We start from the raw sequence: 53,879 nt of genomic DNA on the forward strand, positions 1-53,879 counted from the left end.
GCAATGATTAGCTGGAGGAAGGGAATTTTTTCCTGCTGAGCCGCGAAGCTGCCGTATATCATAGGCAACATTGCTAATCCAAAAGATATCTCGCGGACCCAATACGAATAAGCGAGAACCACGCGGTAATGGTAGCTCTTTGTGCGGCACGTCGTTCAATAGGCTTCCGAAATCTTTGTCATACTCACCATCATGATTGTAGACAAATAAAAGACCGCAAACATTTGGAGTCGCGTCTCCGTGCATATAGAGTTTTCGCCAAGCATCGCTCTTTTCTGCGCAGGCAATCTGTTTGGCCAAACTCACAACTGTGTCCGAAATCCTTTTTGAACTTATAGAGCCTTTTGCATAGCTCTTCATATCGCAGTGAACGTAAGTTCGATACTGCGAGTAAGGCTCATCGTAATAGAAGACGGCATCTCCTGGATGAGAGCTGACGCCGTGGTTATCGGGGTCTTCGCACGGCCAGCTGTGATCCTCCGGGCCAACCTGAGTCCAGAAAAATTCTGAAAATACCTCTTCAGACAGTTTCATCGCCATTTCGGCAATTTTGCTGGTTTCTGCCATCTCTCGCTCCGACGTTAATTTTTAATGTTTGTGATTGCTAGGTTGCGAAGCCCAAGAATTAGGGCTCGTTATTTGCAATTTAGTTCTTCTACCGCGTAATCAGGCAACTCTCCGGTATCTATCAGAGTCATGAACTCTCCCTCGCGAACTACATACACGCCCTGTGAACGCGACTTCAATACCTTGGCCGGGCCGGCATTTGGCCCGGCACAGAGGAAGACCAGAGATTGAGTAACTGTCTTGACCACCCGCAGACCTGCAGCATCGGCACTTTCCTCCAGCTCGTCGCGCCTACATGCCGAAAAGCCAGTGAATAGGATTTGGGGGCGTTCATCCTTCGGAGCGCTGGCACGCAGCTTCGGCGGCGGGCTACTGTGGGGCTCGATCAACGCTGCATGCGCGCCGTCGAGGTACTCCACCACCCGATCCTTTCGGAAGGTGCAGAACTTGCCCGCGGCTTCGTCGAAGCCCTCCAAGTAGTGGCCGACCTCGGCCCAGGACGTCAGACGCCGCTGGCTGACCACTCCGGCCGCGTTCCGATACACGAACCCCAAAACGTGTTCAGACATATCCCTCCACCCATCGGCTCATGCGAGCCACGATGTATCGCGTGACGGGGCTCTTCCGTCCCCACCACGCCCATCCCCCAACGGCGGCCCCGTAGAGCCACCACCCCACGCTAAGCGGCCTTGCGAGCCGCGTTCGATTGCGCGAGCGAAGAAAGTACCCTCCGGGCCGCAGCCCTCCCGTCTTCGTCCGCGTTCTCGTAGTTGTCCAGCAGCGCCTCCTGCTCGGCCGTCAGCGTGCGAGCACCGGAGTGCTCAGCGGGTGCTGCCGGCCGACCGCCAAGGACGGCGGCAACGTCCGCGCCCGTGGCCATCAAGTGCATCAGCACCGACGCGCCAGGCTCGGCCACGCCGCGCTCGTACCGGCTCAGCATCCCCCGGCTGACGCCCAGCAGTTCCGCAAAACTCTCTTGGGAATGCCCCAGCCTCTCCCGCTCGGCGCGCAAAATCGCACCGTTTCGAGCACTAAAAGACTCGCTCATGACTTGACGATGAGCACGAAAATGCTCAACATCCACTCCTGTCACACATCACACGACAAGAGAAAGAAGCGTACATGCTCACTCGCAGTCACCCCTCCCCCTTCCGTCCGATGGCGACGGTTCCACCCACGCGCTCGGCCAGCAGCCGAAGCGCGGCACGCGCGTCCTCGTCCGCGCCGGCGTAGGCGCGCAGCAGCGCGGCCTGATCGGCCGTCAGTGCAGCGCCGCTGTGCTGGCCGGTGATGAGGTAGGCCACATCCACCCCACGCGCAGCCAGCGCCTCCAGATACGCCGTATCCGGCTTGCGACTGCCCCGCTCGTAGTTGCCCTGCGAGTCCACGGTCACGCCCGCCATCTCGGCGAACTCGGTCTGGTTGAGCTCTAGCTCCTTGCGCACTCGGCGCAGGCGCTCGTGAAAAACTGACATACGTACAGAAATACGCCTTGACTTCTGGTCTTTCGTCCAGATAATTCAGTGCAGAAACCGACAAACGTACACATCGTATATGGGCACCACCAACCCACAAAGGGGCACGCCGTCCTATCGCTGGATGGACCCCAAGCCACCCGCCGCCGCGGCGGCAAGTGCTCGCCGCCTCGCGCGTGAAGCCGAGCAGCTTGAGCGGGAATGGATCGCCGAGACCGGCGGCCGCGATCTTTCCTGGGGCCGGCGCCGCCGCGGGGCGCGCATCGGCTGGGGCCTGCGGCTGCCGCTACCGGGTCAGCCGGTGGTGCCGGAGGCCGCAGGGGACGCCGAGCGCTTCGGCGCGCTGCAGTTGGCGGGCGCTGCGTTCTCCCGCTCGATCCGCTCCGCCAGTTGCTCCATCACCCGATAGAGCTGGATGAACGAGCGATCAACCCGCTCGGCCAACCCCAGCCCCGAAACGGACTGCTTGCCGGCCGCCACATAGCCCCCGTAGAGGGCGGCGGTCGCTTGAAAGACGGGCCAGTTCACCGCTGTGTTCGTGCTGTGCTTCATGTTTTTCCATCCCTGCTGTCACAACAAACAAAGGCATCGTAAATGACCACCTCCGCGCCTGCCGCTGAAATCTCCACCGCCACCGAAAGCGGCCTGGACCGCCTCGTCTACTGCCGCATGAGCACGGCTGACCTCGAAGAAGCCAAGCGCCTGGCCGCGCAGGAAGACCGCAAGGTTTCCGCCTTCGTGCGCGCCATGTACCGCCGCGGCGTGGCCGGCTTCAAGGCCGAGCGGGCCGCTCTGGCCCAGGCCCGCGCCTGAGCGCACGCGCCCCACCATCCGCCCCCACCGCCCCGCCCGAGGCCTGCCGATGTACCCCGATCCCAAACGCGTGCGCCATCACCGCATTTCCACCCGGCTTGACGACTACGAAGAGCAGCGTTGGCGCCGCATGTGCGACCAACTGGGCATTCAGCCCGCCACGCTGCTGCGCGACCTGGCCATGGCCGAGTGCGTGCGGTGGAGCGTGCAGCCGGATCGCATGCATCAGCAGGCCGCCAACGACCCCGTCATGAAGGACAGCGCGTGACTCCGTCCGCCCTTGCCCCCGCCCCCGCGCCTGCACCCGTCCCCGCGCGCCGGCCGCTGCCGCTACCGCTGCCACTCACGGCCGACGACGCCGCCACGGCCATCGAGCTGATCCGCGCCGCCGGCCAGGCAGCCCGCCGCTGCCCGGCGCAGGCTTGGCTACGCTGGCCGCGAGTAGATGGCCCGGTAGCCGTCGCGCATTTCGCCCATGTCTTTCAGCTCGTTGACCAGGCCGAACTGGCCGAGCACGTTGCCCACGGTCACGAGCTGGCCAAAGCCGTGCACGGTGATGCGCCGGTAGACCACGCCCCGGCGGTTGCGCACGCCGGCCACCATGGCGGGCCAGCCCAGGTCGATCATGTGCTTGGCCTTGGGCTCCAGCGCGGCCACTATGGCCTTGTCGTCGGGCAGCGGTTCTGCCCCATCGATCAGCTCGTTCTCCATCGCCTGCTCTCCGGTTGCGAGGCGGCCCTGTTGCGGTATGTGGGCCGCTTCTTGTGTCGCGCCTCCCTGTGCCCGCCTTCTGCGGTGGCGTTGTGGCTTGCAGGCGCAGGCCGAGTATGGGCGCAGGGGCCCGCCCTTCCAATGCCACAAAAGTCGCACTTTCGTCACCCGAAAGTGGCCGGAGCGGCGGCATGAGCGAAGGCGGCTACATGCGCCTGTCCATCCGCTGCCCGCACTGCCTGGGCAAGTCGGCGGCAGAAGACCATGAAGAGCTGTCGCGCACGGTGGGTGAGATTGCCTACCGCTGCCGCAACTACCGCTGCGGCCACGTGTTCGCGGCCCGGCTGGAGGTGGTGCGCACGCTGGAGCCGTCGCGCACGCCTTCGCCGCTGGTGGCCCTGCCGGTGAGCGCGCATGTGCGCCGCGCGCCGGTGCAGGCGGCGCTGCTGGCCAGCGAGTGCGATGCGGACGATGAGGCCGACTACCTGGCCGAGCTGGCCCAGCCGCTGGCCGATTGGCCGGCCGCGCCGTCTGTGGGCGGTGCGCTGTGGGGCACGGCGGCCGATGCCGAGGCCGACGACGCGGCCGAGCGCAGCCGCTACCGCTACATCACCATCCGCTGCCCGCACTGCCAGGCGGGGGCCATTGCCGTGGCCTCGCGCGAGCTTTCGCGCACGCTGCGCGAGGTGACGTACCGCTGCCGCAGCCACCGCTGCCGCCACGCCTATGTGGCGCAGCTGGAGGTGGTGCGCACGCTGTCGCTGTCTTCCCTGCCCTGCGCCGAGGTGGTGCTGCCGCTGAGCCCGCATGTGCGGCTGGGCCAGCTGCAGGCGCTGCTGCAGGCCAGCGCGCAGGCGCCGCCGGGCTGACCGGGGCGCTTCGCCCTCTCCCCCCTTCCTTCCCTTCCTTCTGTTCGCAACGCGCTCCTTCGGGGGCGCGGGGATTCGTTCGCTCTTTTTCTGCCGACCCACACCATGCGCACCGCCACCCGACCCCGTTCCACCCCCGCCACCAGCACGGCGCTGGCCCAGGTGCTCGCGCACGAGCACGAGCGCCATGCGGCGCGTCTGGCCGAGATCCGCCGCATCAGCACCAAGCTGCCGGTGCTGGACGAGCTGCTCGACGCGCTGGCCGCGCAGCGCGTGCATGTGGACCTGGCCGACCTGCGGCCCTACCGCCGCGTGCTGGATGTGCCCGAGACGGTGGCGCTGCGCACCGGCCTGTTTGGCGACGGCCACGGCGCCACGGTGGCGGCCACGCTGCTGCGCCTGGGCTTCAAGGTGGTGTGGGCCAAGCAAGGCGAGGCGGTGGGCCGCTATGACAGCGAGGCGATCTTCAAGCGCGGGCATGCGCACGTGCACGCCTATGTGCCGGCCGAGTGGCTGGCCGAGGCCTGTGAGCAGGGCCACGTGACGGCTGCTACCGAGGGGCATCACCCGGCCAACGATGTGGGCCAGCCCATGAGCACGGCCGCGGCCATGCGCGCCGAGGCCTGAGGGGTGGGCACGAGCAAGACGCGGCACGTTGACGCCCCCACGCGAAAGCACCTGATGAAGCTGCGCGACGAGTTCGTGGCCCTGGCCACGCGCGGCCGGTTCAACGACGCGGCCAGCCGCGAGTGGGCCGCGCTGCCGCTGGAGCTGCGGCTGGTGCTGCTGATGCTGGCCGGCGTGGGCGAGGTGCAGGTGTCACCCGTGCTGCAGGGCCTGGCCGTGCGCGCCTGGACCGAGGTTCCGCCCGCCGAGCGCGAGGCGGTGCGCGCCGTGGTGCGCCGCGGCGTGCCCACGCTGGCCCGGCTGCGGGCGCTGGCGGCGCGGGTGTAGGGGCACGCACGGTGCAACGCTTTCGCGCCCAGGCCAGGTCGCCCATCGCCCGCACGCTGCCCACGCGCAGCATTGGCGATTGGCGCGCGAATGCGCCCGGGCTGGCTCAGGTGGACGAGCACATGGCCCGGGTGCTGGCCTGTGCGCCCGCGGGCTGGAAGGCGGCCATCGAGCGGCGCTTTGCCTATGCCCCGCCGCCGCTCATGCAGGCCGGCGAGCCGTTGGAGCAGGCCCTGCAGCAACCGCCCGAGTGGGCGCAGGCGTGGGACTTGTTGCAGGCGGTGGCGGACTTCGAGGACGAGTTCGGCGGCGCCGGCCGCTGGAACCTGGCCGACGAAGAGATCCGCGACCTGGCCGCGCGCCTGGCCGAAGACGTGCGCCGCAAGCAGGAGCGCATGCGGCACTTTGGCGCCACGCTGCCCGAGCGGCTGGACGAGGTGCGCACCTTCATCCGCCGCGTGGGCGTGTACGAGGACAAGCCCATCGACGGCGAGCCGGCCATTGCGCGCGCCGAGTGCCCCAAGTGGTGGCGGCGCCGGCTGCGCACGCACGTGGCCCGCGCGGTGGAGGCCGGCGCGGTGCGCCTGGGGCTGGTGCATGTGGGCCGCGGCGGCTACGTGAGCCAGGACGGCCTGGCGCGCCGGCGCGCGCAGCTCTCGCGCAATGCCGAGGCGCTGCGCGGATCGCTGCTGCGCAACGAGGCGGGCCAGGTGTGGCGGCTGGACGAGCTGGTGGCCCTGGGCACAGCCAACCCGGTGATTCGCGGCGGCGAGCTGATGACGCGCATCCGCGGCGCCGAGGACTATGCGGACGCGCGGGCGCATGTGGGCCTGTTCATCACGCTGACGCTGCCCAGCCGCTTTCATGCCATGCGGCAGGTGGGCGGGCGCAGCCGGCCGAACCCCAAGTTCTGCGGGGCGACGCCGCGCGAGGGGCAGCTGTGGCTGCGCGACAAGTGGCAGAAGACGCGCGCGGCCCTGCAGCGCGCGGGCGTGCGCATGTACGGCCTTCGCGTGGCCGAGCCGCACCACGACGCCACGCCGCATTGGCACATGCTGGTGTGGGCCGAGGACGAGGCCGGCGCCCAGGCCATCGAGGCGGTGGTGCGCCACTACTGGCTGAGCGAGGACGGCGACGAGCGCGGCGCGCAGGCCAACCGCATCAACGTGAAGCGCATGGTGCGCGGCGGCGCTGCTGGCTACGTGGCCAAGTACATCGCCAAGAGCGTGGGCCACGTGGCGCTGGCCGAGCACCTGGATGTGGCCGATGGCCAGCAGCTGACCATGGACCTGGGGCCGTGGGAGCCCAAGGACGCGAGCGAGCCCGCGGCCGAGCAGCACGGCGGCGCGGCGGGGCACCAGCGCGTGGATGCGTGGGCGGCCACCTGGGGCATCCGCCAGTTCCAGACCTTCGGCATGCCGAGCGTGACGGTGTGGCGCGAGCTGCGGCGGGTGACGCCCGATCAGCTGGAGTTGTTCCAGCGCGAGGGCGACCGCGACACGGTGCGCGCGCATCAGGCCTGCCACCGGCGCGGCGCGCTGCGGGCGGATTGGCGCCTGTTCATGGAGGCCATGGGCGGCCACGCGCTGCGGCGCACGGCCTGGCACCTGCGCTGCGCCTTCCGGCATGTGGAGCCGGGGCAGTGCAACCGCTACGGCGACGAGGTGAAGGTGGGCCGGCTGGTGGGCCTGGTGGCGCAGCGCGGGCGCATGTGCGGGCGCTGGCTGGTGAGCCGGCGCATGGGCTGGCTGCCGGTTGCGCATGTACCGGTGCTGCCGCCGCGGCCCGAGGACGCCGAGGACGCCGAGGGCACCGCGCAAGACGAAGCCGCGGCCGTGGTCGATGGCGATGCAGCCGGCCAGGGTGCGGCCGACGCTGCGGCCGAGGCCGCGCGCAAGCAGGACGAGCGCACGGTGGTACGGCGTGGCCGGCCGGTGATTCCGCTCCCGGATCGGGCGGCTCTGCCGCCCGCTTGGACTTGTTTCAATAACTGTACGGCCCGCCTCACGGGCGACACGCTGAGGCAGCTTTTGAACGCTGGCGAGGCCTGGCAAGCGCCCCACGACAGCGATTGGATCGAGCCTCCGCCGCCGATCCGGCCCGCAACCACCCCCAACCGCCCCGCCCCGCTGCCTGGCACCACCTGGGTGCCGCCGCGCAGCGTGCGCGCCGTGGCCGACGCGCCCCTCTTTCCCGCCACCAACACCCTGGCCGGCATCGCCGCGCGCCTGCGCGCCGAGCACCGCATGGCCGAGGTGCTGGAGGCCTGACGCATGCCCCCTTTCCCCACCCCTGGAGTTCACAGCATGACCACTCCCACCACCCCCAAGGCCTGCCGGCCCTTCGCGCCGCCGATGGCGCACAAGGTGCGCGTCGACAGCGTCTACACGCCATCGAGCGCGACCGACATCCGCAAGACCTTCGCGCGGCTCAAGCGCGAGCAGCAGCGCGCGCAGCAGGCCGCAGCGGCCGACGTGGCGCCGGCGCCCGTGCTGGCCGCTGTGCCGGCAGCGCGCGGCGGCTCGGCGCCGGCTACCGCTGCCGCACCTGGCACGAGCGCCGAGCGGCCACGCCGCGGGCCGCTCATGTTCCCGCGGCTGCCCACGCCGGCCGACACGCGCACGCTGGCCCTGTTCCCCGTCCCCAAGGTGGCCACCCGATGACGCGCCAGATCGACCAGCGCCACCGCTACCGCCTGCCCTCGCTGGTGCTGCGCGAGCAGATCGTGCGGACGATGTTCTGCAGCACGCCACCGGCACCGCGCACGGGCGGCGCCTACACCGGTGCCGAGCTGCTGCCGAGTGCCGCGTACCGGCCCGGTGCGTTCGACGCACTCGCCTGCCCGAGCGTGATCGCCGGCCGGCGCGTGTACCGGCCTGACCTGGCCACCTTCGCGCCATTCATCAGCGCCGAGCGCCTGGCGCAGGCGGAGGCCGACCGCGCCCTCGAGCGTGCGCCGGCATGAGCGCCGTCCGAAAAGTGGTCATCGGCAACGCGACCCTCTACCGCGGCGAGTGCACACAGGTGCTGCGAGACCTGCCGGGCGAGCTGGCCGCCGTCATCACCGACCCGCCCTACAGCAGCGGCGGCATGGTGCGCGGCGACCGCATGCAGAGCACGGCCGCCAAGTACGTGCACGACGGCACGCCACAGGACGCGGCGCACAACGTCGAATTCAGCGGCGACAACCGCGACGCGCGCAGCTGGGCCTTCTGGGTCAGCATGTGGCTGGCCATGCTGCAGCCCAAGGTGCGCGCCGGCGGTTACGTGATGGTCTTCACCGACTGGCGGCAGCTGCCCGCGCTCACCGATGCGCTGCAAGCCGGCGGCTTCGTGTGGCGCGGCCTGGTGCCGTGGGACAAGACCGAGTCCTCCCGCGCGCCGCACAAGGGCTACTTCCGCCACCAGTGCGAGTACGTGGTGTGGGGCAGCAATGGCCCGTTGCCGATCGCCACGCACGGCGGCCCGTGGCCCGGCCTGATCCGCGAGCGCGTGAACCCGCGCGAGAAGCACCACATGACGGGCAAGCCCATCAGCCTGATGGAAGAGCTCGTCCGTGTGGTGCCGCCGGGCGGCGTGATCGTGGACCCCTTCATGGGCTCCGGATCCACCGGCGTGGCCGCCGCGCGCCACGGGTACCCCTTCGTCGGCATGGAGCTAACGGACCACTACTTCGACATCGCCTGCCGGCGCATCGCGCAGGCCCAGGCGCAGCGCCCTCTGCTGCCGCCGCCCGTACTCCCCGCTCCGCTCGCTCAACAAGAGCTGACGGGATGAGCCGTCCTGCTCTTCACCTTTTCCCTTTCCCTCAACGCTGTCACACACCATGAAGACCCTGCCCTTGCACCCGTCCCTGCTCAAGACGCTGCGCGCGCTGCTGGAATCGCGCGCGCCCGAGCTGCTGGAGTCGCTTTCCGTGCGCATCGCTGCGCGCGAAGAGCACAGCCGCCCGGCCACCACGCGCATCTACGTCGCCGGCCCCATGAGCGGCCTGCCCGGCCTGAACTACCGCACCTTCAACGAAGAGGCCGCGCGCCTGCGCGCCCAGGGCCTGCACGTGGAGAACCCCGCCGAGAACCCAGCGCCGAGCTGCGGCAGCTGGGAGGGCTACATGGTCCTGGCCCTGGGTCAGCTGGCCACCTGCGGCCGCATCCACCTGCTGCCCGGCTGGAGCCGCAGCGCCGGCGCGTTGATCGAGCGCGACACAGCCTTCGCGCTGGGCCTGGACATGACGCACGCGGCATGAGGGAACCGCAATGACCACGCGCTACGTCCGCATCGTCAAGTTCGTCGCCGAGACCGGCTACACCGCCCGCGCGGTGGAAACCAAGATCCACCGCGGCGTGTGGATCGAGGGCAAGCACTACCGCCGCGCACCGGACGGCTGCATTCATATCGACATGGAGGAATACACAAAATGGGTAGAAAGCCGACATCAGGCGGGGTTCGACCAAAAGGCGGCCGCATAGAGGTTCGCTTCAAGTGGCAGGGCAAGCAGATCGCTCCCACGCTTCCGCTCAAGCCCACTGCAGCCAATTTGAAGCACGCGGCGCGCGTGCGGATCGAAGTCATGGCGCTGATCGCGCGCGGCGCGTTCCGAATCCAAGACCACTTTCCCGACTACCGCTACGCGCAGGAGATGCAGCCCGCCGAGGAAGACGCGGGCCAGACTCTCGGCGATTGGGCGCTGACATGGCAACAGATCTCGTCGCGCTCGTTGGAGCATTCGACGCTGGCCATCTACGTACGCCACCTCAGGGCGTACTGGCTGCCCAGCTTCGGCCACCTGCTGCCGGAGCAGGTGACGCACTTGGCCATCCTCAAGCATCTGGCGAAGTTGAGCACCGACCGTTTCGACGAGAACACCGGCAAGACGATCAAGGGGCTGAGCCGCAAGACACAAAACAACATCATGATCCCTCTGCGCGCAGTGTTCGGCCTTATCTGCCGGCACATGAGGAACCTGCGCGATCCGACCGAGGGCATCGAGAACCAGAAGACGCAGAAGGGACGGCCCGACCCGTTTGCACCAGCCGAAGTGGAGGCGATTCTTAAAGCGCTACGGGCCATGGCGCCGCATGGCGACGCGATGGCCGACTACTTCGAGTTCTCGTTCTTCGCCGGCATGCGGCCCAGCGAGCAGATTGCGCTGCGATGGGAGGATGTCAACCTGAAGGCCGGCACGATGCGCGTGCACCGCGCGCGCGTGCTGACGGAGGACAAGGCGAGGACGAAAACGCATGTGGAGCGTCACGTTGAGCTGAACCATCGCGCGCTGGGTGTGCTGCTGCGGCAGCACGCCAGAACCTCAGCCCACGCTGCAGAGGTGTTCTTCAATCCCCGCACGGAAGCGGCCTACGCCGACGAGCAATCGCAGCGCCGTGCGTGGGTGCAGGCGGTTTCGGATGCCGGCGTGCGCTACCGCCCGCCGAAGGAATGCCGCGACACCAGCGTCACCATCGCACTGATGGCAGGCGCGAATCCTGTCTGGGTGGCCATGCAGCATGGGCACTCTGTGCAGGTGATGATGCGCGACTACGCCAAGTGGATTCCGTCAGCCGACCGGGGTGCGAACCTGGCCGCGTTGAATGCGACGCTGGCCCGTTCGACGGAGGGCGCGGAGCCCCCGGATTGATCGATTTAGGACTAATTTGGGACTAGCGGCAGCAGCCGGACAGCCAGAAATGAAAAAAGCCGTTGAAGATCAACGGCTTTTTATGCGTAGGGCTTGGCGGAAACGGAGGGATTCGAACCCTCGATGAGGCTCTACACCCCATACTCCCTTAGCAGGGGAGCACCTTCGGCCACTCGGTCACGTTTCCAGTGCGCTAGGCAGACCATGATTATGCCATCAAATCTGCCCCGTTCGACCCCGAAGGCCGCGCGTTGCGCATTAATTTGCAGGCTGGTCCAGGTCAAAGGCCTTGTGCAGCGCGCGCACGGCCAGTTCCATGTACTTCTCGTCGATCACGACCGAGGTCTTGATCTCGCTGGTGGAGATCATCTGGATGTTGATGCCCTCCTCGCTCAGCACGCGGAACATCTTGCTGGCCACGCCCACATGGCTGCGCATGCCGATGCCGACGATGCTGACCTTGCAGATCTTGGTGTCGCCCACGATATCGGCCGCGCCCAGCGTGGGCAACACCTTGGTCTTGAGCAGGTCCACCGTGCGCGCAAACTCGGCGCGATTGACGGTGAAACTGAAGTCGGTCTTGCCGTCCTTGGAGAGGTTCTGGATGATCACATCCACCTCGATGTTGGCGTCGGCCACCGCGCCCAGGATGTGGTACGCGATGCCCGGCTTGTCGGGCACGCCCAGGACGGAGATCTTGGCTTCGTCGCGGCTGAAAGCGATGCCGGACACGACGGCTTGTTCCATGGTTTCGTCTTCCTCGAAGGTGATCAGAGTGCCCGACACGGCCTCTTCATTGATGTCGATGTCCCAGGGCGTGAAGCTGGAGAGCACGCGCAGCGGCACGCGGTACTTGCCGGCGAACTCCACCGAGCGGATCTGCAGCACCTTGGAGCCCAGGCTCGCCATCTCCAGCATCTCTTCGAAGCTGATCTTGGCCAGGCGGCGCGCATCGGGCTCGACGCGCGGGTCCGTCGTGTAGACGCCATCGACATCGGTGTAGATCAGGCATTCGTCCGCCTTCATGGCGGCGGCGATGGCCACGGCCGAGGTGTCGCTGCCGCCACGACCCAGCGTGGTGATGTTGCCCAGTTCGTCCACGCCTTGGAAGCCGGTGACGACGACCACGCGGCCCGCGTCCAAGTCGGCGCGTACGCGCTCGTCGTCGATGCGCTCGATGCGGGCCTTGGTGTAGCTGCTGTCGGTCTGCACGCCCATCTGCCAGCCGGTGTAGCTCACGGCCTCCACGCCTTCGCTTTGAAGCGCAATGGCCAGCAAGGCCGACGAGGCCTGCTCGCCGGTCGCGGCCAGCATGTCCAATTCGCGGTTGTAGGGCGTGGTGGGCTTGGCCGGGGCCAGTTCCTTGGCCAGGCCCAGCAGGCGGTTGGTCTCGCCACTCATGGCGCTGGGGACCACCACCATGCGATGGCCTGCGCGCGCCCATTTGGCGACGCGCTTGGCGACATTGCGGATGCGCTCGGTCGAGCCCATCGACGTGCCGCCGTACTTGTGAACGATCAATGCCATGGGTGAGATGTCGGAAGAAAAGTGAGTCGCCTGGTCGGCGTCGCCCGGGATGGCGGGCCTTCAGAGCGGCCTGCGCGGTGGCGGCCCGGATGCCATTCAGCGCGGGGGCTTCGGCAAGGGCGCGCTATTGTACCAACGCAGGGTGTCGCCTTCGCGCACCACCTGGCCGCTGCCGGCCTTGATATGGATACGGTGGCCACGCGTGGTGCAGTCGGCGATCTGGTCCAGCAGTTCGTCGATCTGCCGGGCCGCCGGCGCACGGCCGGCGGCCTGCGCCAGCCAGGCCCGCAATGCATTGGCCTGCCGGCTTCGCGGCAGCGCCTGCAGCGCGCGGATGCGGGGTGGCGTGCCCGTCTGGTCCAGGTCAACACGGGCGATGTCGGCCAGCAGTTCCTGCGCCTGGGCCGCGTGCCGCGCACTGCGCGCGAAGGTCTCGCGGAACTGCGGAAACGCGGCGGCCAACGCGGGCAGCACCTGCTGGCGGATGCGGTTGCGCGTATAGCGCGCGTCTACATTGGTGGGGTCGTCGACCCATGCTTCGCCACGGGCGCGCAGCCAGGCGCGCAAGGTGTTGGCCGGCAAGTCCAGAAAGGGCCGGTGCCAACGCAGACCCGCACGCTCGGCCGTCCGAGGCATGGCGGCCAAGCCCGGCAGACCGGCACCGCGCGACAGGGCGAGGATCAGCGTCTCGACCTGGTCGTCGGCATGGTGACCCAGCACGATGTCCTGCACAGCGCGGGGCCCGTCGCCGGGCGGGGCAGGTTTCACGGCCTTGGCCTCACCCGACGCGTTCTGGACGAAGTCACCGTCCGCGCTGGCCAGCTCGGCCAGCGCCCTGTAGCGCCCCAGCCGCGCCGCCTCCTCCGGGCTTTCGCCAGCCTGCGCTCGCGCGTCGATCCGGCCCACCCGCAACGGCACCTGCCAGCGTTCGCAAAGCGCGGCGCAATGGCGCTCGAAGGTATCGGCCGCCGCCTGCAGCCCGTGATTGACGTGCAGCGCCACCACCTGGCCCGGCCAACGGCGCGCGCAGGCGACCAGCAGCGCCGTCGAATCGGCACCGCCGCTCAAGGCGACGCCCAGCGGCAGGCGTGGCGTGAGCGCGGCGACGGCTGCCTCGACGTCACCCGGGGGAACCCCTGCCCCCCCTGGCGCTCCAACTGCGCTCATGGCCGCCGCATTCCCGCGCCGGCCGCACCCGGACCGAGGAGTTGCCGAATGTGGAAGTTGGGACGACTGTGGTGGGCGATGCGCAAGGAACTGCTGCTGGCCTGGGCCGTCCTGCGCGACGGGCGCTCGCCGTGGGGTGCCAAGCTGGCCGTGCTCGCTGCGGCGGCGTACCTGATCAGCCCGCTGGACCTGATCACGGATGCCGTACCGTTGCTGGGCTGGCTGGACGACGGCATCGTGGTGTTCCTGCTGTTGCGGCTGTCGCAGAAGCTGCTGCCGCCCGGACTGAGCGAAGCGCTCAAAGCGCGCGGTGCTGCACGTCGGCGGTGACGCGCACGGCCGCGTGCATGAAAAGGGGAGCCGCCCTGCTGCGCGTCAACTCGGAACTCAGCGCCCGGCGTCAACCTTCGTGTCGGCGAAGCGCCCGTAGCTCTGAATGCGCTCATAGCGGCGTTCCAGCAGTTCGCGCGGCTTGAGGTCCACCACCTGGCGCACCGCCTCGGTCAGCGCCCGCTTGAGGAAGGACGCCATCTGCCGATGGTCGCGGTGCGCCCCGCCCACCGGTTCGTTGACGATCTTGTCGACCAGGCCCAGCGCCTTGAGGCGGTGCGCCGTGATGCCCAGCGCGTCCGCAGCGTCCTGCGCCCGGTCTGCGGTCTTCCAGAGGATGGAGGCGCAGCCCTCGGGGCTGATCACCGAATACACCGAGTACTGCAGCATCAGCACCTGATCCGCCACCGAGATGGCCAGGGCACCGCCGGAGCCGCCCTCGCCGATGATGGTGGTGATGATGGGCACCTCGAGCTGCGCCATCTCGAAAATGTTGCGGCCGATGGCCTCGGACTGGCCGCGCTCCTCGGCATCGATGCCGGGATACGCACCCGGCGTATCGACGAAGGTGAAGACCGGCAGCTTGAACTTCTCGGCCGTCTTCATCAGGCGCAGCGCCTTGCGATAGCCCTCGGGCTTGCTCATGCCGAAGTTGCGCGCGGTGCGCTCCTTGGTGTCGCGGCCCTTCTGGTGACCCAGCACCATGCAGGGCATGCCGTTGAAGCGCGCCAGACCGCCCACGATCGACAGGTCGTCCGCGAAATGCCGGTCGCCGTGCAACTCCACGAAGTCGGTGAACATCTCGTTCACATAGTCCAGCGTATACGGCCGCTCGGGGTGGCGCGCGATCTTGGTGATCTGCCAGGGCGTGAGGCTGCTGTAGATCTCCTTGGTCAGTTGCTGGCTCTTCTTGCCAAGTTGGTCGATCTCTTCCGAGATGTCGACTGCCGATTCGCTCTGCACATAGCGCAGTTCTTCGATCTTGCTTTCGAGTTCGGCAATGGGTTGCTCGAAGTCGAGGAAGCTACGTTTTGCCAAGATCTACTCCTGTGAAGTCAATAGGCCACGGGCAGGGGCTCGAGCGAGCGCCAAATGTACCAAGTGGCCACACTGCAATAAGGGGCCCAGGCGACGGCCACCTCGCGCGCATCGCTGCGGCTGACGGGGTCGCCCGAGAAATACTGCTGGCTGATGCCGGCGATGAGGCTGGCGTCGTCCAGCGGCAGGATGTTGGGGCGCAACAGATGGAAGATGAGGAACATCTCCGCCGTCCACCGGCCGATGCCGCGGATGGCCACGAGCTCCGCGATGATCATCTCGTCGGCCATGTCCTTCCAGGCGTCGACGTGCACGGTACCGCCGTCGAAGTGCAGCGCCAGGTCGACCAGGTACTCCACCTTGCGCGCCGAGAGGCCCGCAGCACGCATGTCGTCCACCTTCAGCTTGAGCACGTTCGCGGGCGTCATGCGGCGCGGCAGCTTTTCGAAGCGCTCCCACACCGATTGCGCCGCCTTCACCGAGATCTGCTGGCCCACGATGCTGCGCGCCAGCGTGGTGAAGGCGTCGCCGCGCGACTGAAGGCGTGCATCGCCGAATTGCGGGATCAGCCGGCGCATCACGCGGTCCTTCTTGACCAGGTGGCGGCAGGCCTCCTCCCAGTAGTCGGGCGTGATGAATTCCGGATCCTGCGGGCGCGGAGCAGCCATGGCCAGGGTTGCCGTCCTGTCCACCGATTACTGGGCCGCGGCCCAGGTGGTGCCCGTGGGACCGTCCTTGAGCACGACGCCCTGGGCGAGCAGATCGTTGCGGATGCGGTCGGCCTCGGCGAAGTTCTTGGCCGCCTTGGCCGCGGCGCGCTCCGCGATGCGCGCCTGGATGGCCGCGTCGTCAAGCCCCGCACCGGCCTGCAGGTAGGCACGCGGCTCGGTCTGCAGCAGGCCCAGCGTGCCGGCCAGCGCCTTGAGCAGGCCGGCCGTCTGTGCGGAACGGGTGCGGTTGGCCTCGGCAGCCAGTTCGAAGAGCACGGCGACCGCCTCGGGCGTGCCAAAGTCCTCGTCCATGGCGGCCTTGAAGCGTGCGGCATGGGGGTCTTGCCAATCGATCTCTGCCACCTCCACCGGCGGAACTCCGTCGAGTGCCGTATAGAGGCGGCGCAACGCGTTGCGCGCATCGTCCAAGTGCACGTCGCTGTAGTTGAGGTCGCTGCGGTAATGCGCGCGCACGATGAAGAAACGCAGCGTCTCGGCGTCGTACTTCTTCAGCACGTCGCGGATCGTGAAGAAGTTGCCCAGGCTCTTGGACATCTTCTCGTTGTCGATGTTGATGAAGCCGTTGTGCATCCACTTCATCGCGAAGGTCTTGCCCGTGGCGCCTTCGCTCTGCGCGATCTCGTTTTCGTGGTGCGGGAACTGAAGGTCGGCACCGCCGCCATGGATATCGAAGGTCTCGCCGAGCAGGTCGCAGGCCATGGCCGAGCATTCGATGTGCCAGCCGGGACGGCCGGTGCCGAAGGGGCTCTCCCACTTGGCCTCGGCGGGCTCGGTGGGCTTGGCACTCTTCCAGAGCACGGGGTCGAGCGGGTCTTCCTTGCCCTCGGCCACGGCCACGCGGTTGCCGGCGTGAAGCTCGTCGAGCGACTTGCCCGACAGCTTGCCGTAGCCCGGGAACTTGCGCACCGCATAGTTCACGTCGCCATCGGCCGAGCGATAGGCCAGGCCCTTGCGTTCCAGTGTCTCGATCATCGACAGCATCTGGGGGATGTAGTCTGTGGCGCGCGGGTCATGCGTGGGCCGCTCGACGCCCAGCGAGTCGGTGTCCTCGTACATCGCGTCGATCATCCGGCCAGTGAGGGCCTTGAGCGTTTCGCCGTTCTCCACTGCGCGGCGAATGATCTTGTCGTCGATGTCGGTGATGTTTCGCACGTAGGTCACGCGCCAGCCGCGGGCCTTGAACCAGCGCTGCACCACGTCGAAGGCGATCATCGAACGGGCATGACCCACGTGGCAGAAGTCGTAGACCGTGATGCCGCACACGTACATCCGTACATGGCCCGCCTCCAGCGGCGAAAATTCCTCCAGTGCACGCGTGAGCGTGTTGTAGATACGCAGGGTCATGGAAATCGGAATGGGCGCCGTTGAAAGGTGGCGCCGGCCTGGGGAGTCGATCATGCGCCGCCGCGGGCGCACTGCCAAGGGCTTCGGACAACCCGTGGCTACAATCCGGCAAGTATAAACGGCCCCTGCGCAGCGCCTTTTTCAGAGGCGGCTGCCGCATCCAACCACGCCGGGGCGCACTCGCGGTCCGGCCTCACTCGCTCCATGACGCACGCCGCATCCCCCGTCGCCCGTTCCCTGCTCCGCGCTGCCCTGGCCTGCCTGTTGGTCGCAGGGGCCGGCACGGCCCTGGCCGACGACTACGCCGACGTCAACGCGCTGCTGCGCGCGGGCAAGGCCGCAGAGGCGCTCGACAAGGCCGACCGCTACATCGCCGGCAATCCGCGCGACCCGCAGATGCGCTTCCTGCGCGGCGTGATCCTCAGCGAACAAGGCAAGCCGCAGGACGCGGCCGACACCTTCGTCAAGCTGACGCAGGACTATCCCGAACTGCCCGAGCCCTACAACAACCTGGCCGTCATCTACGCCGCCCAGGGCCAGCTCGACAAGGCGCGCGACGCGCTCGACAACGCCCTGCGCCTCAACCCCAACTACGCCGTCGCGCACGAAAACCTGGGCGATGTCTATGTGCGCCTGGCTGCGCGCCAGTACAACCGCGCGCAATCCTTCGCATCGACCAGTTCCAGCGTCGCGCCCAAGCTGGCGCTGGTGCGCCAGCTGGTGGACAGCACCGGCAATGCCGCCAACGGCAAGCTGCCCGCGGCCACGCCCGAGCAGCGGCGCATCGCGCGCTGATGCACCATCGGCGCCCGGCCGGAACCGCCGGGCCAACGGTCGCTCCTATCCCTTTCCGTGACCTCGCAGGGAGTTTTTGCGTGATGTTTTCCCGTTCCACCCTCTTCACCCGCCGCTGGCTGCTGGCCCTGGCTGCGGCCGCCACCGTACCCACTGCCGCCTGGAGCCAAGCCGCTGCGCCGCGCGTCAAGCTGGCCACCAGTGCTGGCGACATCGTGCTGCAGCTCGATCCGGCCAAGGCACCCAAGACCGTCGCCAATTTTCTGCAGTACGTGCAGGAGAAGCATTACGACGGCACCGTGTTCCACCGCGTCATCGACGGCTTCATGATCCAGGGCGGCGGCTTCACGCCCGACCTGCGCCAGAAGCCCACGCGTGCACCGATCGCGCTGGAGGCCGACAACGGACTGAAGAACGACCGTGGCACCATCGCCATGGCTCGCACCAGCGATCCGAACTCGGCCACGGCCCAGTTCTTCATCAACGTGAAGAACAACGACATGCTCAACGCGCCCAACCCGGACGGCCATGGCTACGCCGTGTTCGGCAAGGTGGTGTCGGGCATGGACGTGGTCGACAAGATCCGCGCCGTCCCCACCGGTGCCCAGGGCCCGATGCGCGACGTGCCGGTCGAGCCCGTCATCATCCGCAGCGCCACGGTGCTGAAGTAAGCCCGCCCCGCGAGCGCCCTCCCCTTTCTCCAGGAGCCCCCATGAGCAATCCCAAAGTCGAACTCTCCATCAAGGACCACGGTCCCATCGTCATCGAGCTGGACGCCGAGAAGGCACCCAAGACGGTCGAGAACTTCCTGGCCTACGTCGCCCAGGGCCATTACGACAACACCATCTTCCATCGCATCATCGACGGCTTCATGATCCAGGGCGGCGGCTTCGAGCCCGGCATGAAGCAGAAGCCCACGGGCGCCGAGATCACCAACGAGGCCAACAACGGCCTGAAGAACGACATGTACACCGTGGCCATGGCCCGCACCAGCGCGCCCCATTCCGCCACCGCGCAGTTCTTCATCAACGTCGCCAAGAACGACTTCCTCAACCACACCGCGCCGTCGCAGCAGGGCTGGGGCTATGCCGTATTCGGCAAGGTCGTCTCGGGCACCGAGATCGTCGACAAGCTGCGCAAGGTGAAGACGGGCCGCCGTGGCTTCCATGACGACGTGCCCGCGGACGACGTGGTGATCGAAAAGGCCACCGTTCTGGCCGAGTGATCGCAAGGCGGCATGCACGCAACCGGCCCGTACGCGGATCCCCTCGCCTGCATCGCGGCTGAGCGCCCCGCGCCTGATCGATGACCGCGCAGGCCGCCTTCACCGAATTCCTCGCGCCGCCCGAGTGGCGCACGGTCGACCTGCTGTCCGACCTGCACCTGCATCCTGCCGAGCCGCAGACCCTCCTGGCCTGGCGGCAGTACCTGCAGACCTCGCCGGCCGACGCCCTGTTCATCCTGGGCGACCTCTTCGAAGTCTGGGTGGGCGACGATTCCGCCTCCGAGCCCGGTTTCGAGGCCGACTGCGCCGCCTGGCTCAAGGAAGCGGCGGCGCGCCGGCCGATGTTCTTCATGGCCGGTAACCGGGACTTTCTGCTCGGCCAGGGCTTTGCCGCCCAGGCCGGCATCCAGCGCGTGCCTGATCCGCTGGTGCTGGTGCTGCATGGCCGGCGCTGGCTGCTCAGCCACGGCGACCTGCTCTGCCTGGAGGACCACGAATACCTGGCCTTCCGTGCGCAGGTGCGCAGCCTGGAGTGGCAGCAGAACTTTCTCGCGCAGCCCCTGGAGGAGCGCCGCGCACTCGCCCGCCACATGCGCGAACAGAGCGAATCGCGCAAGGCCGATCCACGCGCCGTCTGGGCGGACGTCGATGCCGATGCAGCCGTCGCCTGGCTGCGCAGTGCACACGCCCAGACCTTGATCCACGGCCATACCCACAAGCCCGGACGGCACGACCTGGGCGACGGCCTGGAACGGCTGGTCCTCAGCGACTGGGACGTGGCTGCCTCACCTCCTCGCGCCCAGGTGTTGTGCCTGACGGCGGCCGGCGCGCAGCGCGTCGATCTGCGCTGAGGCCTCCATCGATGCTGGGACGCTGGCTGCGCGGACTGCGCCCCCCTCCCGAGATTCCCGAAGCCGACTGGCAGCGCGTCCTGGATGCGCTGCCCTTTCTCGCCGCCCGTCGCAGGGACGAGCGCGAGCGGCTGCGCGAGCTCAGCGCGCGCTTTCTGCAGCAGAAGGAATTCCACGGTGCGCTGGGCTTCGCGATCACCGACCAGGTCGCGCTGCTCATCGCCGCGCAGGCCGTGCTGCCACTGCTTCATCTGCCGGGCGACCTGGGTTGGTACGACGATTTCGTCGGCATCGTCGTCGTGCCCTCTGAGGTGTCCACGCGTCGCACCCTGGTGGACGAGGCCGGCGTGGTGCACGAGTACGACGAGGCCATCATCGGCGAGGCGCGCGAGCACGGCCCGGTCATGCTGAGCTGGCCGCATGTGGCCGAAGGCGCCGCCGGCACGCAGGCCGGCCCCATCCTGAACGTGGTGATCCACGAGTTCGCCCACAAGATCGACATGCGCGACGGGCAGGTGGACGGCTGTCCGCCACTGCCAATCGGCTTCATGGGCAGCACGACGGCGCTCCAGGCCCGCGAGCGCTGGCTGGCTGCGCTGCAGCCCGCCTACGACCGCTTCCGCGAGCAGGCCATCGTGGCAGAGCGCTTCGGGGGAGAGCCGCCCTGGCTCGACGATTACGCGGCCTCGTCCCTGGCGGAGTTCTTCGCCGTTGCCTGTGAAGCCTACTTCGTGGACCGGTCGCGCTTCATCCAGGAGTTCAGCGGCCTGGCGTCCGCCTTCGACGCGTTCTTCCTCGCCAACGACCGTCAACGCTGAACGCGAGAGGTCCGCAGGGGCCGCCCGCAGGTTGCCGCGGGTGTCGCGCCCGCTTCGAAGGGTAGCGTCGCCCCGGCGCTGCAGCCCCAAGAAAAAAGCGGCGCACCGTCGCCGGCACGCCGCTTTCGATGAGGCAACGCCCCGCGATCAGCCCTTGCGCAACAGCGGCTTGAGCGCGCTTTGCAGGCGACGCGCGGTCGTCGGCTCATGCGCCGAAGCGAGCACACGCGCGGCGTCCTGGGCCCAGGTCTCGACCGGGCCAGGCTCGTTGCGCTTGGTCAGCAGCTTGAGCTGCAGTGCGCGGCGCGCGTCCAGTTGCTCCGGCGGGGTGGGGACTTCGGCGGCCATCTCCAGGCGCAGCAGGGCCTCGGCCGGCTCGCCCGAAGGCGCGGCGGACAGCGACTGCACCCACTGGTTGCGCACCGAAGGCGTGACGCGGCCCAGTTCCTGCGCCGGCGGCACGGCGGCGCCGTCGCGCTTGCTCCAGGCGTCGAGCAGTTGCGTCACGGCCTCGCCGTGCGCCTGGCTCGCCAGCTTGCGCAGGGCGGCCTGGGCGTGCTCCATGGCGTCGCGCTGGGCGCGGAAGGCGGTATCGCCCAGACGGGGACCGCGGTCCTCGCGCGGCGGACGATCACCGCGCATGTCGCCGGGACGTCCGGCGCGGTCGCGGCCGAAACGGTCGCCACTGCGGTCGCCGCCCCGCGGGCCGCCACGGCTGTCGCGGGAATCACGGCGGTCGCCGAAGCGACCGGCGGGTGCGGCGGCCGGGCGTGCCGCGCCGGGACGGTCGTCGCCGCGGACGGCCACGACCGGGCGAGGTGCAGCCTTGGGCGCCGCAGCCGGTGCGGGTGCCGCACCCTCGCCACCTTGGGCGGCGGGTGCGCCCTCCTGGGCGGAAGCGTCCGTCGGCGCGGCGGTGGATTCGGCAGGGGCGGCAGCATCGGCGCCGGCCACAGGTGCTGCAGCGCCGCCCGGAGCCGCGGCTTCGCGACGGCCGCGCAGGGCATCTTCCAGCGCGGTCATGGCGGCGCGGATCTTCTGGGCATCGCCGGTGGCATTGGCTGCCTCCAGCGCCTTCGAAGCCTCGAGCACCGCACGGTCGTGTTCACCCATGGCTTCGGTCTGGCGCTCGCGCTCGGCGCTCTTGCGCTGGAAGGCGTCGTCGATGGGCTTGCGGAAGGCGTCCCAGAGCTTCTGCTCCTGGCGACGCTCCAGCGGCACGGCCTGCGCCTCGGCCTGCCAGCGCTGCTGCAACGCCTTGACGGCGTCGATGCGCAGCTGCGGCGCAGCGCCGAGTTCGGTGGCCTCGGCAATCATCTGCTGACGGCGCTCGATGCTGGCTTTCTGCGAAGCCTCGAGCGGGCCACGGGCCTCGGTCATGGCTGCGCCCCACAACGGCTGCAGCTCGGCGAACACCTTCTCGCTGACATGGCCGCCATCGCGCCAACGATCGGAGAACTGGTGCAGGGCGCGGTTGCGGGCCTTGAGGTCGGCATCGCTGGCGTGCTCAACCGTCCAGGCGCGCAACTCTTCGATCAGCGCAAGACGCTGGGCGCGGTGTTCGGCGGCTTCGGCGCGCACCTTCTCCAGCCAGGCCTCGACCACCTTGTGGGCCTTGTTGCAGGCCTCGTCGAAACGACGCCACAGCCCGTGGTTGGGCACGCCACCCTGGTCGGCCTGCTTCCATTGCTCGCGCAGGGCGCGCAGTTGCTCCTGCATCTTGCGACCGCCCAGCGCCTGACCCTCGGGACGATTGAGCAGGCCTTCGGCCTTTGCCACCAGTTCTTCGCGGACCTTGTCGGCGCCCCAGCGCTGCCAGCCTTCGAGTTCGCCGGCGGCGACGAGCGCGGCATGCACGCGCGCTTCCAGGGCATTGCCCACCAGCTTGCCGTGCTCCTTGAGCACAGCGCGCAGCGCATTGGCCGCGGCCTGGCTGCTCTTGCCCTGGCCCTGGGCCGTGGCTTCCTCCAGCTTGGCCAGGGAGGCTTCGACGGCTGCTTCGGCGGCAGCACGCTGTGCCGGATCCACCTTGGGGGCGGGCGGTGCCGCGGCCGGGGTCGGCGCGTTTTCGGGCGGCAGGCCCCGGGCGGCACGCAGTTCGTCGGCCCAGACGGGGACGGGAGGCAGCGGCGCCTGGGCATCGGCCGCAGCGGCCACGGCCTGGGCCAGCGCGCTGTGGAAGGCCTCGGACACGACCTGCAATTGCGACCGCGATGCGTCGAGCTGCGGCGCGAAGCGCGCATCCAGGCTGGCCCAGTTCGGGTCCTGCGCAATCTCGTCGGCCTGGGTCGTCCAGTGGGCGACGTCGCCGCGCAGGCCCTCCTCGGCGGCCTGGGCGTCCTGCCAGCCCTTGGTGGAAAGCACCTCGAAGCGCTGCGCCAGCAGCACGGCGGCTTCGCGATGGACCTGGGCGCGGTGCTGCAGATCCTCCACGCCCTTCACCCGTTCGGCCAGGTTGGCCTTGAGGCCGGCGAGCGGTTCACGCGACAACGGTGCGCCGGCCTTGGCGGCGTCGCGCTGCCAGGCCATGGCGTCGGCGATGTTCAGCCGGGGCTGGTCGAGCAGCGAGCGGGCCTTTTCGGCCCACTCGGCGGCGATCACCTCCTGGCCCTTGGCGCGCTTGATCTCGTCAAGACGCTCGCGCAGGGCGCGGGCGGCGCCCTTGTCGCGGCCGCTGAGTTCCTTGAAGACTTCCTGCATCAACTCGGGCGAGGGATTGCCCGCGAGCCAGTCGCGCACGCGCTGCGCCCGTTCGCCGGAGGTGGCGGCGGTGAAGACGCCCCCGGTGAGCTGGTCGAGGGTGGGGAGATCGTGTTTGGTCGTGGCTTGAGTCACTGCGCCAGAGTCGTTGAAAGAGATCGGAGGGGGTGGGCCGGCGCGAAGCCGGTCATCCAAGCAAAGGCGCCGGCAAGGCCGGCGCATCCCGCATTGTCGCCCAGGAGCGCGTGGGTCTGGAATACCGCAGAAAGCGGTTGAGGAATCCTTCTCAGGGCATGTCCAGCGCCAAGGCCGTGCCGGGCATCCAGTCGGCGCCGTCCGCACGCGTGCGAACCGCCCCCAGGAAGATCCGGTCGCCGGGCAACTGCCGCTGGAGCAGGTAGTCACGTACGGCCGCGGCCCGGGCGATGGCCAGCTCGCGGATGGACTGCTCGTCGACGGCAATGGTCGGCAGCAGCAGCTTCTCCATCTCGGCCACCGACTGCGACTTGGCCATGCCGATGAGATTGCGGGGCTTGGGAATGTCGGCCCGCTTGTAGACGGCCTCCAGCAGCGCCGGGTATTCGGCGTCGGTGACCGGGCCGACCTCGGCCGGGTCGGTGCCGCCGCGCACCGCTGCGCGGCGCTTCTCGGCCAGGGCCATGCGGCGCAGGCGCTCGCGCTGCAGCGCGTCGCGTTCACGCTCCAGGCTGGCCTGCCCGACGAGGGTGAGGCGCAGGCCGTCGCGCTGGCCCAGTGCCTTCTCGACCTTGTCCAGGCTCTGCTTCGCCGCGTCGGACAACGCGTCGCTGCCCAAGGCGAAGGGCACGACGCTCGATTCGCTGCTGCCACCGCCCAGGCCGCCCGTGAGCAGGCTGAACGGAGAGGTCACCGCCTTGGCGATCAGGTTGAGGATGCCCTTCCAGATCAGCGGCCCGATGCTGAATTGCGGATCGTTGAGCGAGCCCGACAACGGCAGATCGACGTCGATGACGCCGTTGCGGTCGGCGAGCAAGGCGACGGCCAGGCGCACCGGCAGGCTGTTGGGCGCATCCTTGACCTCGTCGCCGAAGGCCAACTGGTTGAGCACCAGCTTGTTGGTGGCGGTGAGGCGCCCGTCCGGCGCGACCTGGTAGTGCACGTCCACGCTCATCTTGCCGCGCTCGATGCCATGGCCGGCATAGCGGATCGAATAAGGAGACAGCGGCGCCAGCTCCAGGTCGCGCACCTTCGCCGCAATGTCCAGTTCCAGCGGCTTGGCCAGCGGATTGAGCTTGCCCAGGATCTCGAGCGAAGCGGTCTGCTGCGCCTTGCCGCGAAGCTCCAGATCGGCCAGGGCCGGCCGGCCGCCGTCGGCCGGCTCGGAGGAGAAGGCGCTGAGCCGGCCGGTCAGCTCCGTGAGGTCGGCCGAATAATTCGGCTTCACAAACAGGTCGGAGAAGTCAACACGCGCATTGACCACGCTGATCGGGCCGAAATGGATGATGGGCGCGAGGCCTGGCGCGGCCTCTGCCCGCGCAGTGGCCGGCGCCGGCGCTGGCGCCGATGCGGGGCCCGTTTCGCCGGCATTGGTGGTGGCACTGGCACCACCACGCGCGGACGCGGTGCGCGGTGCCGGCCGCTCGGCCGCGGCCCGCTCGCTTTCCTGCTGGCCCTGGCGGGTGATGGCCTGCAGGTTCAGGCGTCCCGAGGGCTGCACGATGATCCGTGCGAACGCATCCGTGAGCGTGGTCTCGCGCACGTCGAGCCGCAGGGCGGCGCGGGGACGCTGATCGAGTTCGAAACCGCGCAGGGCCAGCGTCTTCCAGCGCAGCAGCCGCTCGCCCCGCGCCGCGCCCGTCGCAGGGCCGTCTGCGGCGGTCAGCGCCACGCTGTCCACCCGCAGGTCGTCGACCGACAGGTCGCCGCTGAGCTTTGCCTGAACGCCCGCCGGCTGGACGGCCACCGCCAGCGTACCCCGGTAGGCGGCGAAGGCACGCCGCACGTCCACATTGAGCGACTGCCCGTAGTAGGGCTGGAAGGCATGCACCGGCAGGCCCGTGGCCTCCAGCCGGCCGGACAGCGCCACCGGGGCCATCGCCAGGCTGCCCTTGAAGTCGACGCGGCCCGGCTCCGACCGGGTGCCTGCCGTGATGCGGCCAGCCAACTCCACGGGCGACGCCGCAGCAGACGCGGGATCGAGGTCGCGGGCCCGCAGGCGCAGGCTGGCAAGCTTCACCTCCACCGGCGCGCCGGCCTGGGCGCGGTCGGCGAATTCCACGTCACCGCCGTCGACGGACAGGGCCGCGATCCGGACCTTCCACGGGGGCGGCGGCTCACCCTGCACCTGGCGGGGCTGCGCCACCGGCGCAGTCGACGCGTCGGGCGTGCGCAGCCAGCGCTGGTACATCCAGCGCTGCTCCTCGTCCCGCTCCACCCGGACGCGCGGCTCCGTGGCCGTCAGGCTGCCCACGCTGAGCGTGCGCGCCTTCAGATCGGCCTGCGCATCGCGCACCTCGAAGTGGCCGACCGCAGCCAGGGCCGTCTTGCCTTCGGTCAGCGACAGGCTGTCGAGCGTGGCGCGCTCGGCCGTGAGCAGCAGCGTCTGCGGCGACCACTGCAGCCCCAGTCGGCCGCCCAGGCGCCCGTCCACGGCCGGATTGAGCGTCGAGGCCAGGTAGGGTGCGGCCAGGGACAGCGGGACGTCGCTGGCCTCCAGCTGGGCCTTCACCGTGCTCGGGCTGCCCTGCCCTTCGAAGCGCAGCCGACCTTGCGCCACGGCCATCTCGCCCGAGAAGCGGGCCGGTTGCGCCATGGGCCATGCCGCGTCGTCCACCGTGACGCCCAGGCCGGTCACATCGATGGCCGCCGCTGGGCGCACGGAATCGTCGCGCCAGGCCACGCGGCCTTCCCGCACCGCCACGCGGTCGACCCGCACCTGCCACGCACCGGGCGCGGCAGCGTCCTTCGATGGCGCCGAGGTCGGCGGCGCGGCCGTGCGAGCGGCGTGCGCGGTGGCCGGCGCCGGCGTCCGGCCGTCGGTGAGCAGCAGGTTGATGCGACCCTGCGCGTCGCGGCGTGCCGCCAGCGTGGGCGCATCGACCTCCACGGACGCCAGATGCACCTGCCGCTCCAGCGGACGCACATCCGCCAGCTGGACCTTCAGCGCATCGAGCCTGAGCAGTTCGCCGCCCTGCGCATCCACGGCCTTCACGTCCTTGACCTGGACCGTGCCGGACAGCTTGAGCGAGGCATGGTCGGCCCGCTCGAAGTCGGCACGCAGGTCCACGTCCACGACGCCCGACTGCAGCGCGACCGGCAGGCCGGGCGGTGCATAGGCCAGGTAGGGCGCCAGATCGAGGCCGGCAATGTGCAACTGCGCGGCCGTCTTGTGCGTGGCGGCGAAGGGCAGGGACGACGCGGAGGAGTCGAAGCGGCTGCCATTGAGCGTGAATGCCAGCCGGGGCTCGACGTCCACCTCGCGTTTCGATGCCAGGCTGCTGAGGAAGGGCAGCTGCACCTCCAGCCCCTCGACCACGTGCTGGCGCTTCGCCACCTGGTCGTCCAGCGCAATGCGCCCGTCGTGGATCGCGAGGTTGTAGAGCACGAAGCGGGCGGGCTCGCCCGCGGGCTTGGGCTCGGCGGGGCCGCTCAGCCGGCGCAGGATGTCGTCGACGTCCAGCGCGCCATCCGCGCGCCGCGTCAACCGCAGCGCGGGCTGCTCGATGCGCAGCGCATCGACCACCGGCGCCAGGCGCAGGAAAGACTGAAGTTCGGCGTCCGCATACAGGCGCTTCGCCGTGAACAGCGGCGGCGCAGCGTCCACGCCAGCGATCGCCAGGTCCGACAGCGACAACTCCAGCGTCCAGGGCCGGAACTGCACGCCCCCCAAGGTCACGCTACGGCCCAGCGCTGCCGATGCCTGCTTCTGGATCTGCCATTTCAGGAGCGGCGGCACGGCGGCCCAGAGCAGCAGCCACAGGAGCAGCAGGCCGGCGATGGCGACGCCCAGCCGCCTCAACCAAAGGCCGTACTTCGTTCCGGAGAAATTCATGGGCGGAGTGTGCCGCAACGCGTACTCGCCCTGCGACGAGAGGCGGGGCGCCGCCGCGTGGGCGCCCCTTGTCGGCATCGGCGGACCTCACAACGAAAAAGCCCGGTGGCTGCTTGCACAGGCCACCGGGCTCGACGGAGGGCGCCAGGCCGCATCCATCTTTTGGCGCGGGAAGAAGAAGGTTCCCGACGCACTGGCAGCAAGGGATTGCCGCCGAGGGGCCGGGCCACCCGTCAGGACTGCGTCCTTCAGGAGAAGCGCCGGCGGAGCGTCTGCGATGCAGACAGCCGCAGATTAGGCCTGCCGACCGGGCGTGGCAAATGAAGTCGAGCGATGAGGCTGGGTGGGGCAATAGACAAACTTTTAAGCACCTATTTAGCATAAAGAAAAGATTCGATATTCTTGACCGTGTATTTAACGGTTCCTAGAATGCGCGCTGCCCGGGCTCCCGCAGTCCTACTCCCCGGGCTCTCTTCCGGACTTCCCAGGTCCGGCCTCTCTGGCGAAGTCAGGACGCCCGTGCACCTTGTATCCCTGCACGGACCTGTTCTCCGCCGCATCACGCGATCGTTCGAGGCAGTCGGCACCCTGGTGCACGACTCGCAGCCTTGGAGCTCGCAGAGAAAGGAAAGTAGCGAATGAATCAGGTCTTGCGGGCTGGCATGCAGGGGTTGCGAACCTTTGCCAGCGACGTAGCCGATGGTTTCTTCGAGATCGTCCACAACGGCTTCGCGCTGATCGGGCTCGCGCTCGTGTTCGTCGTCGTCGCGCTGGCCGCCCGCCCCGACCTGCAACAGGTTGGCGAGGAGCGTCTGGCTGCCTGGGTGGAATCTCGCAAGCCGGCTCCGGCCCCCACCGATCCGGCACCCAACGCCGTGGAGCGGGCCACCGCGGCGCGCCCCGAAGAGCTGCCCCGCCCCCAGGCGGCCGTGGCCTACTGGCTCAGCCGCAAATACAAGGTGGCGGCCGAGCCCCTGAGCGTGCTGGTCGCCGAGGCCTACGACATCGGCCGGCAGACCAAGCTCGATCCGACGCTGATCCTGGCCATCATGGCCGTCGAATCGAGCTTCAACCCGTTCGCCCAGAGCCCCGTCGGCGCACAGGGCCTGATGCAGGTGATGACCCGCGTCCATGGCGACAAGTACGAGCCGGCCGGTGGCACGCTCGCGGCCTTCGACCCCATCACCAACCTGCGCGTCGGCGTCAAGGTGCTGCAGGAATGCATCGCCCGCGCCGGCTCGCTGGAAGGCGGCCTGCGCTATTACGTCGGTGCTGCGAACCTGGGTGACGACGGCGGCTACACCGTGAAGGTGATGGCCGAGCACGACCGCCTGCGCCAGGTGGCCAACGGCCGCAATGTGCCGATCTTCACCCCCTCGGCACCGGCCGCCACCACGCCGCCGCCGGCCGCGATGCCGACGCAGCCCACGCAACGGACCCAGCCGATCCCGGTCATGGCCCCGGCGGGAGAGCCCAAGCCCACGACGCGGCCGCCCGCCACGGTCGCCCTGCTGGAACAACCCGCGTCCTGACCGCTGCCACCCCGGCGAGCCTCCCAGGCGCCTTTGATCAGGCGCCTTTTTCTTTCTTGGGCGTGGCGCGCTGCGGTTCCCCTGGGACGAGGGAGGGACGAAGGCCTCGGCTACACTCCGCCGGTGCGCGACTGGCGATAGGCGCGGCCCCTCCTTGCGAGGCGAGCCGGCGCTGACGTGGATGACCACTGGGAAGCGCACCGCCCGCGGCTGGAGCCGGGGCGATCAGCCGTTCGCCTGGGCAGCCCTTGCCGGATCCGACGCCGCAAGGTCCCTCTTCTTCGAAGGACTGCCATGTACCAACGCAATATCCTGGTCCCAGAGACCGATCCCGAGCTGTACGCCGCCATCGTCGCCGAGACGCAGCGCCAGGAAGACCACATCGAGCTGATCGCCAGCGAGAACTACGCCTCGCCGGCCGTGATGGCCGCCCAGGGCTCGCAGCTCACCAACAAGTACGCCGAAGGCTATCCGGGCAAGCGCTACTACGGTGGCTGCGAATATGTCGACGTCGCCGAGCAACTGGCCATCGACCGCATCAAGCAACTCTTCGGCGCCGACGCCGCCAACGTGCAGCCGCACTGCGGCGCCTCCGCCAACGAGGCCGTGTTCCTGGCCTTCCTCAAGCCAGGCGACACCATCATGGGCATGAGCCTGGCCGAAGGCGGCCACCTCACCCACGGCATGCCGCTGAACATGTCAGGCAAGTGGTTCAACGTCGTCTCCTACGGCCTGAACGACAAGGAAGAGATCGACTACGACGCGATGGAGCGCAAGGCCCACGAGTCCAGGCCCAAGCTGATCGTGGCCGGTGCCTCGGCCTACAGCCTGCGCATCGACTTCGAGCGCTTCGCCAAGGTGGCCAAGGACGTCGGCGCCATCTTCATGGTCGACATGGCCCACTATGCCGGCCTGATCGCCGCGGGCGTGTACCCCAACCCTGTGCCCTATGCCGATGTGGTGACCTCCACCACCCACAAGAGCCTGCGCGGCCCGCGTGGCGGCTTCATCCTGATGAAGGCGGAGCACGAAAAGGCGATCAACAGCGCCATCTTCCCAGGCCTGCAAGGTGGCCCCCTGATGCACGTCATCGCCGCCAAGGCCGTGGCCTTCAAGGAAGCGCTGACGCCCGAGTTCAAGGCCTACCAGCAGCAGGTGGTGAAGAACGCCCAGATCGTGGCCGAGACGCTGACCTCGCGCGGCCTGCGCATCGTGAGCGGCCGTACCGAGAGCCACGTGATGCTGGTCGACCTGCGCGCCAAGGGCATCACCGGCAAGGAAGCCGAGGCCGTGCTGGGCAGCGCCCACATGACCATCAACAAGAATGCGATCCCCAACGATCCCGAGAAGCCCTTCGTGACCAGCGGCGTGCGCGTTGGCACCCCTGCGATGACCACCCGCGGCTTCAAGGACGAGGAAGCCCGCGCCACGGCCCACCTGATTGCCGACGTGCTGGACAACCCGCGCGACGCCGCCAACATCGAAGCCGTGCGCGCCAAGGTTGCAGCACTCACCAGCCGCTTCCCGGTCTACCGCTGAAGCAGGCACGGCCGCATGAAATGCCCCTTCTGCGGCCACGCCGAGACGCAGGTCGTCGAGACCCGCATCTCGGAAGATGGCGACTTCGTCCGCCGCCGCCGCCAGTGCGGCGGCTGCGAGAAGCGCTTCACCACCTACGAGCGGCCTGACGTCAACTTTCCGGCGGTCGTCAAGAAGGACGGCAGCCGCGCCGACTACGACCCGGCCAAGGTGCGCGCCTCGATGATGCTCGCCCTGCGCAAGCGACCCGTGGGCGTGCAGCAGATCGACGAGGCGCTCATGCGCATCGAGCAGACGCTGCTGTCGGGCGGGCTGCGCGAGATCGAGTCGAGCAAGCTCGGCGAACTGGTCATGCACGAGCTGCAGCGGCTGGACAAGGTCGCCTACGTGCGCTTCGCCTCGGTGTACCGCAGCTTCGAGGACGTCGAAGAGTTCCGCCGGCTTTTGCGGGACATCTGACCGCCGCCGGCCTCCTGGGGCGGCAGCATGCCGATGCACGCCCGCAGCGTCGGCTCACCTTCCTTTCCCGACTCTCCCTGCCTGTCCGCTGATCGCCCCCGGCGGCACTCCCGTCGTGCATCGGTGCCTGGCGCATGGATGCGTCCCTAACATCCCGCGCTCGAACGGGAACGAGGGGGCGCACCATGCGAGGAAGGAACGCGCGATCGGCGCGGATGCGGGGCTTTTCGCTGGTCGAGGGGCTGATCTGTCTGGCCGTCATGCTGACGGCCGCCACGGTGGCCATGCCCAACGTGGCGCGCTGGCTGCGCGACTGGCAGAGCAGCCGTGCCAGCCAAGCCCTGCGCGAGAGCCTCGACCTCGCGCGCATCCACGCCCTGCGTTCCTCCGGCCGTGCCACGGTCTGCGTCAGCGCCGACGGCAACGGCTGCCTCGCCTCCTCGGACTGGAGCGCCGGCTGGATCGTCTTCGGCGACCGTGATGGCGACGGCGTGCGCGGCACGGACGAGCCGCTGATGCACGTCCAGCCGCGTCTGCCCGGGCTGCTGCGCATCGCGCCGGCCAGCGGCAGCGTCCAGCGCCTCGTGTTCCTGCCCAACGGCCTGCTGAACAGCACGCCGACCAGCCTCGCGATCACCTCGAGCCATCCCGAAGTGCCGGTGCGCAAGCTGGTGCTCAACCGCATCGGCCGTGCGCGGGTGACGACCGGATCGTGAGGGTGGCCGCCATCGCGCCTCGCCGCCGCGCCCTGGGCTTTTCGCTGCTCGAAGTGCTCGTCGCGCTGATGCTCCTGGCCGGTGCCGCCCTGGGTGGGGCGCGGCTGGCCGCACGCACCTACCAGCAACTGCAGGCCACCCAGCAACGGGCGGCCGCCCTCCTCCTCGCGCAGGACCATGCCGAACGCGCCCGCATGAATCCCAGGGGCCTGCAGGAGGGGCGCTATGCGCTCGGCCTCGATCAGCCACCGCCTGCAGCCGCCGCACCCGCAGCCGACCTGGCCGACGCCGCGGAGGCCGCGCGGCGGGTCGCAGCGCTGGACCAGCGCAACCTCCTCACGACGGCGGCCGCCCAACTGCCCCAGGCTCGTGCGCAGGTGAAGACCACCCAGGACAATGGCGCCCAGGTGCTGCAGGTCTGGCTGGTCTGGTGGACCGCCGGCGCGGCAGCCGAGGACGGGCTGGGTGCCGCCAACCAGGCCGACTGCCCGGCCGAACTGGGCAAGCCTGCCCCCGAACAGGCCTGCCTCTTCCAGCGCTTCGCCCTCTGATGCCATCGGAACACCGTCGACACGCGCGGCACCGGCAGGCCGGCACCAGCCTCGTCGAGTTGCTGCTGTCCTCCGCCATCGGCCTTGCCCTCGTGCTTCTGGCGGTCCAGGTCTACGTGATCACCGGCCAGCCGGTACGCCGCGTCGCGGCGCAGGTGCAACTCCACAGCGACGGCGCGATGACCCTGCAACTGCTGGCCCAGCAGATGCGGCTCGCCGGCTTGTCGGAGTTCGACGACCAGGGCACGCCGCATTTCCAGGGCCTCGCCGTGCGAGGCTGCGCAGGCGCCTTTTCCGATACGGGCGCCGCCTTCGACGCACTGGCCTGCAAGGCGCCCACCGGCGATGCGCGGCCGCACGCCTTCGCGATCCGGCATCAGGCAGACGTCCATGTCACGGTGCCGGTGGGCACCGACCAGCCGTCCAACTGCGTGCTGGAGGGCATCGCCGCCTGGGCCACGTCCAGCTCGGACGGCGCCTTGCGCTACGCGCTGGCCGACCAGCGCTACTTCATCGAGCCGGACGATGACGGCGTGCCCACGCTGTACTGTCGCGGCCTGCGCGACGCGGGCGTGATGGGCAGCAAGCAGGCCCTCGCCAGCCAGGTCGAGGACATGCGCGTACTCTACGCCGTGACTCGCCTTCCCGACGGCAGCGAACCGCAGTCGGCGCAGGTCACAGCCTATGTGCGGGCCGACGATGCCGCGCTGGGCGCCACCGCCGAGCGCTGGCGGCGCGTGATCGGCATGAGCCTGTGCATCGTCGTGCGCAGCGCCTCGCCGGTGGCAGGCGCCCAGCAGACGCCGGAGTCCTACCTCGATTGCGACGGCGAGCCGCAGCAGGCCCTGGACGGACGGCTGCGGCGCAGCTTTCGCACCACGGTCTTCTTCCATGCCCTGCGGCCTGCACTGGACGCGGGAACCTCCTCATGAAGCGCCGCAGTCGCCAGGCACCCCGCGCGCGGCATCTGGCCGAGCGAGGGCAGGCCCTCGTGGTCCTGATGTTGCTCCTGCCTGCGCTGACAGCGGCCACCGCCCTGGCGGTGCGGGGCGCCATCACCGCCGCCCGGCAGTTGCAGGCCCAGCAGACCAGTGCGCAGGCCCAGGAGGCCGCCAGCCTCGCCCTGCGCCAATGCGAAGCGCTGGTCATGGCGACCCTCGCCCCCGATGCGGCCGATCCGCGAACCGTCGCCGTGACCGCCGCCCAGGCCGAGCAGACCTGGAACCGGCTGTCTGCCTGGCGCCCGGGCGCCTCCGGCCTGCGCACCGCCGCCGTCGCTGGACCCGACGGCCGCAGCCTGGGGGCGGGGCAATGCCTGTTCCAGCGGCTCGCGGACGGCGCGCAGGGCCTGCGCTTCGTGGTCACGGCACGGGGTCTCTCGGCCGATGCGCAGGTCTCGGCGCAGACCGGCATGCTGCTCGACGGTGCCGAGGCCTGGCAGCAGGCGGTGCTTCGCAAGGCCGCCGACCCTTGCCAGGGCGCGGGCGCGCCGTCCACCCCGACCTGCGCGCCCCCAGGCTGGACGCGCCGCTGGCGCACGTTGATCACCCCTCCCGCCGCCAACCCCGGATGAAACGTTCTGCCCCGCGCCGGCCACCCACCGGCTTCTCGCTGATCGAGCTGCTGGCGGCCCTGGCCATCGCCACGCTGCTCGCCGCCATCGCGCTGCCGGCCTACCAGGAGCACGTGCGACGCACTCATCGCGCGGCGGCCCAGTTGGCCCTCATGGAGGCCGAGCATCATCTGCATCGCTACCACGCCGCCCGCCTGAGCTTTGCGGGCGCGGCACTGCCGGACGCCCTGACCCGCGTGCCCGCCACCGGCGCTGTCGTCTATCGCCTGACGCTGACGCTCGACGCCAGCCAGCCGCAGCGCTTCACACTGGCCGCCACGCCCACGGGCGCCATGCAGGGCGACCGCTGCGGCACGCTGTCCGTCGACCAGACCGGCCGTCGCACGATCAGCAACAATGCCGCGGACACCCTGCCGAGCGACTGCTTCAAAGCCTCATGAGCGACCTCCCCGTCCTGCCACCCCTGCCCGACCACGACCTCACCTGGATGGCCCGGGCGCTGGACCTGGCCTCGGGCGCGGTCGGCCTGTCCGATCCCAACCCCCGCGTCGGCTGTGTGATCGTGGCCGAGGACGGCACGGTGCTGGGACAGGGCCACACCCAGCAGGCCGGCGGGCCTCATGCCGAAGTGATGGCGCTGCGCGATGCCCAGGCGCGCGGCCATGCCGTCAAGGGCGCCACCGCCTATGTGACGCTCGAGCCCTGCAGCCACCACGGCCGCACGCCGCCCTGCTGCGATGCGCTGGTGGCGGCCGGCGTGGGCCGAGTCGTGGCGGCGCTTCAGGATCCGAACCCGCAGGTCGCCGGCCGCGGCATGGCGCGCCTGCGCGCGGCGGGCATCGACGCCCGCCTGCTCGACGCCGCCAGCGAGCCGGCCCAGGGCGCCCGCGCCCTCAACATCGGCTTTTTCAGCCGCATGGTGCGCGCCAAGCCCTGGGTCCGCCTCAAGACCGCCGCCTCGCTGGACGGCAAGACCGCCCTGCCCGACGGCACCAGCCAATGGATCACCGGCGAGGCCGCCCGCGCCGACGGCCACCGCTGGCGGGCCCGCGCCGCCGCCCTGCTCACCGGCGCCGGTACCGTGCTGGACGACGACCCCCGGCTGGACGTGCGCGGCCTGACCATCGCCCGCCAACCCACGCTGGTGGTGGTGGACAGCCGCCTGCAGACCCCGCTGGACGCCCGGCTGTTCGCGGCCGAGCGGCCGGTCTGGTTCTACGCGGCAGCGCCGGAGGACGCGCGAGCCGACGCGCTGCAGGCCCGCGGCGCCCACCTGACGCGCATGGCCGACGCCCAGGGCAAGGTCGACCTCGCCGCGATGCTGGCCGACCTGGCCCGGCGCGAGATCAACGAGCTGCATGTGGAAGCCGGCCACAAGCTCGCCGGCTCGCTGTTGCGGGCCGGGCTGGTCGACGAGCTGCTGGTCTACCTCGCGCCCAAGCTCATCGGCGAGGGGCTGGACATGTTCCACCGGCCCACGCCCACCAGCCCGCTGGCCTCGCTGGCGGACGCGCCGGCGTGGGTGTTCCACGACGTGCAGCGCATCGGCGAGGACCTGCGCATCGTCGCCCGTCCGGCCGGCCGCGACGCGTTTTGACCCAGCGCGCGGTCCGCGCCTCGCCAGTCTGCGAAAATGGCGGGCTATGTTCACCGGCATCATCACCGGCATGGGGCGCATCGCCGCCGTCCATGACCTCGGAAGCTCCTCTCTTCACGGCAAGCGGCTGGACATCGAGGCGCCTGCCGGCTATCTGGACGACGTCGGCCTCGGCGACAGCATCGCCCTCAACGGCGCCTGCATGACGGTCACCTCGCTCGACCCGGCCGCCTCGCGCTTCACCATCGACATCTCCGCCGAATCGCTGGCCAAGACCGCTGGCCTCGGCCAGTCGGGCACCACCCTCAACCTCGAGAAGGCCCTGCGCCCGCAGGACCGGCTCGGCGGCCACATCGTCTCGGGCCACGTGGACGGCATCGGCCGCGTCAGCCGCTTCGAGTCGCAGGGCGAGAGCTGGAACCTGCGCATCCTGGCCCCCGCCGCGCTCGGCCGCTTCATGGCCTACAAGGGCTCGGTCACGGTCAACGGCGTGAGCCTGACGGTCAACACCGTCGAGGACCATGCCGAGGGCTGCGAGATCGGCATCAACCTCATCCCCCACACCGTCGAGCACACCACGCTGGGCCTGCTCAAGGCCGGCAGCCAGGTCAACCTGGAGATCGACACCGTGGCCCGTTACGTGGAGCGCATGCTGCAGGCCGGCACCGCAGTCTCCGGCACCTCCTCCCTCGCACCATGAGCGCTTCCATCAGTTCCCTGCCCATCGCGGCCGTCACGCCCGCGCCCATCTCGCCGGTCGAGGAGATCGTCGAGGAGATCCGCGCCGGCCGCATGGTCATCCTCGTGGACGAGGAAGACCGCGAGAACGAAGGCGACATCGTCATCGCCGCCGACCACATCACGCCCGAGAGCATCAACTTCATGGCCCGCCATGCGCGCGGCCTGATCTGCCTGACGCTGTCGCGCGAGATGTGCGAGCGCCTGAACCTGCCGCCCATGGTGGCGCGCAACGGCGCCAAGCATTCCACCGCCTTCACCGTCTCGATCGAGGCGGCCGAGGGCGTGACCACCGGCATCTCCGCCGCCGACCGCGCGCGCACCGTGCAGGCCGCCGTGGCGCCGGACGCCCGCGCGAGCGACCTGGTGCAGCCCGGCCACATCTTCCCGCTGCAGGCCGTCGACGGCGGCGTGCTGATGCGCGCCGGCCACACCGAAGCCGGCTCCGACCTCGCCCGCATGGCCGGCTGCTCGCCCGCGTCCGTCATCTGCGAGGTGATGAACGACGACGGCACCATGGCCCGCCTGCCCGACCTGCAGCGCTTCGCCGCCGAGCATGGGCTGAAGATCGGCACCATCGCCGCGCTGATCGAATACCGCAGCCGCCACGAGTCGCTGGTGCAGCGCGTCGGCAGCCGCGAGGTGCAGACGGCCCACGGCCCCTTCCAGCTGCATGCCTTCCGCGACCAGCCCAGCGGCGGCTTCCACCTGGCCCTGGTGCGTGGCGAATGGCAGCCGGACGAGCCGGTGCCGGTGCGCGTGCACGAGCCGCTGTCGGTGCTCGACCTGATCGAGCTGCACCGCCCCATGCACACCTGGAGCCTCGATGCGGCGCTCGCCCACATCGCCGGTGCCGGCAAGGGTGTGGCGGTGCTGCTGAACTGCGGTGAAAGCGCGGCCGACCTGCTGGCCCAGTTCGAAGGCACGGCGCGCCCCGCCCAGGCCCCCGAGCGCGGCCGCATGGACCTGCGCAGCTACGGCGTGGGCGTGCAGATCCTGCGCGAATGCGGCATCCAGAAGATGCTCCTGATGGGCAAGCCCCGCCGCATGCCCAGCCTGGTGGCGGGCTACGGCGTCGAGATTGCCGGCTACGTGACCAAATGACCCCGGAGCGGCACCGGCCGCTCCAACCCCATAAAAAAGAATCCTCATGCTCAACGCCAACAAGGGAGCGGTCGGCCCGCTCGACGGACGCGGCCTTCGCATCGGCATCGTCCAGGCCCGCTTCAACGAAGACATCACCAATGCGCTGGCCGAGGCCTGCCTGGCCGAGCTGGCCCGGCTGAACGTGCAGCCGGCCGACATCGAGCATGTGCTCGTGCCCGGCGCGCTGGAAGTGCCGCTGGCCCTGCAGGCGATGGCGCAGCGCGGCGGTTTCGATGCGCTGGTGGCGCTGGGCTGCATCATCCGCGGCGAGACCTACCACTTCGAGCTGGTGGCCAATGAATCCGGCGCCGGCGTCACGCGCGTGGGGCTGGACCACCGCCTGCCCATCGCCAACGCGATCCTCACCACCGAGGACCTGCCGCAGGCCATCGCCCGCCAGACCGACAAGGGCCGCGATGCGGCCACTGTCGCCGTGGAGATGGCCCGGCTGGTGCAGCGCATCGGAGGCCAGGCATGAGCAGCACCCAACCGCCCGAGGACGCCCCGCTGACCGGCACCGAACTGCCGGCCGAAGGCGAGGTCCGCCCGGTGGCTCCAGCGGCCGGCGCCAAGCCCGGCACCAAATCCAACGGCGTGCGCAAGGCTTCGGCCAAGTCGGCCCGCACGCGGGCGCGCGAATTCGCCGTGCAGGCGCTCTACCAGCATCTGGTGGGCCGCAACGACGCATCGGCCATCGACGCCTTCACCCGCGACCTCTCGGGCTTCCACAAGGCCGATTCGGCCCATTACGACGCCCTGCTGCACGGTTGCGTGAATGAGGCCGCCGAGCTGGACGCGCTGATCGTGCCGCTGCTGGACCGCAAGCTCGAAGAGATCTCGCCCATCGAGCATGCCGTGATGTGGATCGGTGCCTACGAATTCCGCCATTGCGCCGACGTGCCCTGGCGCGTGGTCATCAACGAATGCATCGAGCTCGCCAAGGAGTTCGGTGGCACCGACGGCCACAAGTACGTCAACGGCGTGCTGGGTGGCCTGGCGCCGCAGCTGCGCGCGCCCGAGGTCGAAGCCGACCGCGCCTCCGGCAAGGCGCGATGAGCATCGCCCCGCCCCTGCGCATTGCCCGCCGGGCCGAGCGCATCGAGCCCTTCTTCGTCATGGAAGTGGCCAAGGCCGCCAGCGCACTGGCGCGCGAGGCCGCCGCCGGCAGCCAGCCGATGCTCTACCTGAACATCGGCGAGCCCGACTTCACCGCACCGCCTCTGGTGCAGGAAGCCGCCGCCCGCGCCGTCTCGGCCGGCCGCACGCAGTACACACCCGCGGTGGGCATCGACGCGCTGCGCGAGCGCATCAGCGGCTGGTATGCCCAGCGCTTCGGCCTCGACGTGCCGGCGCGACGCATCGTGGTCACGGCCGGTGCCTCGGCCGCGCTGCAGCTGGCCTGCCTGGCGCTGATCGAGGCCGGCGACGAGATCCTCATGCCGGACCCGAGCTACCCCTGCAACCGGCATTTCGTGAGCGCCGCCGAGGGGCGCGCGGTGCTGCTGCCGACCACGGCGGAAGGCCGCTTCCAGCTCACGGCCGAGCAGGTGAAGGGCGCGTGGAACGAACGCACGCGCGGCGTGCTGCTGGCCTCGCCCTCCAACCCGACCGGCACGTCCATCCCGCTGGACGAACTGCGCCGCATCCACGAAGTGGTCAAGGCCCACAACGGCATCACGCTGGTGGACGAGATCTACCTGGGCCTGAGCTACGGCGCCGCCCTGGGCGACGCCGCCGAGGCCGATGCCCGCTTCGGCCACAGCGCACTCGCCATCGACGACAACGTCATCAGCATCAACAGCTTCAGCAAGTACTTCAGCATGACCGGCTGGCGCCTGGGCTGGCTGGTGGTACCCGAGGCGCTGGTGCCGGTGGTCGAGCGGCTGGCGCAGAACCTGTTCATCTGCGCCAGCGCCATCGCCCAGCAGGCGGCGCTGGCCTGCTTCGAGCCCGAGAGCATCGCCGAGTACGAACGCCGCCGCGCCGAGTTCAAGGCCCGCCGCGACTGGTTCATCCCACAGCTCGAATCGCTGGGCCTGCCTGTGCCGGTGGTGCCCGACGGCGCCTTCTATGCGTGGGCCGACTGCAGCGAATTCGCGCGCCATCTTGGCATTTCCGGCCCCGAGACAAGCTGGGACTTCACCTTCGAGCTGATGAAGCGCGCCCATGTCACCGTGGCACCAGGCCGTGACTTCGGCACCGACCAGACGGGCCGCTTCATCCGCTTTTCCACCGCCAACGCCCTGCCCCAGCTCGAAGAGGCGGTCACCCGCCTGCGCGCACTCGTCCGATGAACCGCTTCACCCACGACATCCGCGTCTACTGGGAAGACACCGACGCAGGCGGCATCGTCTTCTACGCCAACTATCTCAAGTTCATGGAGCGCGCCCGCACCGAGTGGCTGCGCGCCATGGGCGTTCAGCAGCAGCTGCTGCGCGACGAGACGGGCGGCATGTTCGTCGTCACCGACACCCAGGTGCGCTATCAGCGCCCGGCGCGACTCGACGACCTGCTGTGCGTCTCGGCCGAACTCAAGCACATGGGCCAGGCGTCCATCACGCTCTCACAGCAGGTGGTACTGGCCGCCGACCCCGCGTACAGGCTGGCCGAAGGCACCATCCGCATCGGCTGGGTCGAGGCGGCGACGCTGCGCCCGCTGCGCATGCCGGCCACGTTGCTGGGAACCCTCGAACGCCATCGCGCTCCATCCAACGCATAACCACACCGAAGAACATGAACCAGGATATGTCCATCGTTTCCCTCATCCTGCAGGCGAGCATCGTCGTGCAGTTCGTGATGGCGCTGCTGGCCTGCGTGTCGGTGGCCAGCTGGGCCGCCATCATCCGCAAGTTCTTCGCCCTGCGACGCATGCGTGCGCTCAACGACGAGTTCGAGCGCGAGTTCTGGTCGGGCTCCAGCCTGAACGAGCTCTACGCCGCTGCCGCGCAGAACGCCAAGCTGGCCGGCCCCATGGAGCGCATCTTCGCCTCCGGCATGCGCGAGTACCAGAAGCTGCGCGAGCGCCGGATCGGCGATGCCAGCACGCTGCTGGACGGCACCCGCCGCGCCATGCGCGCCAGCTTCCAGCGCGAGATGGACGCGGCCGAATCCAACCTGTCCTTCCTGGCCACCGTCGGCTCGGTCAGCCCCTACGTGGGCCTGTTCGGCACCGTGTGGGGCATCATGCATGCCTTCACCGGCCTGTCGACCATGACGCAGGTGACGCTGTCCACCGTGGCCCCCGGCATCGCCGAGGCGCTGGTGGCGACGGCCATCGGCCTGTTCGCCGCCATCCCGGCGGTGGTCGGCTACAACCGCTTCGCCCGCGACATCGACAAGGTCGCGATCGCGCTGGAGACCTTCACCGAAGAGTTCTCCAACATCCTGCAGCGCAACCTGTCCACCGCGCCCGCCGCCACCGCGGCCGGTCACTGAACCGCACGGAGAGCCAAGCATGCCCGCCGTCGCCTCCCGCGGCCGAGGCCGCCGCACGATCAACGAGATCAACATGGTCCCGTTCATCGACGTGATGCTGGTGCTGCTGATCATCTTCATGGTCACGGCGCCCCTGATCACGCCGAGCGTCATCAACCTGCCCACGGTCGACAAGGCCAACCGCCAGCCCGACAAGCCCCTGGAAGTCACGATCAAGAGCGACGACGTGATCGAGTTCAAGAAGGACCCGAGCTCCGGCTCCTCCGGCCTGCAGGTGCCCATGAACCAGATCGGCCAGGCCGTGAAGGCCGCCCAGAACGGCGACGACCAGCGCCCCGTGGTCATCAGCGCCGACAAGTCGGTCAAGTACGAGACGGTGGTGAAGGCCATGAACCAGCTCAAGCGGGCCGGCATCGAACGCGTGGGCCTGTCGGTGCAGGCCACCGGCAGCGGCCGCTGAGCGGCCCCGCGAGGACCCCGCCCCGATGTCCCTGGCTTCCGAACGCTCAGAGTTCAATCCCCCCCCGCAGCGCGGCACGGTGCGCGCCGTGGTGCTGGCCCTGCTCGCCCACGCGCTGCTGATCGCAGCCCTTACCTGGGGCGTACGCTGGAAGCGCGAAGGCGACGACGAGCCGGTCGAGGCCGAGATCTGGTCGTCTACCGTGCAGCAGGCACGGCAGAACGTGACGCCCACGCCACCGCCGCCCCCGGCTCCGGCACCCACACCCGCACCACCGCCGCCGCCCCCTCCCCCCCCGCCGCCGGCCCCGGCGGTCGCGCCCACGCCACCACCGCCCAAGGCGCCAGACATAGCCCTGGAGCGTGAGCGCAAGCAGCGCGAATTGCAGGCGCAGCGCGAGGAGGAAGAGCGCCAAGCCGAGAAGAAACGCCAGCAGGACGCGCAGCGCAAGGCCGAGCAGGACCGCAAGGAACAGGAAGCCCGCAAGCGCGAGCAGGAAGAAGACCGCCGCCAGAAGGAACAGCAGCGCCTGGCCGATCAGAAGAAGCAGGAGCAGGCCGAGAAGGCAGCCGCCGACAAGGCCGCTGCACAGAAGGCTGCCGCGGCCGAGAAAGCTGCGGCCGACAAGCGCGCGAAGGACGCAGCCGCCGCACGCGCTGCCGCCCTGGAGAAGGAGCGGCAGGACAACATCCGGCGCATGCTGGGCCAGGCCAACGGCGGTGCCGATCAGTCCAGCGGGCCGCGTTCGGGCAAGGGCAATGGCAGCGGCGGTGTGTCCGCCGGCTACCTGGGCCGCGTGGCCGCGCTGATCAAGCGCAACGTGGTCTTCGACCCCAACTCGGTGGCCGGCAACCCGGCGGTCGAAATCCAGATCCAGACTTCGCCGGACGGCACCATCGTCGGCACGCCGCGCGTCACCAAGTCCAGCGGCAACCCGTACTGGGACGATGCCGCGGTGCGCGCCGTCCAGCGCGCAGAGGTCATGCCGCGCGACACGGATGGCCGGGTGCCCTCCCCGTTCCCGATCATCGTGATGCGCCCCAAGGACTTCTGAGTTCGCGCGCTCGCCCGTTCAGCGGCGAGCGCGGCGCGACGACTTGGTCGTCGCCGCTTCCTCCCGCTCCCACACCCTTTCCTGCCGCAGCCATTCGCGTAGCGCGCCGGGCGCTTCCAGGGCTTGCAGCAGCTGCCGCAACCCCTTCTGCGCCGCGACGAGCGACTGCTTGCGCGCGCGCAGGTCCGCCTCGAAACGAGCGGCGGTGAGCGTGGGATGCGGCGGTAGCCCGAACGCTGCCGCCAGCCGCACCTGCTCGGCCCGCCATTGCGTTTGCAGATCGGTCAGTTGGCTTTCGAGCAGGCGGTTGTAGCGCGCGACGGCCTCATCGTTCATCTCGGCCAGGCGGCTGGATTCCGCACTCGCCAGCGCCTGCTGGATCTCCAGCAGTTCGAGCAGTTGGCCGGCCTCGTAGGCGCGGTTGGCGCGCTGCATGAGCCCCGTCTTGCGCTCGCGCTCGGCCGGGTTGGGCTCGCGATCGGGATGCAGCTGGCTGGCCAGGCGGCGGTAGACCTCGCGCAGCGGTACGGCCGTGTCGCGCGCTTCAGCCAGGGCCACACGCTCCTTGGCCTGGCGCGTGCGGCGGGCCCGGTGCGCGGCGCGGGCGGCCTCGGCCTGCTCGGCGGCGGCACGGGCGTGGGCTTCGGCGCGGTCGGCGAGCGTGGCGGGGTCGTCGTCGGGCGGGGTGCCGGCGTCTGCCGTTGCGCCAACCTCGTCGTCGGATGGGCGCGCGCGACGGTCGGGCTCCACATCATCTGACCAGCCTTCGGATGCCTCGGGCGCGTAGTAGGCCCGCAAGCGCTGCATCGCCGCGCGCCGCGTCGCGTCCTCGGTCTCTTCGAGTTCACCCGCCAGTTGCGCGATCAGTCCATGCAGCCGCATGCGCTCGGGATGCGACAGGCGCTCGCCGCCGGAGGCCAGCGCATCGAGCCGCTCGACCAGCTCGGCCCGCCGTGCGTCATAGGCCTCGTGCAGGGGCGCCACCTCGCGCGCGTACTGCACGCCCAAGCGCTCCGACAGCGCCTGCCACTCCGCCAGCCGCGCGCGGGCGGTCTCGATGTCGGCCAGCAACTGCGCGAAGGCCGCACGCGGCGAGGCGTCCGACGCGGCCTCGGGTTTCGCCAGGTCCTGCCGACGTGCGACGTCTCCGCCCGCCATCAGCGCCGGTCCGCCAGGCGGTCGGTCTCGCGGATCAGCGCGTCGAGGATGCCGGGCTCGGAATAGGCATGCCCCGCCCCTTCGATCCGATGGAAGTTCGCGTCCGGCCAGGCCTGGTGCAGCGACCAGGCATAGCGCATCGGGCAGGGCATGTCGTAGCGGCCATGGACGATGGCACCGGGAATGCCCTTCAGCCGGTGCGCATCGCGCAGCAGCTGGCCTTCCTCCAGCCAGGCGCCGTGCACGAAATAGTGGTTCTCGATGCGCGCGAAGGCCAGGGCGAAATGCGGGTCGCGGAAGGGCTCGCTGAAGGCGGCGTCGGGCAGCAGCGTGATGGTCTCGCCCTCCCAGATCGTCCAGGCCCGGGCGCAGGCCAGCCTGGCGGCTCCGTCGTCGCCCACGAGCCGGCGGCGATAGGCCGCGATCATGTCGTGCCGCTCTTCCACTGGGATGGGCGCCTGGAAGCCCTCCCACTTGTCCGGGAACATCTCGGAGACGCCGAACTGGTAGTACCACTGCAGCTCGGCCTTCGTGACGGTATAGACGCCGCGCAGCACCAGCGCGCTGACCCGCTGCGGGTGTGTCTCGGCATAGGCCAGCGCCAGCGTGGAGCCCCAGGAGCCGCCGAAGACCTGCCAGCGCGGCACGCCCACGATCTCCTCCCGCAGCCGCTCGATGTCGGCGACCAGGTGCCAGGTGGTGTTGGCCTCCAGGCTCGCGTGGGGCGTCGACTGGCCGCAGCCGCGCTGGTCGAAGAGCAGCACGTCATAGCGCACCGGATCGAACAGGCGGCGATGGGCAGGCGAGATGCCGCCGCCCGGACCGCCGTGCAGGAAGACCACCGGCGTGGCGCCGGGCGTGCCGCAGCGCTCCCAGTAGACGTGGTGCCCGTCACCCACGTCCAGCATGCCGGTGGCGTAGGGTTCAATGGCGGGATACAGCGTACGCAACACAGTGCTCATGGCGGAAGGAACTCCAGGATTGGCGGCCCCCGCCGCGCGCGGGCCGGAAAGGTGATCGGGCGGCGCGCGAGGACGCAGCGCGCGGCCGCCGCTCAGGCCGATTCGTAGACGATGGCCGCCTGCCCCGCTTCGGCCTGCGCCATCCAGCTGGCCAGCGCCGCATCGACCGGGAAGAAGCGCGCCGATTCGCCCAGCTGCAGTTCCACCTGCGCACCCGCGCGCTTGAGTGCGAGCCGCACCGGCAGGCCCCGGTGTACATCGCCCTGCTCCGTCGTCTCCACCCGCGCCGGATGGTCGCGCACGATGCGGGCGATGTCCGGCAGCTTGCCGTTGACGGCCACGCGCAGGTACTTGCCGAAGCGGCAGCGGGCGGTGGCGAGGTCCCACACCTGCTGCACGTTGAAGCGCGGCTCGAAGCCGCCCCGGCCCGGCTGCAGCCGGCCGCTCACGATCACCAGTTCGTCTTCCTTGAGCAGGTTGCGCGCGGCGTCCAGCACGGCCTCGTCGGCCACGGCCTCGATGGTGGCGCTCTTGTCGTCCAACGCGAAGATGGCCAGCCGGCCGCGCTGCCCGCTGATGACACGCAGGCCGCTCACGATGCCGGCGATCATCTGCGGCTCGCGGCTGTCGATCAGCTCGTCGATCTGCCGGCGCGCGAACTGGCGCACCTCGCGCGAGACCTCGTCGAACAGGTGGCCCGAGAGGTAGAAGCCGATGGCGGTCTTCTCGTGGGTCAGGCGCTCCTTCACGCCCCAGGGCGTGACCTCGGCCAGGGGCGGCGCCTCGGTGCTGCAGCCGGGGCCGCCGTCCATCATGTCGAACAGGCCACCCTGGTTGGCATTGGCCTCCTGCGCGGCGGCGTAGTCGAAGGCGCGGTCGAGCGAGGCGACCAGCGCCGCGCGGTCCGCGTGCAGGGTGTCGAAGGCGCCGGCCTTGATCAGCGCCTCGACGGTGCGCTTGTTCATGCGCTGGCGGTCCACGCGGGCGCAGAAGTCGAACAGGCTCTGGAAAGGCCCGCCCTCCTCGCGCGCCTTCACGATGGCCTCGATGGCCAACTGGCCGGTGCCCTTGACGGCGCCCAGGCCATAGCGGATGACCTTGTCGCTGACCGGCTCGAAGCGGTAGCGGCCGCGGTTGACGTCCGGCGGCTCGAAACTGATGCCGAAGTTCTTGACCGCGTCCTCGAACAGCACCTTGAGCTTGTCGGTGTTGTCCATTTCCACCGTCATGTTGGCGCAGTAGAACTCGGCGGTGTAATGGACCTTGAGCCAGCCGGTGTGGTACGCCAGCAGCGAATAGGCGGCCGCGTGCGACTTGTTGAAGCCGTAGCCCGCGAACTTCTCCATCAGGTCGAAGATCTCGTCGGCCTTCTCCTGCGGGATGTTGTGGGTGGCGAGGGCACCGGCGCGAAACTTCTCGCGGTGCTCGGCCATTTCCTCGGCCTTCTTCTTGCCCATGGCCCGGCGCAGCAGGTCGGCGCCGCCGAGCGAGTAGCCGCCCAGGATCTGCGCCGTCTGCATCACCTGCTCCTGGTAGACCATGATCCCGTAGGTCTCGGAGAGCATCTCGGCCACGGCCGGGTGCGGGTACTCCACCTCTTCGCGGCCATGCTTGCGGGCCACGAAGCTGGGGATCAGGTCCATCGGGCCCGGACGGTACAGCGCGTTCAGGGCGATCAGGTCCTCGAGCCGCGTCGGCCGCGCGTCGCGCAGCATGCCCTGCATGCCACGGGATTCGAACTGGAACACGGCCTCGGTCTTGCCTTCCTGGAACAGCCGGTAGGTCGGCTTGTCGTCCAGCGCGATGTTCTCGTAGGCGAAGCCTTCCTGGCCCTTGTGGCGCTGCACGATGAATTCGCGCGCGATCTCCAGGATGGTGAGCGTGGCCAGTCCCAGAAAGTCGAACTTGACCAGGCCGATGGCCTCCACGTCGTCCTTGTCGTACTGGCTCACCGCCGACTCGCTGCCCGGCTGCTGGTAGAGCGGACAGAAGTCGGTGAGCTTGCCCGGCGCGATCAGCACGCCGCCGGCGTGCATGCCGATGTTGCGCGTCATGCCTTCGAGCTTCTGCGCCATCTCGACGACGGTCTTGACCTCTTCCTCCTTCTCGATGCGCTCGGCCAGCTGCGGCTCGGCGGCGATGGCGTACTTCTCCTTGTCGGCTTCGGAGAGATCCTTGGGCGGGTACTGCAGCGTGACCGGCTTGCCCGGCTTGTTGGGAATGAGCTTGCTGATGCCGTCGCAGAAGTTGTAGCTCATGTCCATCACGCGGCCCACGTCGCGGATGGCGGCGCGGGCGGCCATGGTGCCGAAGGTGGCGATCTGGCTCACCGCGTTGCGGCCGTACTTCTGCTTGACGTACTCGATGACGCGGTCGCGGTTGCCCTGACAGAAGTCGATGTCGAAGTCGGGCATGGACACCCGCTCCGGGTTCAGGAAGCGCTCGAACAGCAGGTTGTATTCGAGCGGGTCCAGGTCGGTGATCTTCAGCGCATAGGCCACCAGCGAGCCCGCACCCGAACCCCGACCGGGGCCCACCGGGCAGCCGTTGTTCTTGGCCCAGTTGATGAAGTCGCCCACGATCAGGAAGTAGCCCGGGAAGCCCATCTTGAGGATGGTGCCGATCTCGAACTCCAGCCGCTCCACATAACGCGGGCGCTGCCTGTCGCGCTTGGCGGGGTCGGGGTACAGGTGCACGAGGCGCTCCTCCAGGCCTTCGAAGGAGGCCAGGCGGAAGAACTCCTCCATCGGCACGCCGCCGGGCGTCGGAAAGTCCGGCAGCCGCGGCTTGCCCAGCACCAGGGTCAGGTTGCAGCGGCGGGCGATCTCCACCGTGTTGGCGATGGCGCTGGGAATGTCGGCGAAGAGCGCGCACATCTGTTCCGCGCTCTTGAAGTACTGCTCGCGGGTGAAGCGGCGCACCCGGCGCTGGTTGCCCAGGATCTCACCTTCGGAGATGCAGACGCGGGCCTCGTGGGCCTCGAATTCGTCCGGCTCCAGGAACTGCACCGGGTGCGTGGCCACCACCGGCAGCGACAGGCGCGCCGCCAGCTTGACGGCCGCGACCACGTGCGGCTCGTCCTCGGGCCGGCCGGCGCGCTGCAGTTCCAGGTAGAAGCGGTGGGGGAATATGCCGGCCAGACGCAGCGCCACTTCGCGCGCGCGCTCGTCGTTGCCGGTGGCCAGGGGTGCGCCCAGCGGGCCGGCCTGGGCGCCCGAGAGCAGGATCAGCCCGCCGTTGAGTTCCTCCAGCCAGGCCCATTTGGCCTTGGCCTGGCCTTCGCCGCGACCCACGTTCTGGGTCCAGCCGCGGGCCAGCAATTCGCAGAGGTTGAGGTAGCCCTCGCGGCTTTGCACCAGCAGCACGACGCGCGAGGGCGGCGCGTCGGCATCCAGGCCTTCCATGGCCACTTCGCAGCCCAGGAGCGGCTTGACGCCCTTGCCGCGGGCCTGCTTGTAGAACTTGACGCCGCCGAAGAGGTTGTTGAGGTCGGTGATGGCCAGGGCGGGCTGGCCGTCCTTGGCGGCTGCCTTGACGACTTCGTCGATGCGGGTGGTGCCGTCGACGACGGAAAACTCGGTGTGCAGGCGCAGATGAACGAACATTCGCGCGATTGTAAAAAGCCCCCCGGCCCGCAAGGTCGACAGTGATCGGGCCGGCCTTGAACTGCGTAAGGCCAGAACACCCGCTCCCCGCGAACCGTGCTGCACTTCCCATGACCGAGCCCCGAGGTTTCAAGGGCAACAAGGCCGCCCTGCCCGCCAAGCCCTGCGCCGTCTGCGGCCGGCCGATGACGTGGCGCAAGGCCTGGGCCCGCAACTGGGACGAGGTGCGCTACTGCTCCGAGGCCTGCCGGCGTCGCCGTGCGGAGGCGCCGCGGTGACGCTGCGCCACCTGGTGCTGGTACTGGGCGACCAGCTCGACCTGGCGGCCAGCGGCTTCGATGGCTTCGATCCGGCGCAGGACGCCGTCTGGATGGCCGAGGTGGACGACGAGGCCAGCCATGTCTGGTCCATCCAGCCGCGCATTGCCATCTTCCTGGCCGCCATGCGGCATTTCGCCCATGCGCTGGTCGAAGCCGGCCGTACGGTGCACTACACCCGCCTCGACGGGAAAGGCAATCGCGGCAGCATGGCGGCCGAGCTCGAACTGGCCATCCGCACGCACCGGCCGCAAGGGCTGGTGATGACTGCACCGGGCGAGCACCGGGTGCTCAAGGCGCTCCAGGCGGTGGCTGCCGCCGAAGGCGTGCCGCTGGAAATCCGCGAAGACCGGCATTTCTTCTGCACCGTCCGCGAATTCGCCGCCCATGCACGGGGCCGACGGCAATTGCGCATGGAGTTCTTCTACCGCGAGCAACGCCGCCGCCACGACGTGCTGATGGATGGCGACGAGCCCGTCGGCGGCCAGTGGAACTACGACGCAGAGAACCGCGCCTCTTTCGGCAAGACCGGTCCGGGCTTGGTGCCGGCGGCGCCGGCCTTCGGACCTGACCCGCTCACCCAGGGCGTGCTCGACCTGGTGGCCGAGCTCTTCGCCGACCGGCCCGGAAAGCTTGCGAACTTCGCCTGGCCGGTCACGCGAGCCCAGGCCCTTGACGCTCTGGCCGACTTCATCAGCCACCGCCTGGCCGATTTCGGCCACTGGCAGGACGCCATGTGGCCGGGCGAGCCGTGGCTCTGGCATTCGCGCCTGTCGGCCGCGATGAACCTCAAGCTGCTCCATCCGCGAGAAGTGGTCGAGGCCGTCGAGAAGGCGTACCGCGCAGGCCATGTGCCGCTGGCCAGCGCCGAGGGCTTCATCCGCCAGGTCCTGGGCTGGCGCGAGTACGTGCGCGGCATCTACTGGACACGCATGCCGCGCTACCTGGAACTCAACGCGCTCGGCGCCAGGGAGCCATTGCCCGGCTTCTATTGGACCGGTGACACGCCCATGGCCTGCCTGGCCGACGCCATCGGCCAGACGCTGGAACACGGCTACGCCCACCACATCCAGCGCCTCATGGTCACCGGGCTCTATGCCCTGCTGCTGGGCGTCGAGCCGCAGCAGGTCCACGCCTGGTACCTCGCGGTCTATGTCGATGCGGTGGAATGGGTGGAACTGCCCAACACGCTGGGCATGAGCCAGTTCGGCGACGGCGGCCTGATGGGCAGCAAGCCCTATGTGGCCACCGGCCGCTACATCGAGCGCATGAGCGCCGGCAGCCTGTGCGGCCGCTGCCGCTTCAAGCCCGCCGAGCGGCTGGGCGACGATGCCTGCCCCTTCACCACGCTGTACTGGGACTTCCTGGCCCGCCACGAGGAGCGCCTGGCGTCCAATCCGCGCATGACCGTGCAATTGCGCAACCTGCAGCGCCTGGATGCGGATGAACGCCGGCGCATCGCCGAACGTTCGGCCGCCATCCGGCGCGGCGGGGTCGGCGCATGATGCACACCCCCTCACCGCCCATGCCCACCGTGCTCCCACGAAGGCCGCCCGCCATGTCCCAGACCCTGCTCGTCACCGGCGCCACCGGCTTCGTGGGCCGCCATCTCGTCCGCCGGCTGCTGGCGGACGGCCATGCGGTCATCGCGCTCTCCCGCGATCCCGCGCGCGCCGGCCGGACCCTGGGGCCGCAGGTGCGGGTGGTCGGCCAGCTGTCCGACATCGCGGCCGACACCCCCATCGACGCCTGCATCCACCTGGCCGGCGCGCGGGTCATCGGCCCGCCCTGGACCCAGTCCCGGCGCGAGGAACTGATGCGCAGCCGGGCCGCGCCAGCCTCCCAGTTGCTGGCACTGATGCACCGGCTGGCGCGCCCGCCCCGCGCCCTGCTGGTGGCGTCGGCCATCGGCTGGTATGGCAAGGTGCAGACAGGCGCCGACCTGCCTTGCGACGAAAGTGCGCCGCCGCAGCCCGGGCAGTTCCAGTCCGACCTGTGCGCCGCCATCGAACGCGATGCGCAGCTCGCCGAGGCGCTGGGCGTGCGTGTGGTGCGTCTGCGCTTCGGCGTGGTGCTGGGCACCGACGGCGGCGCCTATCCGCCACAGGCCCTGGCGGCACGCCTGGGCCTGGGCGCGGTGCTGGGCGACGGCCGGCAGCCCTCGCCCTGGGTGCATGTGGACGATGTGGTGGGCCTGGCCTGCTTCGCCCTGGCGCAAGAGACGATGGCCGGGCCGGTCAATGTCGTGGCGCCGCCGACGCCCACGCAGTCCGAATTCGTCCATGCGCTGGCGGCGTCCTACGGGCGGAAGGTGCGCCTGCGCGTTCCGGGGGTGGCCGTGCGCCTCGCCATGGGCGAGATGTCCGACCTGCTGCTGGCCGGCCGGAATGTGGTGCCTGCTGTGGCACAGCAGGCCGGCTATGCCTTTATCCATCCTTCGCTGGAGGCGGCCCTGGCCGCCTTGGCGGCCGAGTCGCGGCGCGCCTTGGCCGGCGCCCGCTGACGCCGGACGCTCACCAATAGCCCAGCACCTTCCACCACAGAAGCCCCACGGTCGCGAAGACTGCCAGTTCCACCACCGCCATCACCAGCCCCACGAACCACCAGCGGCCCATGCCCACGTAGCCGCTGCCGAAGACGATCGGCGAAGTACCGGTGGCGTAGTGGGTCAGGGTCATCATGATGCAGGAGGCCGCCGCCATCATGAGCAGGAAGGGCACGAGGTAGGCGCCAGGCACCAGGTGCGCGCCCACGGTCAGGAAGGCCAGCAGCATGGCGCTGATGTGCGCCGTCGTGCTGGCAAAAAGGTAGTGCGAGAACAGGAAGACCAGCACCAGCACCGCCGCCGCGGGCAGCCAGCCCATGCCGCTGGACTCGATGCCGCTGCGCAGGCCCGCCGAGAACCAGCCGATCACGCCAGCCTTGTTGAGCTCGCCCGCCAGCATCACCAGGGCGCCGAACCACACCAGCGTGTCCCAGGCGCTCTTCTCGGTCAGCACATCCTCCCAGTCCAGCGTGCCGGTGATCAGCAGCATGAACAGGCCGAGCAACGCCACCACCGTCGCATCCAGGCTGAAGGCCTTGCCCAGCAGCAGGGCCGGCACGTCGGCCCACAGCACCAGCAGCAGCGCGAAGGTGCCCAGCATGACCCACTCACGGCCCTGTAGCGGGCCCATGCGGGCCAGTTCGGCGCGCGCGAAGGTCACGGCATCGGGCGTGCGCGTCACCTCGGGCCGGGCCAGCACGTAGATCACCAGGGGCATCAGCGCCATGCATACCAGGCCGGGCAACAGCATAGCCAGCGCCCAGGTGCCCCAGCTCAGGTGGAAGGACTGGTTCGTCACCTTCGCCACGTAGTCGACCACCAGCGGATTGGGCGCCGTGGCCGTGACGAACATGGCCGAACTGATGGGGTTGGCGTGGTAGTTGACCAGCGCCAGGTAGGTGCCGACCTTGCCCTGCGTCTTCTGCTCCGGATCGGAGCCGAAGGCATGGGCGATGGACTTCATGATCGGGTGCACGATGCCGCCGCCCCGGGCGGTATTGCTGGGCGTGAACGGCGCCAGGATCAGCTCACAGGCCGCCAGGCCGTAGCCGATGCCCAGGGTGCGCCGCCCGAGCAGCGAGATGAACCAGAAGCCGATGCGCGCGCCCAGCCCGGTCTTCTTGAGCCCACGCGAGATCATCACCGAGACCACGATCAGCCAGATCAGCGGATTGCCGAAGCTGGCCAGCGCATCGGTGATCGCCCCCTTGGACGAGGTGGCGGTGACCTGCGACAGCGCCACCACCATGATGGCCATCATCGCCATCACGCCGATGGGCATGACCTTGAGGATGATCGCCACGATGGTGGTCAGGAAGATGGCCACGAGTGCCCAGGCCTTGGGCGTGAGGCCGTCGGGCGTAGGCACGAGCAGAAGGCCGATCAGCACGGCGGTGGCGATGGTGGCCGGCACGATGCGGAAGGGCACCGCGCGGCGAAAGTGGTCGAGCATCCTGGAAATCATGGCCATGGCCGGGTCGTCGGGAACGTGCCCATCGTGCAGGCGCGCTGCCCGGGGAACCTTGACTCATGTCAACCGAAGCCGGATGTGCCCGATCACGCGCGGACGCCTTCCTACAATCCGCGCCGTGTCCGAATCCGTGCTCAACATCTCCGCCTATCTCTTCGTGCCCATCGACGACCGCGACACGCTGCGGCCGCACCTGCTGGAGCGCTGCAAAGCGCTCAGCTTGATGGGCACCATCCTGCTGGCCGAGGAAGGCATCAACCTTTTCCTGGCAGGCGCGCCCGACGCAGTGCGCGGCTTCGTGGCCGAGCTGCGGGCCGATCCGCGCTTCGCGCCGCTGGCGCCCAAGGAGAGCTGGTCCGCCCACCAGCCCTTCCGCCGCATGCTGGTCAAGAACAAGCGCGAGATCATCCGCATGGACCATCCGGCCATCCGCCCTTCCGCCGGCCGTGCGCCGGCGGTGGAAGCGCCGACGCTGCGCCGCTGGCTGGACCAGGGGCACGACGACGCCGGCCAACCTGTGGTGATGCTGGACACCCGCAATGCCTTCGAGGTGGACTACGGCACCTTCAAGGACGCCATCGACTGGCGCATCGGCAAGTTCAGCGAGTTTCCGGCGGCGGTGCAGGCGCACCGCGACCAGCTGGAGGGCAAGACGGTGGTGAGCTTCTGCACCGGCGGCATCCGCTGCGAGAAGGCCGCCATCTACATGCACGAGCTGGGGCTGACGAATGTGCTGCAGCTCGAAGGCGGCATCCTCAAGTATTTCGAGGAAGTGGGCGGCGCCCACTACCGCGGCGACTGCTTCGTCTTCGATGGCCGCGAGGCCCTGGCGCCGGACCTGAGCGCGCGCTCGTCGCATGCGAGCGCACGGGCCTTCGAAGACCCGGATCTGCCGATCAAGCAGGGTTGAGGGCGGCGAAGTCGGGCGGCACCGCTGCCCGTCGCCAAGCCCGCCCGCCTGCTCAAGCCTTGGAATTGCCCTCAGGCTCCGCCGCGCTCGTCTGCGACTGCGTCTTGAAGGGATGGTCCGGCAGCGGGATGAATTCCGTCTCGCCGGGCACATGGCCCATGCGCTGGGCCTCCCAGTCCGCACCCGCCTGCAGGATGCGTTCGCGGCGGCTGGAGACGAAGTTCCAGCTCATGAAGCGCGGGCCGTCCAGCGACGCGCCGCCCACCACCACCAGGCGGCGCGCGCCATCGGCGGTGATGCGCACCGGGGGCCGCTCGCCGGCCGCGGCGTCCTCGTCGGGCAGCACGCCCATGGTGTGCTGCGGCAGGGGCTCGCCGTCCAGCATCACGTCGCCATCGACGGCATAGACAGCCATCTGCGGCGCCAGCGGCGGCAGCGAAAAGGCACCGCCGGCCGGCAGGGCGATGTCCAGATAGAGCGTGGGCATCAAGGTGGGCACCGGCGAACGCAGGCCGAAGGCCTCGCCGACCA

Annotated in this window: 58 protein-coding genes, 1 tRNA gene and 1 riboswitch (2 of these 60 only partly in view); of the genes, 40 read left to right on the forward strand and 19 right to left on the reverse strand. The window is 69.4% G+C overall.

The annotated features are described in order from the left end of the window. The 5 genes from ACT54X_RS02235 to ACT54X_RS02255 form a co-directional block, all read right to left on the reverse strand. Positions 1-567, reverse strand: partial view of a PD-(D/E)XK nuclease domain-containing protein gene (locus ACT54X_RS02235; RefSeq protein WP_476344782.1) — the 5' portion only. Its footprint begins 432 nt before the window's first position; only the first 567 of its 999 coding nucleotides appear in the window; it begins with the start codon at positions 565-567; its stop codon lies beyond the left edge, outside the window. A 68-nt stretch (positions 568-635) separates the two neighbouring features. Further along, positions 636-1,136: a BRCT domain-containing protein gene (locus ACT54X_RS02240; RefSeq protein WP_476344784.1), complete on the reverse strand. Its 501-nt coding sequence runs from the start codon at positions 1,134-1,136 to the stop codon at positions 636-638. Between the two features lie 110 nt (positions 1,137-1,246). Beyond that, positions 1,247-1,615, reverse strand: coding sequence for a helix-turn-helix domain-containing protein (locus tag ACT54X_RS02245; RefSeq protein ID WP_476344786.1), 369 nt, complete (start codon positions 1,613-1,615; stop codon positions 1,247-1,249). Between the two features lie 88 nt (positions 1,616-1,703). Next, positions 1,704-2,042, reverse strand: a complete 339-nt coding sequence (locus ACT54X_RS02250) for a helix-turn-helix domain-containing protein (RefSeq protein WP_476344788.1) — start codon at positions 2,040-2,042, stop codon at positions 1,704-1,706. A gap of 294 nt (positions 2,043-2,336) precedes the next feature. Further along, a complete protein-coding gene (locus tag ACT54X_RS02255) occupies positions 2,337-2,594 on the reverse strand; it encodes a hypothetical protein (protein WP_476344790.1) in 258 nt (85 codons plus the stop codon). A 42-nt stretch (positions 2,595-2,636) separates the two neighbouring features. On the opposite strand from ACT54X_RS02255, the gene ACT54X_RS02260 reads away from it, so the two are divergent. Further along, positions 2,637-2,855, forward strand: coding sequence for a hypothetical protein (locus ACT54X_RS02260; protein WP_476344792.1), 219 nt, complete (start codon positions 2,637-2,639; stop codon positions 2,853-2,855). Between the two features lie 49 nt (positions 2,856-2,904). Continuing rightward, positions 2,905-3,123 (forward strand): hypothetical protein, encoded by a 219-nt coding sequence (locus tag ACT54X_RS02265; protein WP_476344794.1) that lies wholly within the window; start codon positions 2,905-2,907, stop codon positions 3,121-3,123. Positions 3,124-3,281: 158 nt separating this feature from the next. Here the strand turns inward: ACT54X_RS02265 and ACT54X_RS02270 are convergent, their stop codons facing one another. Continuing rightward, a complete protein-coding gene (locus tag ACT54X_RS02270; protein ID WP_476344796.1) occupies positions 3,282-3,566 on the reverse strand; it encodes a hypothetical protein in 285 nt (94 codons plus the stop codon). Between the two features lie 191 nt (positions 3,567-3,757). Between ACT54X_RS02270 and ACT54X_RS02275 the strand changes: the two genes are divergently transcribed. The 10 genes from ACT54X_RS02275 to ACT54X_RS02320 all read left to right on the forward strand — a co-directional run bounded on the left by ACT54X_RS02275 (position 3,758) and on the right by ACT54X_RS02320 (position 11,024). Continuing rightward, on the forward strand, positions 3,758-4,435 hold the full coding sequence (locus ACT54X_RS02275; RefSeq protein ID WP_476344798.1) for an ogr/Delta-like zinc finger family protein: 678 nt from the start codon (positions 3,758-3,760) through the stop codon (positions 4,433-4,435). Positions 4,436-4,540: 105 nt separating this feature from the next. Continuing rightward, on the forward strand, positions 4,541-5,062 hold the full coding sequence (locus tag ACT54X_RS02280) for a hypothetical protein (RefSeq protein ID WP_476344800.1): 522 nt from the start codon (positions 4,541-4,543) through the stop codon (positions 5,060-5,062). A 54-nt stretch (positions 5,063-5,116) separates the two neighbouring features. Beyond that, the gene (locus ACT54X_RS02285) at positions 5,117-5,389 is read left to right on the forward strand and encodes a hypothetical protein (protein ID WP_476344802.1); all 273 of its coding nucleotides are present in this window, start codon (positions 5,117-5,119) and stop codon (positions 5,387-5,389) included. Between the two features lie 11 nt (positions 5,390-5,400). Beyond that, a complete protein-coding gene (locus ACT54X_RS02290) occupies positions 5,401-7,659 on the forward strand; it encodes a replication endonuclease (protein WP_476344804.1) in 2,259 nt (752 codons plus the stop codon). 36 nt (positions 7,660-7,695) lie between these two features. Further along, entirely contained in the window at positions 7,696-8,052 is a 357-nt protein-coding gene (locus tag ACT54X_RS02295) for a hypothetical protein (protein WP_476344806.1), read from the forward strand. Continuing rightward, on the forward strand, positions 8,049-8,354 hold the full coding sequence (locus ACT54X_RS02300; protein WP_476344808.1) for a hypothetical protein: 306 nt from the start codon (positions 8,049-8,051) through the stop codon (positions 8,352-8,354). Before ACT54X_RS02295 ends, ACT54X_RS02300 begins: the two co-directional genes overlap by 4 nt. After that, positions 8,351-9,166, forward strand: coding sequence for a DNA-methyltransferase (locus tag ACT54X_RS02305; protein WP_476344810.1), 816 nt, complete (start codon positions 8,351-8,353; stop codon positions 9,164-9,166). The genes ACT54X_RS02300 and ACT54X_RS02305 overlap by 4 nt, the downstream gene beginning before the upstream one ends. A 49-nt stretch (positions 9,167-9,215) precedes the next feature. Continuing rightward, positions 9,216-9,635, forward strand: a complete 420-nt coding sequence (locus ACT54X_RS02310; RefSeq protein ID WP_114804212.1) for a DUF4406 domain-containing protein — start codon at positions 9,216-9,218, stop codon at positions 9,633-9,635. A 10-nt stretch (positions 9,636-9,645) separates the two neighbouring features. Further along, positions 9,646-9,858, forward strand: a complete 213-nt coding sequence (locus tag ACT54X_RS02315) for an excisionase (RefSeq protein ID WP_114804211.1) — start codon at positions 9,646-9,648, stop codon at positions 9,856-9,858. Next, positions 9,807-11,024: an Arm DNA-binding domain-containing protein gene (locus tag ACT54X_RS02320; RefSeq protein ID WP_476344812.1), complete on the forward strand. Its 1,218-nt coding sequence runs from the start codon at positions 9,807-9,809 to the stop codon at positions 11,022-11,024. The genes ACT54X_RS02315 and ACT54X_RS02320 overlap by 52 nt, the downstream gene beginning before the upstream one ends. Positions 11,025-11,118: 94 nt before the next feature. Here the strand turns inward: ACT54X_RS02320 and ACT54X_RS02325 are convergent. From ACT54X_RS02325 to tilS, 3 genes are all read right to left on the reverse strand, one after another. Further along, a tRNA-Ser gene (locus ACT54X_RS02325) sits at positions 11,119-11,211 on the reverse strand. A 71-nt stretch (positions 11,212-11,282) separates the two neighbouring features. Then, the gene (locus ACT54X_RS02330) at positions 11,283-12,551 is read right to left on the reverse strand and encodes an aspartate kinase (protein ID WP_114804209.1); all 1,269 of its coding nucleotides are present in this window, start codon (positions 12,549-12,551) and stop codon (positions 11,283-11,285) included. Between the two features lie 96 nt (positions 12,552-12,647). Next, positions 12,648-13,718 (reverse strand): tRNA lysidine(34) synthetase TilS, encoded by a 1,071-nt coding sequence (gene tilS / locus ACT54X_RS02335; protein ID WP_476344815.1) that lies wholly within the window; start codon positions 13,716-13,718, stop codon positions 12,648-12,650. A gap of 48 nt (positions 13,719-13,766) precedes the next feature. Between tilS and ACT54X_RS02340 the strand changes: the two genes are divergently transcribed. Further along, entirely contained in the window at positions 13,767-14,048 is a 282-nt protein-coding gene (locus ACT54X_RS02340) for a DUF1232 domain-containing protein (protein ID WP_476344817.1), read from the forward strand. A 57-nt stretch (positions 14,049-14,105) separates the two neighbouring features. Here ACT54X_RS02340 and ACT54X_RS02345 read toward each other — a convergent pair whose 3' ends face one another. The 3 genes from ACT54X_RS02345 to cysS are packed head-to-tail and all read right to left on the reverse strand — an operon-like array spanning position 14,106 to position 17,161. Continuing rightward, the gene (locus ACT54X_RS02345) at positions 14,106-15,086 is read right to left on the reverse strand and encodes an acetyl-CoA carboxylase carboxyltransferase subunit alpha (protein WP_476344819.1); all 981 of its coding nucleotides are present in this window, start codon (positions 15,084-15,086) and stop codon (positions 14,106-14,108) included. 17 nt (positions 15,087-15,103) lie between these two features. Continuing rightward, entirely contained in the window at positions 15,104-15,754 is a 651-nt protein-coding gene (locus ACT54X_RS02350; protein WP_234192200.1) for a DNA-3-methyladenine glycosylase family protein, read from the reverse strand. A 27-nt stretch (positions 15,755-15,781) separates the two neighbouring features. Continuing rightward, on the reverse strand, positions 15,782-17,161 hold the full coding sequence (gene cysS, locus ACT54X_RS02355; protein ID WP_294369296.1) for a cysteine--tRNA ligase: 1,380 nt from the start codon (positions 17,159-17,161) through the stop codon (positions 15,782-15,784). A 204-nt stretch (positions 17,162-17,365) separates the two neighbouring features. On the opposite strand from cysS, the gene ACT54X_RS02360 reads away from it, so the two are divergent. From ACT54X_RS02360 to ACT54X_RS02380, 5 genes are all read left to right on the forward strand, one after another. Further along, positions 17,366-17,956, forward strand: coding sequence for a tetratricopeptide repeat protein (locus ACT54X_RS02360; protein WP_081682456.1), 591 nt, complete (start codon positions 17,366-17,368; stop codon positions 17,954-17,956). 83 nt (positions 17,957-18,039) lie between these two features. Beyond that, on the forward strand, positions 18,040-18,627 hold the full coding sequence (locus ACT54X_RS02365) for a peptidylprolyl isomerase (protein WP_294369862.1): 588 nt from the start codon (positions 18,040-18,042) through the stop codon (positions 18,625-18,627). Positions 18,628-18,668: 41 nt separating this feature from the next. Further along, a complete protein-coding gene (locus ACT54X_RS02370; protein ID WP_294369324.1) occupies positions 18,669-19,181 on the forward strand; it encodes a peptidylprolyl isomerase in 513 nt (170 codons plus the stop codon). An 80-nt stretch (positions 19,182-19,261) separates the two neighbouring features. Next, positions 19,262-20,032: a UDP-2,3-diacylglucosamine diphosphatase gene (locus ACT54X_RS02375; RefSeq protein WP_294369327.1), complete on the forward strand. Its 771-nt coding sequence runs from the start codon at positions 19,262-19,264 to the stop codon at positions 20,030-20,032. A gap of 11 nt (positions 20,033-20,043) precedes the next feature. Then, entirely contained in the window at positions 20,044-20,850 is an 807-nt protein-coding gene (locus ACT54X_RS02380; protein WP_476344822.1) for a M90 family metallopeptidase, read from the forward strand. 147 nt (positions 20,851-20,997) lie between these two features. On the opposite strand, the gene ACT54X_RS02385 is transcribed toward ACT54X_RS02380, so the two are convergent. Both ACT54X_RS02385 and ACT54X_RS02390 read right to left on the reverse strand, forming a co-directional pair. After that, a complete protein-coding gene (locus tag ACT54X_RS02385) occupies positions 20,998-23,685 on the reverse strand; it encodes a DUF349 domain-containing protein (protein ID WP_476344824.1) in 2,688 nt (895 codons plus the stop codon). A gap of 151 nt (positions 23,686-23,836) precedes the next feature. Further along, complete coding sequence (locus ACT54X_RS02390; protein ID WP_476344826.1) at positions 23,837-27,580, reverse strand: DUF748 domain-containing protein; 3,744 nt, start codon at positions 27,578-27,580, stop codon at positions 23,837-23,839. Positions 27,581-28,218: 638 nt separating this feature from the next. Here ACT54X_RS02390 and ACT54X_RS02395 point away from each other — a divergent pair. The 18 genes from ACT54X_RS02395 to tolA all read left to right on the forward strand — a co-directional run bounded on the left by ACT54X_RS02395 (position 28,219) and on the right by tolA (position 42,380). Beyond that, positions 28,219-29,112: a lytic transglycosylase domain-containing protein gene (locus ACT54X_RS02395; RefSeq protein WP_294369336.1), complete on the forward strand. Its 894-nt coding sequence runs from the start codon at positions 28,219-28,221 to the stop codon at positions 29,110-29,112. A gap of 117 nt (positions 29,113-29,229) precedes the next feature. Then, positions 29,230-29,362, forward strand: a riboswitch (ZMP/ZTP riboswitch). Between the two features lie 44 nt (positions 29,363-29,406). Beyond that, positions 29,407-30,651, forward strand: coding sequence for a serine hydroxymethyltransferase (gene glyA / locus ACT54X_RS02400; RefSeq protein ID WP_476344829.1), 1,245 nt, complete (start codon positions 29,407-29,409; stop codon positions 30,649-30,651). A 15-nt stretch (positions 30,652-30,666) separates the two neighbouring features. Further along, the gene (nrdR, locus tag ACT54X_RS02405; protein WP_017759788.1) at positions 30,667-31,110 is read left to right on the forward strand and encodes a transcriptional regulator NrdR; all 444 of its coding nucleotides are present in this window, start codon (positions 30,667-30,669) and stop codon (positions 31,108-31,110) included. 215 nt (positions 31,111-31,325) lie between these two features. Next, entirely contained in the window at positions 31,326-31,826 is a 501-nt protein-coding gene (locus ACT54X_RS02410) for a GspH/FimT family pseudopilin (RefSeq protein WP_294369338.1), read from the forward strand. Further along, a complete protein-coding gene (gene pilV / locus ACT54X_RS02415; protein WP_476344831.1) occupies positions 31,823-32,377 on the forward strand; it encodes a type IV pilus modification protein PilV in 555 nt (184 codons plus the stop codon). The genes ACT54X_RS02410 and pilV overlap by 4 nt, the downstream gene beginning before the upstream one ends. Further along, positions 32,377-33,309 (forward strand): PilW family protein, encoded by a 933-nt coding sequence (locus tag ACT54X_RS02420; protein ID WP_476344833.1) that lies wholly within the window; start codon positions 32,377-32,379, stop codon positions 33,307-33,309. Before pilV ends, ACT54X_RS02420 begins: the two co-directional genes overlap by 1 nt. After that, positions 33,306-33,950 (forward strand): hypothetical protein, encoded by a 645-nt coding sequence (locus ACT54X_RS02425; RefSeq protein WP_354318625.1) that lies wholly within the window; start codon positions 33,306-33,308, stop codon positions 33,948-33,950. Before ACT54X_RS02420 ends, ACT54X_RS02425 begins: the two co-directional genes overlap by 4 nt. After that, the gene (locus tag ACT54X_RS02430; protein ID WP_476344836.1) at positions 33,947-34,390 is read left to right on the forward strand and encodes a type IV pilin protein; all 444 of its coding nucleotides are present in this window, start codon (positions 33,947-33,949) and stop codon (positions 34,388-34,390) included. The genes ACT54X_RS02425 and ACT54X_RS02430 overlap by 4 nt, the downstream gene beginning before the upstream one ends. Continuing rightward, positions 34,387-35,547 (forward strand): bifunctional diaminohydroxyphosphoribosylaminopyrimidine deaminase/5-amino-6-(5-phosphoribosylamino)uracil reductase RibD, encoded by a 1,161-nt coding sequence (gene ribD / locus ACT54X_RS02435; RefSeq protein WP_294369350.1) that lies wholly within the window; start codon positions 34,387-34,389, stop codon positions 35,545-35,547. Before ACT54X_RS02430 ends, ribD begins: the two co-directional genes overlap by 4 nt. A 46-nt stretch (positions 35,548-35,593) precedes the next feature. After that, positions 35,594-36,247: a riboflavin synthase gene (locus ACT54X_RS02440; protein WP_294369354.1), complete on the forward strand. Its 654-nt coding sequence runs from the start codon at positions 35,594-35,596 to the stop codon at positions 36,245-36,247. After that, a complete protein-coding gene (gene ribBA / locus ACT54X_RS02445; RefSeq protein WP_476344838.1) occupies positions 36,244-37,389 on the forward strand; it encodes a bifunctional 3,4-dihydroxy-2-butanone-4-phosphate synthase/GTP cyclohydrolase II in 1,146 nt (381 codons plus the stop codon). The genes ACT54X_RS02440 and ribBA overlap by 4 nt, the downstream gene beginning before the upstream one ends. 46 nt (positions 37,390-37,435) lie before the next feature. Then, positions 37,436-37,909, forward strand: a complete 474-nt coding sequence (gene ribH / locus ACT54X_RS02450) for a 6,7-dimethyl-8-ribityllumazine synthase (RefSeq protein ID WP_476344840.1) — start codon at positions 37,436-37,438, stop codon at positions 37,907-37,909. Then, complete coding sequence (nusB, locus tag ACT54X_RS02455) at positions 37,906-38,487, forward strand: transcription antitermination factor NusB (RefSeq protein WP_234192216.1); 582 nt, start codon at positions 37,906-37,908, stop codon at positions 38,485-38,487. The genes ribH and nusB overlap by 4 nt, the downstream gene beginning before the upstream one ends. 14 nt (positions 38,488-38,501) lie before the next feature. Next, entirely contained in the window at positions 38,502-39,725 is a 1,224-nt protein-coding gene (locus ACT54X_RS02460) for a pyridoxal phosphate-dependent aminotransferase (protein WP_354318828.1), read from the forward strand. Next, positions 39,722-40,150 (forward strand): tol-pal system-associated acyl-CoA thioesterase, encoded by a 429-nt coding sequence (gene ybgC, locus ACT54X_RS02465; protein ID WP_354318630.1) that lies wholly within the window; start codon positions 39,722-39,724, stop codon positions 40,148-40,150. Before ACT54X_RS02460 ends, ybgC begins: the two co-directional genes overlap by 4 nt. Positions 40,151-40,164: 14 nt before the next feature. Continuing rightward, positions 40,165-40,866: a protein TolQ gene (gene tolQ, locus ACT54X_RS02470; protein WP_294369367.1), complete on the forward strand. Its 702-nt coding sequence runs from the start codon at positions 40,165-40,167 to the stop codon at positions 40,864-40,866. A gap of 19 nt (positions 40,867-40,885) precedes the next feature. Further along, complete coding sequence (locus ACT54X_RS02475) at positions 40,886-41,326, forward strand: ExbD/TolR family protein (protein WP_234192219.1); 441 nt, start codon at positions 40,886-40,888, stop codon at positions 41,324-41,326. A gap of 25 nt (positions 41,327-41,351) precedes the next feature. Continuing rightward, complete coding sequence (gene tolA, locus ACT54X_RS02480) at positions 41,352-42,380, forward strand: cell envelope integrity protein TolA (RefSeq protein WP_476344844.1); 1,029 nt, start codon at positions 41,352-41,354, stop codon at positions 42,378-42,380. An 18-nt stretch (positions 42,381-42,398) separates the two neighbouring features. Here tolA and ACT54X_RS02485 read toward each other — a convergent pair whose 3' ends face one another. From ACT54X_RS02485 to dnaE, 3 genes are all read right to left on the reverse strand, one after another. Beyond that, positions 42,399-43,538, reverse strand: a complete 1,140-nt coding sequence (locus ACT54X_RS02485; RefSeq protein ID WP_476344846.1) for a J domain-containing protein — start codon at positions 43,536-43,538, stop codon at positions 42,399-42,401. After that, a complete protein-coding gene (pip, locus tag ACT54X_RS02490; RefSeq protein WP_476344848.1) occupies positions 43,538-44,500 on the reverse strand; it encodes a prolyl aminopeptidase in 963 nt (320 codons plus the stop codon). Before pip ends, ACT54X_RS02485 begins: the two co-directional genes overlap by 1 nt. Before the next feature lie 92 nt (positions 44,501-44,592). Continuing rightward, the gene (gene dnaE / locus ACT54X_RS02495; protein WP_476344850.1) at positions 44,593-48,105 is read right to left on the reverse strand and encodes a DNA polymerase III subunit alpha; all 3,513 of its coding nucleotides are present in this window, start codon (positions 48,103-48,105) and stop codon (positions 44,593-44,595) included. A 110-nt stretch (positions 48,106-48,215) separates the two neighbouring features. Between dnaE and ACT54X_RS02500 the strand changes: the two genes are divergently transcribed. The 3 genes from ACT54X_RS02500 to ACT54X_RS02510 are packed head-to-tail and all read left to right on the forward strand — an operon-like array spanning position 48,216 to position 50,925. After that, positions 48,216-48,383: a DUF2256 domain-containing protein gene (locus ACT54X_RS02500; protein WP_294369387.1), complete on the forward strand. Its 168-nt coding sequence runs from the start codon at positions 48,216-48,218 to the stop codon at positions 48,381-48,383. Between the two features lie 2 nt (positions 48,384-48,385). Next, positions 48,386-49,927, forward strand: coding sequence for a cryptochrome/photolyase family protein (locus ACT54X_RS02505; RefSeq protein WP_476345099.1), 1,542 nt, complete (start codon positions 48,386-48,388; stop codon positions 49,925-49,927). A 53-nt stretch (positions 49,928-49,980) separates the two neighbouring features. Continuing rightward, a complete protein-coding gene (locus ACT54X_RS02510; RefSeq protein WP_294369389.1) occupies positions 49,981-50,925 on the forward strand; it encodes a TIGR01777 family oxidoreductase in 945 nt (314 codons plus the stop codon). 10 nt (positions 50,926-50,935) lie between these two features. Here ACT54X_RS02510 and ACT54X_RS02515 read toward each other — a convergent pair whose 3' ends face one another. Beyond that, on the reverse strand, positions 50,936-52,438 hold the full coding sequence (locus ACT54X_RS02515; RefSeq protein WP_476344853.1) for a DASS family sodium-coupled anion symporter: 1,503 nt from the start codon (positions 52,436-52,438) through the stop codon (positions 50,936-50,938). A gap of 76 nt (positions 52,439-52,514) precedes the next feature. Between ACT54X_RS02515 and ACT54X_RS02520 the strand changes: the two genes are divergently transcribed. Beyond that, positions 52,515-53,348: a sulfurtransferase gene (locus tag ACT54X_RS02520; RefSeq protein WP_476344855.1), complete on the forward strand. Its 834-nt coding sequence runs from the start codon at positions 52,515-52,517 to the stop codon at positions 53,346-53,348. Between the two features lie 52 nt (positions 53,349-53,400). On the opposite strand, the gene ACT54X_RS02525 is transcribed toward ACT54X_RS02520, so the two are convergent. Then, positions 53,401-53,879 carry the 3' portion of a pirin family protein gene (locus ACT54X_RS02525; RefSeq protein ID WP_476344856.1) on the reverse strand. The gene runs 469 nt beyond the window's last position, so 479 of the gene's 948 nt are visible here — the last part of the coding sequence; its start codon lies off the right edge, out of view; its stop codon occupies positions 53,401-53,403.

This window comes from Pseudacidovorax sp. DMC4, assembly GCF_056314265.1.

Excerpts from the sequence above, each read along its gene's own strand:
- ACT54X_RS02240 (WP_476344784.1), bottom strand. The coding sequence starts at position 1,136 with ATGTCTGAACACGTTTTGGGGTTCGTGTATCGGAACGCGGCCGGAGTG.
- ACT54X_RS02245 (WP_476344786.1), bottom strand. The coding sequence starts at position 1,615 with ATGAGCGAGTCTTTTAGTGCTCGAAACGGTGCGATTTTGCGCGCCGAG.
- ACT54X_RS02250 (WP_476344788.1), bottom strand. The coding sequence starts at position 2,042 with ATGTCAGTTTTTCACGAGCGCCTGCGCCGAGTGCGCAAGGAGCTAGAG.
- ACT54X_RS02255 (WP_476344790.1), bottom strand. The coding sequence starts at position 2,594 with ATGAAGCACAGCACGAACACAGCGGTGAACTGGCCCGTCTTTCAAGCG.
- ACT54X_RS02260 (WP_476344792.1), top strand. The coding sequence starts at position 2,637 with ATGACCACCTCCGCGCCTGCCGCTGAAATCTCCACCGCCACCGAAAGC.
- ACT54X_RS02265 (WP_476344794.1), top strand. The coding sequence starts at position 2,905 with ATGTACCCCGATCCCAAACGCGTGCGCCATCACCGCATTTCCACCCGG.
- ACT54X_RS02270 (WP_476344796.1), bottom strand. The coding sequence starts at position 3,566 with ATGGAGAACGAGCTGATCGATGGGGCAGAACCGCTGCCCGACGACAAG.
- ACT54X_RS02275 (WP_476344798.1), top strand. The coding sequence starts at position 3,758 with ATGAGCGAAGGCGGCTACATGCGCCTGTCCATCCGCTGCCCGCACTGC.
- ACT54X_RS02280 (WP_476344800.1), top strand. The coding sequence starts at position 4,541 with ATGCGCACCGCCACCCGACCCCGTTCCACCCCCGCCACCAGCACGGCG.
- ACT54X_RS02285 (WP_476344802.1), top strand. The coding sequence starts at position 5,117 with ATGAAGCTGCGCGACGAGTTCGTGGCCCTGGCCACGCGCGGCCGGTTC.
- ACT54X_RS02295 (WP_476344806.1), top strand. The coding sequence starts at position 7,696 with ATGACCACTCCCACCACCCCCAAGGCCTGCCGGCCCTTCGCGCCGCCG.
- ACT54X_RS02300 (WP_476344808.1), top strand. The coding sequence starts at position 8,049 with ATGACGCGCCAGATCGACCAGCGCCACCGCTACCGCCTGCCCTCGCTG.
- ACT54X_RS02305 (WP_476344810.1), top strand. The coding sequence starts at position 8,351 with ATGAGCGCCGTCCGAAAAGTGGTCATCGGCAACGCGACCCTCTACCGC.
- ACT54X_RS02310 (WP_114804212.1), top strand. The coding sequence starts at position 9,216 with ATGAAGACCCTGCCCTTGCACCCGTCCCTGCTCAAGACGCTGCGCGCG.
- ACT54X_RS02315 (WP_114804211.1), top strand. The coding sequence starts at position 9,646 with ATGACCACGCGCTACGTCCGCATCGTCAAGTTCGTCGCCGAGACCGGC.
- ACT54X_RS02320 (WP_476344812.1), top strand. The coding sequence starts at position 9,807 with ATGGGTAGAAAGCCGACATCAGGCGGGGTTCGACCAAAAGGCGGCCGC.
- ACT54X_RS02330 (WP_114804209.1), bottom strand. The coding sequence starts at position 12,551 with ATGGCATTGATCGTTCACAAGTACGGCGGCACGTCGATGGGCTCGACC.
- tilS (WP_476344815.1), bottom strand. The coding sequence starts at position 13,718 with ATGAGCGCAGTTGGAGCGCCAGGGGGGGCAGGGGTTCCCCCGGGTGAC.
- ACT54X_RS02340 (WP_476344817.1), top strand. The coding sequence starts at position 13,767 with ATGTGGAAGTTGGGACGACTGTGGTGGGCGATGCGCAAGGAACTGCTG.
- ACT54X_RS02350 (WP_234192200.1), bottom strand. The coding sequence starts at position 15,754 with ATGGCTGCTCCGCGCCCGCAGGATCCGGAATTCATCACGCCCGACTAC.
- cysS (WP_294369296.1), bottom strand. The coding sequence starts at position 17,161 with ATGACCCTGCGTATCTACAACACGCTCACGCGTGCACTGGAGGAATTT.
- ACT54X_RS02360 (WP_081682456.1), top strand. The coding sequence starts at position 17,366 with ATGACGCACGCCGCATCCCCCGTCGCCCGTTCCCTGCTCCGCGCTGCC.
- ACT54X_RS02365 (WP_294369862.1), top strand. The coding sequence starts at position 18,040 with ATGTTTTCCCGTTCCACCCTCTTCACCCGCCGCTGGCTGCTGGCCCTG.
- ACT54X_RS02370 (WP_294369324.1), top strand. The coding sequence starts at position 18,669 with ATGAGCAATCCCAAAGTCGAACTCTCCATCAAGGACCACGGTCCCATC.
- ACT54X_RS02375 (WP_294369327.1), top strand. The coding sequence starts at position 19,262 with ATGACCGCGCAGGCCGCCTTCACCGAATTCCTCGCGCCGCCCGAGTGG.
- ACT54X_RS02380 (WP_476344822.1), top strand. The coding sequence starts at position 20,044 with ATGCTGGGACGCTGGCTGCGCGGACTGCGCCCCCCTCCCGAGATTCCC.
- ACT54X_RS02390 (WP_476344826.1), bottom strand. The coding sequence starts at position 27,580 with ATGAATTTCTCCGGAACGAAGTACGGCCTTTGGTTGAGGCGGCTGGGC.
- ACT54X_RS02395 (WP_294369336.1), top strand. The coding sequence starts at position 28,219 with ATGAATCAGGTCTTGCGGGCTGGCATGCAGGGGTTGCGAACCTTTGCC.
- glyA (WP_476344829.1), top strand. The coding sequence starts at position 29,407 with ATGTACCAACGCAATATCCTGGTCCCAGAGACCGATCCCGAGCTGTAC.
- nrdR (WP_017759788.1), top strand. The coding sequence starts at position 30,667 with ATGAAATGCCCCTTCTGCGGCCACGCCGAGACGCAGGTCGTCGAGACC.
- ACT54X_RS02410 (WP_294369338.1), top strand. The coding sequence starts at position 31,326 with ATGCGGGGCTTTTCGCTGGTCGAGGGGCTGATCTGTCTGGCCGTCATG.
- ACT54X_RS02420 (WP_476344833.1), top strand. The coding sequence starts at position 32,377 with ATGCCATCGGAACACCGTCGACACGCGCGGCACCGGCAGGCCGGCACC.
- ACT54X_RS02425 (WP_354318625.1), top strand. The coding sequence starts at position 33,306 with ATGAAGCGCCGCAGTCGCCAGGCACCCCGCGCGCGGCATCTGGCCGAG.
- ACT54X_RS02430 (WP_476344836.1), top strand. The coding sequence starts at position 33,947 with ATGAAACGTTCTGCCCCGCGCCGGCCACCCACCGGCTTCTCGCTGATC.
- ribD (WP_294369350.1), top strand. The coding sequence starts at position 34,387 with ATGAGCGACCTCCCCGTCCTGCCACCCCTGCCCGACCACGACCTCACC.
- ACT54X_RS02440 (WP_294369354.1), top strand. The coding sequence starts at position 35,594 with ATGTTCACCGGCATCATCACCGGCATGGGGCGCATCGCCGCCGTCCAT.
- ribBA (WP_476344838.1), top strand. The coding sequence starts at position 36,244 with ATGAGCGCTTCCATCAGTTCCCTGCCCATCGCGGCCGTCACGCCCGCG.
- ribH (WP_476344840.1), top strand. The coding sequence starts at position 37,436 with ATGCTCAACGCCAACAAGGGAGCGGTCGGCCCGCTCGACGGACGCGGC.
- nusB (WP_234192216.1), top strand. The coding sequence starts at position 37,906 with ATGAGCAGCACCCAACCGCCCGAGGACGCCCCGCTGACCGGCACCGAA.
- ybgC (WP_354318630.1), top strand. The coding sequence starts at position 39,722 with ATGAACCGCTTCACCCACGACATCCGCGTCTACTGGGAAGACACCGAC.
- tolQ (WP_294369367.1), top strand. The coding sequence starts at position 40,165 with ATGAACCAGGATATGTCCATCGTTTCCCTCATCCTGCAGGCGAGCATC.
- ACT54X_RS02475 (WP_234192219.1), top strand. The coding sequence starts at position 40,886 with ATGCCCGCCGTCGCCTCCCGCGGCCGAGGCCGCCGCACGATCAACGAG.
- tolA (WP_476344844.1), top strand. The coding sequence starts at position 41,352 with ATGTCCCTGGCTTCCGAACGCTCAGAGTTCAATCCCCCCCCGCAGCGC.
- ACT54X_RS02485 (WP_476344846.1), bottom strand. The coding sequence starts at position 43,538 with ATGGCGGGCGGAGACGTCGCACGTCGGCAGGACCTGGCGAAACCCGAG.
- pip (WP_476344848.1), bottom strand. The coding sequence starts at position 44,500 with ATGAGCACTGTGTTGCGTACGCTGTATCCCGCCATTGAACCCTACGCC.
- dnaE (WP_476344850.1), bottom strand. The coding sequence starts at position 48,105 with ATGTTCGTTCATCTGCGCCTGCACACCGAGTTTTCCGTCGTCGACGGC.
- ACT54X_RS02500 (WP_294369387.1), top strand. The coding sequence starts at position 48,216 with ATGACCGAGCCCCGAGGTTTCAAGGGCAACAAGGCCGCCCTGCCCGCC.
- ACT54X_RS02510 (WP_294369389.1), top strand. The coding sequence starts at position 49,981 with ATGTCCCAGACCCTGCTCGTCACCGGCGCCACCGGCTTCGTGGGCCGC.
- ACT54X_RS02515 (WP_476344853.1), bottom strand. The coding sequence starts at position 52,438 with ATGGCCATGATTTCCAGGATGCTCGACCACTTTCGCCGCGCGGTGCCC.
- ACT54X_RS02520 (WP_476344855.1), top strand. The coding sequence starts at position 52,515 with ATGTGCCCGATCACGCGCGGACGCCTTCCTACAATCCGCGCCGTGTCC.